We start from the raw sequence: 57,671 nt of genomic DNA, 5'->3' as shown, positions 1-57,671 counted from the left end.
GATCACCACGCACCGATCGACCCCGAGGATCCTGCGGACTGACCTCACGTCCCACCCCGCGACCGCCCCGGCTAGCATGGGTCCATGGACCCCGTGCAGCGTTCACGCATCTCGCTCACGGCCGTGCTCGACGAGTTCTTCTTCGTCTACGCCGGGCTCGCCGCGATCTGGCTGGCGTGGCTCGTACTCACCGAGACCTTCACCTTCGGATGGTTCGGGATCCTGTTCCTCATCGCCTTCTGGGTGCTCCTGGCCTACCTCGTACTCCCCCGCCTGCACCGGATCCTGACGACGATCTACGTGCCCGACTACTTCATCGGCCGCACGCGCACGAGCGACGGTCTGCTGGGCGATCCCATCAACCTCTCGCTGCGCGGCTCCGAGCAGCAGCTGCACCGCGCGATGGAGCAGGCCGGCTGGATCCGCGCCGATCCGGTGACGCTGCGCTCCTCGTGGCGCATCGTAACCTCCACGCTCACCCGTCGCAGCTACGATCGCGCGCCGGTGAGCCCGCTGTTCCTCTTCGGCCGCATGCAGGATTTCGCCTATCAGCAGGAGGTCGAGGGCAACCCCGCCAAGCGTCATCACGTGCGTTTCTGGCACACGCCCGAGAACTGGCTGCTACCCGGCGGTGCCCGGGTCGACTGGCTTGCCGCGGGCACCTTCGACCGCGCCGTCGGGTTCTCGATGTTCACGCTGCAGATCACCCACAAGATCGACGCCGACATCGATGTCGAGCGGGACTACGTGGTCGACACCGTCATGGGCGCGAACCCGGCGGCTCGCCACGAGGTGCTGGCCGACTTCTCCACCGGCTATCACTCCCGCAACGGCGGCGGCGACAGCATCCGCACCGACGGAGACCTGCCGATCCTCGATCTGAACGGCCTCGCCCAGGAGGTGACGCGTGACTGACGAGCCGCGCAAGCGCGCCGCGCTGGAGCCAGCTTCGGCGCTCTTCGTCCGCGAGGAGCAGGCCGACCCGAAAGCCTCACGCCCCTTCTCCGTCTCCGGGGGTGCGGCGCTCGTGGTGCTCCGCGCGGGCGGCGCCGTGCTGTGGAGCATCGGGCTGCTGCGGGAGTGGGGGTCCATCCGTGACGAGCTCGAACTCGGCGCGGAGGAGTCGGCCTGGGCGCTCGGGATCGTGCTCGGGTTCGAGGCGCTCTGGGCGCTGCTGCTGCTCGCGCTCGCCTGGTCCGTGTGGCGCGGCAGCAACGCGGCCCGCATCTTCGTGATGCTCGGAGCCACCGCGAGCATCACGGCCTCAGCCATCTCCTATTTCGCGCTCGGCGAGGAGATCACCGTGCGCACCACCCTGCTCACCCTGGCGCTCGACATCCTCATCCTGCTCGCGCTCTCCAGCCGCGATGCGCGGGCGTGGACGCGGCGGAGTGCGCGGAGCCGCGTACCGGCAGACCCGTCGCGGGGCTGATCCCTCACCGCTCCGCGCGGCATCCGACGAGCGTCGCCGTCGGACGGGCGGATCCGGTTTCGGTGCCGGTCAGTGCCAGTTCTTGCCCTCGTCGGGGCTCCGCAGATCCTTGCGCGCCTCCAGATCCTCGGCGCTGGGCTTGCCGCCGAGACCCACGAGCGCGACCATCAGCACCGACACGATGAAGCCGATGCCCAGGAAGATCAGCGCGAGCACCCAGTCGCGGGTGGACATCAGCACGATCAGCCCGGCGAACACCCCCAGCACCGCCGCGAAGCCGACGAGTTCCAGCGGTCGCAGACGATCACGGCGCGACGGGGTCACGGGATCGTGCTCGGTGGGCTCGGGGGACTGGCTCATCGTCTGCTTTCGTGTCGAATCGGAGGTCTAGCGGTCGGCGCGCGCGGCGTCGGCACGACGCGTGTCGAACGCGGAGATGCCCAGGAAGACGCCCGCGATGATCGTGTAGGCGCCGAAGAAGCCGAGCACGGCGACGGGATCCTCACGCACGAGCAGCGTGAGGATCGCGAGGAGGATCCCCGCTGCGCCGAGCAGCGTCGCGTCGGACCGGCTGCCGGGGCGCACCGCACTGCCGAGCAGCTCGAGCAGAGCGCTCACGAGCGCCCAGGCGGCGAGCACGCACGCGAACACGATGGGCGTGCCGGCGAAGGGGAGCGCGATCGCGGCGAAGATCGCGCTGATCGCGAGCAGGAGCGGAACGGGGCTGGGCGATGCCGAGCGGCGCGCCACCCACTCGACCAGGTGCGCGATGCCGATGGCCGCGAGCGCCGCGGCCGCGATGCTCCGGTCGAAGCCCAGCTGCTCGTGCAGGGTCGCGGTGAAGGTGATGGCGATCGCCGCGATGAGCAGCGCCCCGACGCGCACGAGTCGCACGGGCCGGGAGACCGGTGCTTCGGGGGTCGTCGACGGCTCAGTGCTCGTCACCGCAGCGGCCATGACACCCCTTCCTTCACCCCAAGTCTATCGCGCCGGGGTGGGTGCCTCCTGACCGCCCGGTTCCGCCCGGCGGGCGTCGCTCGCGCATCCTGACGCAGTAGCGCACCACGGATCGCGGGAGATCGCTGCGCGATTTCTGCTGAACGATCCGGGCTCGCGGGATGCGCCGCTCCAGCTCCTCTCCGCCAGGCAAGCGAACCCCGGATACCCTCCGGCGTGCATCCTGGCGCAGTGGCGCCACCACGGATCGCGCGAAATCGCTGCGCGATTTCGTCTCAGCGATCCGTGCTCGCGGGACGCGTCGAGTCACAACACGTCCTTGTCCTGGAGTCTTAACTGCGCCGAAGGCGCCTGATGCATCTACGCTTGCGGGATGCATCATCAATTCAGACGCCCTGGGGCATGTCCTGGAAGCGGGAGTAATGCCCCTGGAAGGCGACGGTCACGGTGCCCGTGGGGCCGTTGCGCTGCTTCGCGAGGATGAAGTCGGCCTCGCCGGCACGCGGGCTATCGCGGTCGCCCACAGCCTCGCGGTGCAGCAGGATCACCATGTCGGCGTCCTGCTCGAGCGAGCCCGATTCGCGCAGGTCGCTGATGGCGGGCATCTTGTCGGCGCGCTGCTCGGAGGCTCGGTTCAGCTGCGAGAGGGCGATGACGGGCACGTCGAGCTCCTTCGACAGCAGCTTCAGCGCACGCGAGAACTCGCTCACCTCCTGCTGACGGCTCTCGGACTTCTTGCCGCTCGAGAGCAGCTGCAGATAGTCGATCACGACCATGCGCAGGCCGTGCTGCTGCTTGAGCCGTCGGCACTTGGCCCGGATCTCGACGAGCGTGAGGTTGGGGCTGTCGTCGATGAACAACGGCGCATCGGCGACGCGCGCCTGCGTGGCCGCGAGCTTCTGGAAGTCGCGATTGTCGAGCGCGCCCTTGCGCAGGGTCTGCATGGGGATGCTCGCCTCTGCGGCGAGCAGACGCATCGCGATCTCGGCGCGCCCCATCTCGAGCGAGAAGAAGACGGTCGGGGCGTTCGCGTGCACCGAGGCGTTGCGGGCGACGTCCATGGCGAGCGTCGACTTACCCATGGCGGGACGGGCGGCGATGATGATCATCTGTCCGCCGGCGAAGCCGTTGGTCATCGCGTCGAGCTCGCTGAACCCGGTCGGCACCCCCAGCATGCCGTCGGCGGCGCCGTTGGCCTTGTTGATCTCTTCGAGGGCCGCGTCGACGGCCAGGTGCAGCGGCACGTAGTCCTCGCCCTGGCTCTCGCCGGTCACCCCGTAGATCTCGGACTGCGCCACGTTGACGAGATCGATCGCCTCGCCCTCGCCGGCGTAGCCCATCTGCACGATGCGCGTGCCGGCCTCGACGAGGCGCCGCAGCAGCGCCTTCTCGGCGACGATCTCGGCGTAGAAGCTCGCGTTGGCCGCCGTCGGCACGATGCTGGTGAGGGTGTGGAGGTACTCGGCGCCGCCCGCGCGCTGCAGCTCACCGGCCTTGGTGAGCTCATCGGTGACCGTGATCACGTCCGTGGGCTCGCCCCGCGAGTAGAGGGAGAGCACCGCCTCGTAGATGACCTCGTGCTTCGGAACGTAGAAGTCGACGCCCTTGAGCAGGCCCGTGACATCCGCCACGGCGTCCTTCGACAGCAGCATGCCGCCGAGGGCGCTCTGCTCCGCGAGAAGGTCGTACGGCGGGGTCCGCTCGTGTCCACGGGCCTCGTCCTCGACGAACGGGTCCGGGATTCCCAGGTGCGCAATGGACACTCGGTCACTCCTTCACGATGAAACGGGGGCTGTTACTGAACGATCAGACACCAGACCCCGGACATTCACGGTATGGGCACTCGCCTCGCGGTTCAAACGACGTCGATCACACACCGACGCTACCTGTGGATAACTTCGTGCATAACTCGCCGCTTTGAGCCGCAGCTTTTCCACACTCCTGGGGAGAGCGTGTGGAGAGATTGTGGACTTCGGGCTATTTTCTCGCTGTGAACAGGGGTTTAAGTTACTCACAGGGAGAAAGTTATTCAAGTCTCAGGTAAAACTTGAGGCTTCGGATACGGGGGAGGGTGTGGACAACCTCGGCTCGAAATCGCGTTTGTCAAGACCGGAAGGAGCTCCGGGCGTTTCGTCCGGTTCATCTCCCGTTTCCGCGCTGTTTTTCCGGGCCGAGAGGAGAGAACAGGCGCTGCTGAGCCCCTCCGAGAGCTCCGATACGAAGGGTACGGGGCCTCACCGCGCTGCTCGTTCCTCCGTCTGAGACGGCGCGAATCCGGGTCCGGCCCGGCACACGACAGCGGGGCGGCGATCCCGAAGAATCGCCGCCCCGCTGCCCTGTGAGCGAGTACGCCGCTCAGCGCTGCGAGATGACCTGCAGGGTCACCTCGGCGTCAACGCCCTCGTGCAGGTGGACGACCACCTTGTACTCACCGGTCGTCTTGATCGACGGAACCGTGATCTTGCGCTTGTCGATCTCGCCGATCCCGGCCTCGGACACGGCCGCGGCGATCGCGGCGGGCTTCACCGAGCCGAAGAGACGGCCACCGGTGCCGGTCTTCGCCTGCAGACGGATCTTGTTCTCCTGCAGCTTGGCCTTGAGCGCCTGCGCGTCCTCGGCCGAAGCGAGCGCACGCGCCTCGCGTGCAGCGCGGAGCTGCGCGACCTGGGCCTCGCCACCGCGGGTCCAGTGCACCCCGTAGCCCTGGGGCACGAGGTAGTTGCGTGCGTAGCCGCTCTTGACGTCGACGACGTCACCGGCGGAACCGAGGCCCTGGACCTCGTTCGTGAGAATTACCTTCGCCATGATGGTCTACTCCTTAGCGGCCGGAGCCGGCGTAGGGGAGGAGAGCCATCTCGCGGGCGTTCTTCACGGCCTTCGCGATCAGACGCTGCTCCTGCACGGACACGCCGGTGATGCGGCGGGCGCGGATCTTGCCGCGCTCAGAGATGAACTTGCGCAGCGTCGCGACATCCTTGTAGTCGATGACGCCGACGGTCTGCTTCTTCGCGGGTGCGAGGGTCTTGGCGTTCTTACCCCGACCCGGCTTGCGGCCTGCGCCGCTGGACTTGCCTGCCATATTTGGTCTCTTTTCGTGATGCGATCCGGCTGCACCGGATCAAGAAGTTTTTGCCTAGAAGGGCTGCTCGTCGTCGAAGCCGCCACCGAAGTCGCCGCCGCCGGAGCCTGCGGAACCGCCCTGGCCCGAATTGGTCCAGGGGTTGTCCTGCTGCTGCGCGGCGGGCTTGCCCCAGCCGCTCTGACCCTGCGGCTGGCCGCTGCCCGCGTTGCCTCCGCCGAAGCCGCCGACCTGGCCGCGCGACTGACCGCGGTTGACCTGGGCGGTGGCGAAGCGGAGCGACGGACCGACCTCCTCGACCTCGAGGTCGAGGGAGGTGCGCTGCTGCCCCTGGTTGTCGGTGTAGCTGCGCTGGGTGAGACGGCCCTGCACGATGACGCGCATGCCCTTGGTGAGCGAGGCTGCGATGTTGTCGGCGTACTCTCCGTACGCGCGGCACCCCAGCCACAGCGGCTCGCCGTCCGACCAATCACCGGACTGACGGTCGCGCACGCGCGGGGTCGAGGCGATCCGGAAGGTCACCCACGACTTGCCCGCCTGGCTGACACGCGGCTCCGGGTCGGCAACCAGGTTACCGACCACGGTGATCAGCGGCTCGCCGGCCATGAGCTACGCGCCCACCTTCGCGGCGGCGCGAGCGGCCTTGGCCTGATCGCGCTTGGCCTGGGCGGCGCGCTGGGCGATGAGCTCGTCGGCGCGGAGCACCTTCGTGCGCAGAACGGCCTCGGAGAGACCCAGCTGGCGATCGAGCTCAGCGGTGGCCTCGGGGGTCGCGGTGAAGTTCACAACGGCGTAGATGCCCTCGGACTGCTTCTTGATCTCGTATGCGAGACGGCGCTTGCCCCAGATGTCGACGTTCTCGATCTCGCCGCCCGCAGTGCGGATGACGCCGAGGAACTTCTCCAAGCTGGGGGCCACAGTACGCTCGTCGATACCGGGATCGAGGATCACCATGAGTTCGTACGTATGCATTACTGACCCACCTCCTTCGGACTTCACGGCCACAGGATTTCTGTGGCAGGAGGGTGTTGTGCATCGTGCCCGCGAACTGAGCGGATCGCTCTGCGCGCAGACAACTAGAACAGCCTATCATCCTCAGGACGCGGCGTCACCCGCCGGCTTGCGGAACACCTCGACGCGTCCGATGGCTTCGCGCTGCCCGCCGACGTGCACGATGTCATCGCCGTCGACGCTCAGCTGCGTGCCGTGCGCGCGCAGCGCGGCGACCTTGCGATCGAGCCAGGGCTCGACATCGTGGAGTTCGAGTGACCCGCTCCCTTCGACCGGTTCGGGGAGCGGGGCCGGCTCAGCACTCAGAGCCGAGTCGGGGAGCGGGACGGCCTCGGGGAGCGACCCCGTCGACACGATCTCCCAGAACGGCACCTCGAGCGCGTGCGCCACCGCGCGCGCCAGCCGATGCGCGAACACGTGATCCGGGTGACCGTAGCCGCCACCGTCGTCATAGCTCACGATGCCCTGCGCACCCGCCCGGTACGCCGCGGCCAGCAGATCGTTCAGCGCTTCGACGGCGGGCGCGCTCGTCAGCGCATCGGGACCCGCCTCGGGGGCCGCCGTCGCGCGGCCATCGGGCCCCCACGACATCCCGGAGTCCTCGTAGATCACGGGGGAGAGGCCCTCCGCTCGCGCGGGATCCACACCCAGGAACGCGTGGCGCTCGACGCCCAGCATGCCGAGCGCGGTCTTCAGCTCGTTCTGGCGCACCACCGCCAGACCGTGGGTGCCGGCCAGCGCCTCGAGCGGCCCGGACACGACCTCGCCCTGCTCGCCCCGCGTCAGCGTGACGAGCAGCGGCTCGCGCCCCGCCGCGGCGAGCGCGGCCAGCGTGCCCCCCGTGGTGATGGTCTCATCGTCGGGGTGCGCATGGACGAACATGATCCGCGGCCGCCCGCCGAACCACTCGCTCGGATCCTGATCCTTCATCTCCATCAACCCGCTTCTCTCATCGGTGTCCAATCAACCCCGTGTCCAATCAACCCGGTGTTCAGTAGCTCGGCTCTCACCTCACCTTCGGATGAGATCCTCTGAATCCGTCCGAAACAACGGTGAGTGCCGAAGTACGAGCGGGGCGGCTCCGCCGGACGGCGTCAGTCCGAGGCCTGCGCCGCCCACCACTCGCGCAGACGCTGCTCGGCGGCCTCCTCGCCGATGGGGCCCTCGTCGAGCCTCACCTCGAGCAGGTGCCGGTAGGCGCGGCCCACGATCGGCCCGGGCGGGATCCCGAGGATGGCCATGATCCGCTCGCCATCGAGTTCGGGCCGCACAGCCGCAAGCTCCTCGGCCTCCGCGAGCTCGGAGATCCGCTGCTCGATGTCGTCGTAGGCGTGCTCGAGGCGCTCCGCCTTGCGCCGGTTGCGGGTCGTCACGTCGGCGCGGGTGAGGATGTGCAGCCGCTCCAACTCGCCGCCGGTATCGCGCACGTAGCGCCGCACGGCCGAGTCCGTCCACTGCTGGTCGCTGTACCCGAAGAAGCGCAGGTGCAGCTCGATGAGGCGCGACACCCGCTTCACGGTGTCGTTGTCGAAGCGCAGCTCGCGCAGGCGCTTACGCGCCAGCTTCGCGCCGACGACGTCGTGATGGTGGAAGGTGACGCCCCCGCGCTCGAAGCGACGGGTGGCCGGCTTGCCGATATCGTGCAGCAGCGCCGCGATCCTGAGCACGATATCGGGCGAGGGATCTTGGCCGCCGCCCACGCTCGCCCCCGGCGTCGCTCCCTGGGCCGTCGCCGTGTGCGGCACGGGCGGCGCAGCGGAGGCTCCGCCTCCCTTCCGGCGCGCCGTTTCCAACTCGATCGCCTGCCGCAGCACCGTGAGGCTGTGCTCGTAGACGTCCTTGTGCCGGCCGTGATCGTCCTGCGTCGCCACGAGCGCGGTGAGCTCGGGCAGGAAGCGATCGGCGAGCCCCGTGTCCACGAGCAGCCGGATACCGGGCAGGGGGTCGTCGGTCGAGAGCAGCTTCACGAACTCGTCCCGGATGCGCTCTGCGGAGACGATGTCGAGGCGATCGGCGAAGCGCACCATCGCCTCCTGCGTGTCGGCCGAGACCTCGAAGCCCAGCTGGGAGGCGAAGCGGGCGGCGCGCAGCATGCGCAGCGGGTCGTCGGTGAACGAGGCCTCGGCGGACCCCGGAGTGCGGATCACTCGGGCCAGCAGGTCCTCCACGCCGCCCGCGCCACTCGCGGAGGAGGTGCCGACGTCGACGAGCCGCAGCTCGGGCAGCATGAGCGCGAGCGCGTTGATGGTGAAGTCCCGCCGCACCAGATCGCCCTCGATCGTGTCGCCGTAGCTGACCTCGGGCTTGCGCGAGTCGTCGCGGTAGATGTCGGCGCGGTAGGTGGTGATCTCGACGTTCTCGCCGTGCAGCTGCGCCGCGATGGTGCCGAAATCGCGTCCCACGTCCCACACGCTGCGGGTGAGCGATTCGAGGATCTCACGGGTCTCGTCGGGCCGGGCCGACGTGGTGAAGTCGAGATCGGTCACCGGGCGGCCCAGCAGCGCGTCGCGCACCGGTCCGCCGACCAGGGCGAACTCGTGACCGCGGGCGGCGAACGCCGACGCCAGCGTCGCGACGGGCTCGGATGCTGCGATGGCCCGCAGCGCCTGCATGGAATCGGCGAGAGAGGGCATCCCTCAAGCGTACCGGGGGATGCGCCGGCTCGGATCCGTGTCAGCGTCGCTCCATAGACTGGGCATCATGTCTTCAGCTCGTCGGTTCCGCGCGCGCGCGATTCCCGCCGCACTGCTCGTGCTCGGGCTGGTCGCGGCACCGGCGGCACCGGCTCTCGCCGAGGAGGAGGCTCCGGATCCCGCGATATCCTCGGCCGAGTTCGTCGTCGCCCCCCAGGATCCGGTGATCCGCGAGGACGCCGACGCGGCGTTCGGCCTGCTCATCCGGAACGCGGGGGAGCAGGCCATCCCGAGCGGGACCATCGAACTGCGGCTCTCCGTGCAGCCGGTGGGCTCTCCCGAGGATCTGGACGCGCAGCCCACGACACCCTCGCTGCACCTCGCGGAGGCGCGCGTCGGCGAGACCGCTCCCGAGAGCGAGCAGGCCGCAACCATCTCGGTGCCGCAGGACGATCTCCCGGCGCTCGAGACCCGGGGCGTCTACACGGTGCGGGCCGTGTTCAGACCCGACCCCTCCGACGACACGCAGACCTCGGACGCGCTCTCCGCCGTCACACCGGTGGTCTGGCGGGGGCCGGGATCCCCCGATGCCGATGCGGGCGGGGGATCGGGCGCGAACGCCGGCACCGGCGCCGAGATCGACGCCGATGCGGGCGCGGGAGTGCGGAGCAGCGTACGGCTGGGAGTGATCGTGCCTGTCGTGCTCCCCTCCGACATCCGCACGCTCCCCACCCGCAGCCAGCTCGGCGAGCTCGCCCCCGCGTGGGATCGGCTCCTCACCCAGGCCCGCGCGCACCGCGCGACGCTCGCCATCGATCCGCGGGTCATCGCCGGCATCCGAGCGTACGGCGACGAGGCGCCCGAGAACGCCGGGCAGTTCCTCGAACGCCTGGAGCAGAGCTCGCTGCCCAGCTTCCTGCTGCAGTTCGCCGACGCGGATCCGGCCGCTCAGGCCGCCCTCGGCTTCACCTCGCTGCTCGCACCGAGCAGCCTCGACTTCGTCTCGCGCTTCGGCAGCTTCCCGCTGGAATCCTCCGGCGAGGGCGGCGGCGCGGATGCCCCGGCTTCCGGCACAGACGACGGTGCCGGCGCGGACGGCGCGGACGCCGGGGAGCAGGGGAGCGGCGCCGAGGGCGACCGCCCCGAGACCTCCGGAGAAGCGACAGGCACCTCCGCCGCCTCCGACCCGGACGAGACAGCGGGGCCGTCGGATCCGGCCGGCGACGCGGGTACGCGGGAGGACAGCGGCACCCGGGAGGATACCGACGCCCCGGATGATCCGGAGGCGCCGACGCTCCCGGCTCTGGAGGATCTGCTGAGTTGGCCCCAGGGCGCGGCGACCGCGTGGCCGGCGAACGGCACCGTCGATAGCGCCACTCTCGAGCTGCTGCGCGCCTCGGGAATCGAGACCGCCGTGCTCGGCTCCGGCAACGTGTCGGCGTCTGATGCGACGCGCTCCCGGATCTCGCGGAGCGACGTGCTGATCACCGACGACGCGCTCGGAGACGAGGCGCGCGCGACGCTGTCGGCGGCGACCGAGGCCGAACGCGCGGCGGGCGCCGCACGACTCGCCGCGCGGCTGGCGTTCGCGGCGCAGTCGGGCTCCGAGGGCACTCTGCTCGGCCTCGACCGCGGTGCGATGGGCAGCAGCGAGGATCCCGCACTGCTGCTCGAGCTGCTCGCCTCCCTCGACTGGGTCGTGCCCACCTCCGTCTCCGAGCTGCCCGAGGGCACGGCGTCCCTGCGCGCCGGCGGGACGAGCGAGGACCGGCTCGAACTGCTGCGCTCGGCGGCGAGCCGCGAATCCTCGGTCACCGAACTGGGTGCGGTGCTCGTGAACCCCGAGTACCTCAGCGGATACCAGCGCACACGACTGCTCGAACTCTTCGCCACCCGCCACGCGGCCCCCACGGTCGACTTCGACGGCCTCGCCGCTCAGTACCGCGAGCGCGACGCCGAGCTGCTCGAGGGCGTGCGCGTGATCAGCACGGAGCACACCCAGCTCGTCGGCAGCTCGACCCGCATACCGGTGCAGTTGCGCAATGCCCTGCCCTTCGACGCGATCGTCGCCGTGCAGGTGGAACCCTCCTCGGCCGCGCTCTCGATCACCGAGCGCCGGTTCCCGGACGTGCTGGTGCCCGCCGAGGCGAACGAGCGGGTGCTCGTGCCGGTGCTCAGCCGCGTCTCCTCAGGGGAGTCGGGACTCGTGGTCACCGTCTCGGCGGCGACGGGCGATCCGACCGTCTTCACCAGCACGCTGCCCGTCTCGATCAGCAGCAGCTTCGAGACCATCGCGCTCTGGGTGATCGGGTCGCTCGCCGCGCTGCTGCTCGGCTTCGGCACCTGGCGCAGCGTGCGCCGCAGGCGACAGCTCGGCGCCTCAGCCGGCACCGCGACCCGGACTGCGGACACCGCCGCGACCGGCACCGCGGAATAGCCCCGCCCTAGTATGGGTTGTATCATCTGCGCGGTCACGACCGCACCCTGATATTCCCAGCGCGGCCCCGGCCGCATCAGAACTGCACTGCGCGCGAGGAGCTCCATGCACCAGATCATCATCATCGGTTCCGGCCCCGCCGGTTTCACGGCGGCCATCTACGCCGCGCGAGCCGGCCTCGAGCCGGTGCTCTTCGCGAGTTCGGTCGCCATCGGCGGCGAGCTGATGAACACCACCGATGTCGAGAACTTCCCCGGCTTCCCCGAGGGCATCCAGGGACCCGACCTGATGCAGAAGATGCAGGAGCAGGCCGAGCGCTTCGGCACCGAGGTGGTGTACGACGACGTGGTCGAGGTCGACTTCTCGGGCGAGGTCAAGCGCCTCACCACGGGCGACGGCACCGTGCACGAGGCGCACACCGTCATCTACGCGACGGGCTCGGCCTACCGCAAGCTGGGGCTGCCCGACGAGGATCGGCTCTCCGGCCACGGCGTCTCGTGGTGCGCGACCTGCGACGGCTTCTTCTTCCGCGAGAAGACCATCGCCGTGGTCGGCGGCGGCGACTCCGCTATGGAGGAGGCCACCTTCCTCACCCGCTTCGCCGACAAGGTCTACGTGATCCACCGCCGCGAGGAGCTCAAGGCGTCCAAGATCATGCAGCAGCGCGCCTTCGACAACGAGAAGATCGAGTTCATCTGGAACTCGGAGGTCGCAGCGATCCACGGGGAGAGCCAGCTCAGCGGCGTCACGCTGCGCAACACCGTCGACGGCTCCGAGAGCGAGCTCGCTCTGGAGGGCCTGTTCATCGCGATCGGCAACGACCCTCGCACCCACCTCGTGCACGGCAAGCTCGATCTCACCGCGGAGGGCACCATCGCGGTCGAGGGCCGCAGCTCGCGCACCTCGTCGCCCGGGGTCTTCGCGGCCGGCGACGTCGTCGACCCGACCTACCGCCAGGCCGTCACCGCCGCAGCTTCGGGCACCGTCGCGGCGCTCGACGCCGAGCACTACCTCGCGGCGATCGCCGATCAGGGCGAGGCGGTCGAGGTGGAGCTGGACCGAATCGAGATCGAGGCGCTCGCCGAGCGCTGATCCCCATCATCTTCCCAAGGAAAGAAGAGTCATCATGAGTGAAGCCATCAACGTGGACGAGCAGACCTTCGACAAGGTCGTGCTGCAGAGCGAGATCCCCGTGCTCGTCGATTTCTGGGCCGCCTGGTGCGGCCCGTGCCGCGCCGTGGCGCCGGTGCTCGATCAGATCGCGGCCGAACAGGAGGGCAAGCTGCGCATCGTCAAGCTCAACGTCGATGAGAACCCGAACCTCGCGGCGCAGTACCGCATCACCTCCATCCCCGCGATGAAGGTCTTCAAGAATGGCGAGGAGGTGCGCGAGATCATCGGTGCGATGCCGAAGCCCATGATCGAGGAGCACCTGAACGGGATCATCTGAGCCTTCTCGCTCTGCGGCGGTGAGGCAATCGGCCGCGTGCTTAGACGGGCACGAATCGTTCTGAAGTTGAACGCGTCAGCGTTCAACTCGATTCGTGGGGCCGCACACGGCGGCCTCGCGTGTCGCTCCGCGCCACGCGTCCCTGATGCGCACGCTTCCCCGATTGCCTCACCGCCGCTCTCGTTTGCCGACGATCCGACAGGTGAGTGGGGTAGCGCTGGCCTGGGCTTCGATGCGGGTGCGGTGATGCGCCGTGAGGAGTCCGTCTCGCCGGTTGAGCGAACACGGATCGCAGGCTCGTACCCATACGCCGGTTGAGCGACCGACGCAGGAGGGAGTCGAAACCCCTGCGCAGGCGGCCCACCGGCGCTCAGGCGGGCGGCGTCTGCTCGGCGAGGGCGGCGAGGCGGTCGATCGAGGCGCGCAGGGCGTCAGCCGTCGTCCGGCGAGCGCGAGCGAGGCGGTTCGGATCGGTCAGCCGGGTCCAGTCGTAGGTGTGGCGCACCAGCGATCCCCCGTCGGGCAGCGGCTCCACCTCCCACCGCCAGAGGTGCCCGGGCTGCGGCTCGCCGACCGGGGACGGGCGCCACGCGATCCTGCGCCCCTCCTCGAACTCGACGATGTGATTCTCGCGATCCTCGCCGTTGTGAATGCGCATCACGAAGACATCTCCGACGCCGCTCACCCGCTGACCCGCGGGGGCCTCGATCAGATTGCCGTTGCCGTCCCAGCGCGGTTGCTGCGCGGGATCCGCGATCAGCTCGAAGACGGTCGCCGGGGCGGCGGCCACCTCGCGTTCGGCCACGACGATTCTGGTTTCCTCGCTCATGTCACCAGTCAACCACAGCGAACGCCGACGCGTCGCGGCTCCTCGGGCCCTCCGAAGAGCTCTTCATCATCCTGCGGGAGCGGAGCGACTCGCAGAATCTCACCCTGAGATCCCGCGCATGCGTGCGGCGCGATGCCCAGCACTCGACGCGACCCGGCGCCGGGTCTCGAGAAGGCCGTGGGGCCTTTTCGTCAGCCGAAGCCGGGATCGTCGAGCTCGGCGAGGATGCGCTTGAGATCCGCGATCGTCGCGAAGTCGATGATGATCTGACCCTTCTTGGCCCCGAGCTTCACCGAGACGCGGGTGTGGAAGCGGTCTCCCAGGCGCTCGGCGATCTCGCCCAGCTGCGCCTGCACACCGCCCGCGCGGGGCTTGGGCACCCGACGCTTGGGCTCCTCCGAGGCCACGGCCTCAGCAGCGCGCACCGAGAGGCCTTCGTTGACGATCTTGTCGGCGAGGCGCTGCATGGCGTCCCCGTCGCCGTCGAGCGAGAGGATCGCGCGCGCGTGACCGGCGGAGAGCACCCCCGCCGCCACCCGCGTCTGCACCGGCTCGGGCAGGCGCAGCAGTCGGATTGTGTTGGAGATCTGCGGCCGCGAGCGGCCGATCCGCTCGGCGAGCTGCTCCTGCGTGATGCCGAAGTCGGCGAGCAGCTGCTGGTACGCGGAGGCCTCTTCGAGGGGGTTCAGCTGCGCACGGTGCAGGTTCTCGAGCAGCGCGTCGCGCAGCATGTGCTCGTCGGCGGTGCTGCGCACGATCGCCGGAATGGTCTCGAGCCCGGCCCGCTTCGAGGCGCGCAGGCGGCGCTCGCCCATGATGAGCTCGTAGCGCGGCTCGCCCGCGGCGGGAGCCGGCTCGATGGCCCGCACCACGATGGGCTGGAACACCCCGAACTCCCGCACGCTGTGCGTGAGCTCATCGAGAGCCTGCTCGTCGAACTCCGTTCGCGGCTGCGAACGGTTCGGCACGATCTCGGCGACCGGCAGTCGGGTGAGCTGGGCGCCGGGAACCTCCTGCAGTTCGGCGCCGGCGTCGAGCTCGGCAGCCTCCTCGACCGTGTCGATCGCCGCCGCCGCACCGCCGTTCGCCGGGAAGAACACGTCGACCGGGCGCTCCCCGCTCGATGGCGACTGCGGAATGAGCGCGCCGATCCCGCGGCCGAGCCCGCCTCGCTTCTTCGTCGCCATGCGCTACGCCTCTCCGTTCTGAGTGCTGGTGATGTTGTCCGATGTTCCGGGGCCTCGCTCGGCTATCTCGGCCGCGGCCTCGAGATAGGCGAGCCCGCCGATCGACGCCCCGTCGTACGCGTGCACGGTCTGCCCGTAGCTGGGGGCCTCAGAGATGCGCACCGAGCGCGGGATCACGGCGCTCAGCACCTGCTCGGGGAAGTGCGCGCGCACCTCGCCTGCCACCTCCTGCGCCAGGTTGGTGCGGGCGTCGTACATGGTGAGCAGAATCGTCGAGATGCGCAGCCCGGGGTTGAGATGCTTCTGGATGAGCTGGATGTTGCCGAGCAGTTGGCTCAGTCCCTCGAGCGCGTAGTACTCGCACTGGATCGGGATGAGCACCTCGTCGGCCGCGACGAAGGCGTTGACCGTGAGCAGTCCGAGCGAGGGCGGGCAGTCGATGAAGACGTAGTGGTACGTGCGCTCGGACTCCGCCAGGAAGGCCTGCAGCGCGGTGCGGAGCCGCTGCTCGCGGGCCACGAGCGAGACGAGCTCGATCTCGGCCCCGGCCAGGTTGATGGTGGACGGCACGCAATCGAGATTCTCGTGGTCCGTGGTCGACTGCAGCGCGTCATCGAGGCCGCTGTCGCCGAGCAGCACGTCGTAGACGCTCGTCACCTCCGGACGGTGCGGCACCCCGAGCGCGGTGGAGGCGTTGCCCTGCGGGTCGAGGTCGATCACGAGCACGTTGGCGCCGCGACGGGCGAGCGCCGACGCCAGGTTGACCGTGGTGGTGGTCTTGCCGACCCCGCCCTTCTGGTTCGACACCGTGATCACGCGCGGCCGATCCGGCAGCGGTGAGACGGTCTCCGCGAGTTTGCGGCGTCGCCGGATCTTATCGACGAGGTGGTCGCCGACGAGCGACTTCTCCGCTTCAGCCATGTCTATCGATTTTAGCCCGAAACACCCGGGTCGTCTCATCCAGCTGCCCGACACCGAGCTCTTCGACCGCGATGTCGCGCACCCGATGCTTGCGCAGCACCTTCTCGGCGGCGTCGATCTCGTTCTGCACCGAGGCCCCCTTGAGGAAGAGCATCTCCCCACCGTCGCGCAGCAGGGGAGCGGTCAACGGCACGAGCTTGCGCAGGGCCGTCACGGCGCGCGCGGTGACCTGGTCCACCTCGAACGCACCGTGATACTCCTCGACCCGGCCGCGGCGCACCTCTGCGTTCTGCAGGCCGAGGCGGTCGATCTGCTCGTGCAGCCAGGTGCAGCGCCGCTCCATGGGCTCGATCAGCAGGAACCGCGCATCGGGGCGCACGATCGCGAGCACCAGCCCGGGCATGCCGCCGCCGGTGCCGATGTCGGCCACGCGGGCGCCGGACTGCACGAGCGGCGCCAGCACCGCGCTGTTGAGCAGATGCCGCGTCCAGAGCCGGGGTGGTTCGAGCGGACCGATGAGGCCGAGCTCCTCACCCCGCGCACCGAGATCCCGAGCGAACTCGCGGAGCAGATCGATGCGATCGCCCGCGATCGCCGGGGCGCCCGCGGGCTCCGGCTCGAGTTCTACCGTCATTGTGTCCTCACCACATCGAACATACCGAGTGAGATCCTACGCCTCCAGCGCTGCGCGCTTCGGCGCGGAACGAGGATCGGAGTTCCCGAGCGTGTCAGCGGGCGCTGGTTTCACGTGAAACACGCGCGCGGGATTCAGCCGCGGCTGACGACGAGCCGGCGGTCCCGCCCCTCGCCCCGCGACTCGGAGTGGTATCCGCGTTCGGCGACTTCGTCGTGCACCAGCTTGCGCTCGTACGACGACATGGGCTCGAGCTCCACCTGATCCCGGCCCGCGGCGATCTGCGCGATCGCAGCGTCGACCATGCTCTTGAGCTCGAGGGCGCGCGCATCGCGCGATCCGGCGACGTCGACGATGAGACGCGAGAACCGGCCGGACTTCGCCTGCACGGCGAGCCGAGTCAGGTCCTGCAGCGCCTGCACGACGTCGGGAGTGGCGATGCGATCGAGATCCTCGCCCCCGCCGTTCACGGAGACGTAGGCACGGCCGTTGGCGACATCGATGTCCAGATCCCCATCGAGATCCGCGATGTCGAGCAGGCCCTCGATGTAGTCGGCGGCGAGGTCCCCGTCGGCCTCGAGCTCTTCGAGGCCGGGTTCGTCAGTCACCACGGTTTCGCCGGCGCGCTCAGTGCTCACAGTGCCCTCACTTCTTTTTCTTCTTCTTGGAGCGCTTCGAGCTCACCGGCTGCTGTCGCTGGCCCTGCTGCGGCTCGGGCGCGGGCGGGAGGTCCTGCCCCAGAGCCTTGGCGCGCTTCTCGTCGTCGGTCATCTTACCCTTGGCCTTGAGCCGCTCCTGGCGCTTGCGCCAGGCCTCGCTGCCGGGCGTCGGCATCGTGTTGATCACGATGGCCTGCTGGCCCATGGTCCAGATGTTCGAGCTGAACCAGTAGATGTTGAGCGCGAGAGGGAAGGCCACACCGGAGAAGAGGAACGCGAAGGGGATGATGTAGAGCAGGATCTTCTGCTGACGGTACATCGGGGAGTTCTTCGTCTCGTCCGAGACGTTCTTCGACATGATCTGCAGCTGCGTGAAGAACTGCGAAGCGATCATGAGCACCATGATCGCGCCGAGCAGCACGACGACCATCCAGTTGCCGCTCTCCCAGCCCTGGGTGAAGGTCATCTTGAGCGGCGCGCCGAAGATGCTCGCGGCGTTGAAGCTCTGCGTGAGCACTTCGTTCATGAAGCCGATGCCCGGCTTGTTCTCGGATGCGTGGCGGAGCACGTAGAACAGCGAGAAGAAGATCGGCATCTGGATGAGGATCGGCAGGCACGAGGCGAACGGGTTGGTGCCGTGCTTCTTGTAGAGCGCCATCGTCTCGCGGCTCATGGCCTCGCGCGAGAACTGATCCTTCTTGCCCTTGTACTTGTCCTGGATCTTCTTCATGTCGGGCGCGAGATCCATCATGCGGCGCTGAGACTTGATCTGCCGCACCGTCACGGGGATCAGAGCCGAACGCACGACGACGACGAGGCCGATGATCGAGAGCACCCAGGTGACACCCGCGGCCGGGTCCATTCCGATTGCGGTGAACAGCCAGTGCCAGGCCCACAGCACGAGCTCGACGAGCCAGCGCAGCGGCCAGAGTATGGTTTCGAAGAAGTCCACCGGGTTAGGCCTTTCGCTCGATGGGGCGGACGAAGCCGCGGGGGTTGATCACGAAGTTCTGGTGCTGCCCGCGCGGTACGTCATCGATACCGCCGGGAGTGAAGGGATTGCAGCGGAGAAGCCGCCAGACGGTGAGGGCCGTGCCGACGATGAAGCCGCGAAGCTGATACGCCTCCAAAGCGTATCGGGAACAGGATGGATGATACCTGCATACCTGCCCGTAGAGCGGGGAGATGAGCCTGCGGTAGCTGTGCATGAAGGCGATCATCGTGTTGCGCGGCAGCAGCCAGAGCTCATGGAGCGGTTTCATGAGGCTGCGCTCCGCGGGAGCATCTCGCGGCTGAGGCGGTCGAGCGCGCGATTCATCTCGCGTTCGAGCTGCTCGAAAGAGGCATCGGTGATCGCCGGCAGGGCGCGGAAGACCACATCCAACTCGCCGATGCCCATGTGCAGACGGCGCTCGACGACGGTCTTCATCCTACGACGGATCAGGTTGCGCGTCACCGCATTGCCGATCGCCTTCGAGACGATGAACCCGAACCGGGCCGGCTCACCCTGAGCACGCAAAACCGCGTGGGTGATGCACAAGGCACCCCCCACGCGGCGACCGGTACGCACTGCGCGCCGGTAATCCTCGCCCCGGGTGACACGATGCTGCCTCGCAGGCACGATCGGAAGCCGGGAACGGTGAGACTAGGCGGTGAGCTTCGAGCGGCCCTTGCCGCGGCGAGCTGCCACGATGGCGCGGCCGGCGCGGGTGCGCATGCGGGCGCGGAAACCGTGCACCTTGGCGCGGCGGCGGTTGTTGGGCTGGAAGGTACGCTTGCTCATGACAGACTCCGTGACTTATGGAACAGATCCCCGAGGCTCGGTGACATCGAGGAAGTCGGATCTGGGCGAGCACGTGATGCTGTTCAGAAAAACGCATCGCGTTTTCCGCAGCACGCGCTGGCGCAAGTGCGCCGATCCAGGCGGGCCGCCCATACAAGGTACTTACTTTACGCCAGAACTCCGGCCCCGTCAAAGTCTGTCATCGCTTCGACGAGCGACGCGACACGCGGAGGCAAGGGTCGACCTCCACTTCACGGACAGACTTGCCTGTGGACAAAACTGTGGCTAACGTGGGCGCAGGTGTTCTGCCGCTGCTGACAATATCCCGGAATTTCACGGATCTGCGGCGATTCCCTTGTGGATAACTCTGGGTATAACATTGACCATTCCGATATCTTCGAGACCGAGCCGGGTAGACGCGTGACTGATGACGAATTGCTGGAGGTCTGGGCCCGTGTGACCCGGGCCGTCATGGGCGATCCGTCCGTGGGCCCGGCGAACGGGGCGCAGGTCGCCCTCGCGATACCGCGGGGCATCGCGGCGGGAACGCTCTATCTCGCGGTTCCCTATGAGTTCACCTTGAAGCTTCTCGAGAGCCGGCTGCGGCCCTCGATCATGGCGGCGATCGCGGAGATCCCCGAGGCGGATCAGATCGAGAACTTCGTGGTGATCGTCGACGAGGAAGCGCACCCGTCTCTGGATCCCGAACCCTCGGTCGAAGAGGAGCCCGCCGCGGCGGCTCCCGCTCCGACGCACACGCACTCCGCCCCGAGGCATGACACCGCACGCCCCGTCGACGAGCCGCGCAGGCGCCACGGCGCCGAGGCGCCCATCGACAGCCGGCTGAACGAGAAGTACCGCTTCGACAGCTTCGTCATCGGACAGTCGAACCGTTTCGCCCACGCCGCAGCCGTCGCGGTGGCCGAGGCGCCCGCGCGCGCCTACAATCCGCTCTTCATCTACGGCGATTCGGGGCTCGGCAAAACCCACCTGCTGCACGCGATCGGGCACTACGCTCGCGAGCTCTTCCCCGACGTTCGCGTGCGGTACGTCAGCTCCGAGGACTTCACCAACGACTTCATCAATTCGATCGCGAACAACCAGGGCGCGGCCTTCCACGCCCGGTACCGCAGCGTCGACATCCTGCTCGTCGACGACATCCAGTTCCTCGAGGACAAGGTCGAGACCCAGGAAGCGTTCTTCCACACCTTCAACACGCTGCACGACCACAACAAGCAAGTGGTGATCACGAGCGACGTGCAGCCGAAGCAGCTCCGCGGCTTCGAGGAGCGAATGCTCTCCCGTTTCGAGTGGGGCCTCCTCACCGACATCCAGGCACCCGACCTCGAAACGCGCATCGCCATCCTGCGCAAGAAGGCGCAGCGGGAGAATCTCGAGATCGATCACAGCATCCTCGAGTTCATCGCCAGCAAGTTCTCCTCGAACATCCGGGAACTCGAGGGCACCCTGATCCGCGTCACCGCGTACGCGAGCCTGAACCAGCAGCACATCGACATGCCGCTCGTGCACACGGTGCTGAAGGATCTGATCACCCTCGATGCCGACAACGAGGTGCAGCCCTCCGACATCATCAGCAAGACCGCCGAGTACTTCGACCTGTCGATCGATGATCTCTACGGCCCCACCCGGGCTCAGCAGATCGCGACGGCGCGACAGATCGCGATGTACCTGTGCCGCGAACTCACCCCCCTCTCGTTGCCGAAGATCGGTCAGCTCTTCGGCGGTCGCGACCACACCACGGTCATGTACGCGCACAAGAAGATCTCGCAGCTCATCGCCGAGCGCCGGTCGATCTACAACCAGGTGCAGGAGCTGACGACACGCATCAAACAGGGCTCCCGCTGAGGCTCATCGCCGACCGGTTCTCCACAGTTCTGGAGTGGCCTGTGGATAGCTGGGGAGAACTCGGGCGTTTCTGTGGAGGAGATCCGGTGGCCTGTGGAATCCGGGTACCCCCTGGAGTTCCGCATCATTCCGCGGAGGACCGCACTTTCCGATCCTGCCAACAACTCACAGAGATGTAGTTCTTTAGGAAACACTACGATCGGGGGAGTTATCCACAGTTTCCACAGCTGTTAACACTGTTAACACCTCAATCTCTTTTCACGGGCACTCGATCACGCAGTCCGCGGTGGGCCGGCTCTCCGTTTCCACGCCCTACAAGACTTCACGGATGCTCCGAGCCGCTGAGTATGCAAAGATTGTGAACCGATAGATCAGGCGCACACCTGTGTGCGTGGGAGGGAACCCCAGATGCGATTCACCGTCAACCGTGACGTGTTCAGCGAAGCCGTATCGTTCGCCGTCAAGCTGTTGCCGCAGCGTCCCACCCAGCCGCTGTTGAGCGGAGCCCTGATCGAAGCCGAGGGCGAGCACCTCACGGTGTCGTCGTTCGACTACGAGGTCTCTGCGCGGACGAGTGTGACGGCAGTGATCTCGGAGGCCGGCCGAGCGCTCGTCTCGGGACGCCTTCTGAGCGAGATCGCACAGCGCCTGCCGCACGCGGATGTCGAAGTGTCTCTCCTGGAGAGCCGAGTGGAGGTGCGGTGCGGATCCGCCTCCTTCAGCCTTCCCGCGATGCCCGTCGAGGAGTATCCGCAGGTGCCGCGGATCGATTCGATCTCGGGATCGGTTCCCGCCGATGTGTTCGCCGATGCGATCGCACAGGTGTCGCTCGCCGCGTCGAAGGACGACGTGACCCCCGTCATCACGGGTGTGCAGTTCGAGGTCAACGAGAACTCACTGACCCTCACGGCCACCGACCGCTACCGCGTAGCCACGCGAAGCATCGACTGGGAGAACCAGGGTGGTCAGGACGAACTGACGGCGCTGGTTCCCTCGAAGATCGTGACCGAGGTCGGCAAGACCTTCTCGGGCGATGGCCAGGTGCAGGTATCGATCGTCAAGGACTCGGAGCGCGAGCTCATTGCCTTCACCGGCGGTTCGAAGACCGTGACTTCGCTGCTCATCAAGGGCAACTACCCGCCCGTCGGTCGTCTTTTCCCCGAGAACGTGGACAACTACGCCGTCGTGAACACCGGTGAGCTGGTGGAGGCCGTCGGTCGTGTCGGCCTGGTGCTCGAGCGCGAAGCCGCTCTGCGGTTCTCCTTCGTCGAGGGCTCGGTGACTCTGGAAGCCGCCGGCACTGAATCGGCTCAGGCGGTGGAGACGGTGGACACGCACCTGGTCGGAGACGACATGGTGGTCTCCCTGAAGCCCCAGTTCCTGCTCGACGGGCTGCGTTCGACGCACGCGGAGTTCGCGCGCATCGCCTTCACCCGTACTGACAATCCGGGCAAGCCGGGTCCGGTGCTGATCACGAGCCAGCGGAGCAAGGACGAGGCCGACGAGGCGAGCTTCCGCTACCTGCTGCAGCCGAACCTGCTGCTCCGATAGGGGAGGGGCAGCGATGCGGGTCGCGCATCTCTCGCTCATCGACTTCCGCAACTATCGGACTGCGGAACTCGAACTGGGGCCGGGTCCGAACCTGCTCGTCGGCCGGAACGGCCAGGGCAAGACGAATCTCGTCGAGGCCATCGGCTACTTCGCGACGCTTCGCTCGCATCGTGTGACCGGTGACGCGCCGTTGATCCGCTCGGGCGCGGACGCCGCGATCGCACGGCTCAAGGTTGCTGCGTCGGATCGCGATGTCATGCTCGAGCTGCAGCTGAACCGGGACCGCCCGAATCGGGCTCAGGTGAATCGGAATGTGGTGCGCCCCCGTGAGGTCACCCGGTGGTTCGCAGCGGTCGCGTTCGTCCCGGAAGACCTCTCGATCGTTCGTGGAGAGCCATCAGGACGCCGCCGCTTTCTCGACGATGCGCTCGTGGCGCGGCATCCGGTCGCTGCAGGCGCCCTCTCGGACTATGAACGCGTGGTGCGCCAGCGCACTTCGCTGCTGAAATCGTCGCGTGGAGGCTCCCGGGCCATCGAGGCGACGCTGGGCATCTGGGATGACCAGCTGGTGGAGTACGGAACGCAGATCATGCTGGCGCGTCGCGAACTGGTTCGCGACCTAGGTGCGCCTCTGCGCGAGGGATATCGCCGATTGGTGGCGCAGGATCACGGCCCCGAGCTCGCACTGAGCGAATCGGTGAACAGCGCACTCGCATCGGGGGATGTTTCACGTGAAACAGCCGAACCCGAGGAGCTGGCCGACGTTTCACGTGAAACACTGAGTAAGGAGTTCCGCGAGGCGCTCGCTGCGGTGCGATCCCGTGAACTCGAGCGAGGGGTGACGCTCGTCGGCCCCCATCGGGACGATCTCCTCCTGTCACTGAACGGGCTTCCGGTGAAGGGGTACGCCAGCCACGGTGAGTCCTGGTCATTCGCACTGTCCCTGAAGATGGCACTCGCCACGATCCTGAGAGACGAGTCGCCGGCGGGGGATCCCGTGATCATCCTCGATGACGTGTTCGCGGAGCTGGATTCGCGCAGGCGTGAGAGTCTCATGGCCGCGGTCAGTGACTTCGAGCAGGTGATCGTGACGGCGGCGGTCGAGGAGGACGTACCGAACGGGGTGCCGTGGCGTCGGGTGCGCATCGAGGCCGGCGTGATTCTCGAAGGAGAGGACCGATGACTTCGGCAGGCGAGGTCGGGTTCGCAACCGAGGCCTACCTCCGGGCGAAGGCGGTGTGGCGCGGCTCGACGTACCGCAGAAGGCGGCGTCCGGAGTCTGACGCACCCGGAGGAGCCCCGTTCAGCGGGGGCCGGGATCCGCGGGCGCTCGGCGATGTGCTCACTGTGGTCGCCAGCGACATGGGTTGGAGTGTGGAGCTCGAACAGGCACGCGTCATGGCGGAGTGGCCGGAGTTCGCGGGGGACGCGACTGCTGAACACACGACGGTGATCGGCATCAGCAACGGAGTTCTGCAGCTGCAGTGCGACTCAACGACCTGGGCGACGGAGTTGCGCCGGCTGCGCGCGGAGATGCTCACGCGGCTGCTCCGCGACTACCCGGACGCGGAGATACGCGATCTGCGGTTCCTCGCTCCCGGCGCGCCCAGCTGGAGTCACGGCCCTCGATCGGTTCGGGGGAGAGGACCGCGCGACACCTACGGATAGCCGATGGACGCGGTCGGCGGGGCCGTCTCTGGCGCGGCAGTAGCCGAGAGAGCGACGAAATCGCCCGGCGAGCGGGCCGTGCAGAGGGGGGTCGGCGCCCTTCTTCGCTTCTCGATCGATCAGGGGGGGATCGTCCCCCGCTGAGAAATGACTGCTGGGAGCCCGCAATAGGGCATTCCGGGGCTGATTCTTGATAAGCTGGTGTGCGGACGTGTCCGGCGTGGAAAAACGCTCTGAGAGGCCCAGAAAAGGATTATTCAAGGCATGAGTTCAGAACAGGCTACGGCCGCGGAAGACTACGGCGCCGGTGCAATCCAGGTGCTCGAGGGCCTCGAGGCGGTACGCAAGCGGCCTGGCATGTATATCGGTTCCACCGGACCGAGGGGGCTCCACCACCTGGTCTACGAGATCGTGGACAACTCGGTCGACGAGGCGCTCGCGGGCCACTGCGACACCATCGACATCACGATCCTCGAGGATGGCGGTGTGCGCGTCATCGACAACGGCCGTGGCATCCCGGTCGACCCGCACTCGTCCGACCCGAGCAAGTCGACCGTGGAGGTCGTGCTCACGGTTCTGCACGCCGGCGGCAAGTTCGGCGGCGGCGGATACGCGGTCTCGGGCGGTCTGCACGGCGTGGGTTCGTCGGTGGTGAACGCGTTGTCGAGCCGGTTCGAGGTCGAGGTCAAGCGGCAGGGTTTCACGTGGAACATGTCCTTCACCGGCAGCGTTCCCGACGGCCCGCTGACGCAGGGGGAGCCGAGCGACGAGACCGGTACCACCATCACCTTCTGGCCCAGCGCCGAGATCTTCGAGACGGTCGAGTTCGACTACCAGACGCTGCGCACCCGGTTCCAGCAGATGGCCTTCCTGAACAAGGGCCTCAAGATCGTGATCACCGACCTGCGTCCGCAGGATCCCGTGGAGAACGCCGACGGCGAGCTCGTCGCACCCCCCGCGCCGCACGACGAATTCCTGTATGAGAAGGGGATCGAGGACTACGTTCACCACATCAACTCGACGAAGCGCGCCGAGTTGGTGAACGAGGAGATCATCTCGTTCGAGCTGGAGGACACCGAGCGCAAGATCTCCGCCGAGGTCGCGATGCAGTGGACGACCGCGTACACGGAGAGCGTGCACACCTACGCGAACACCATCAACACGCACGAGGGCGGCACTCACGAAGAGGGCTTCCGCGCTGCGCTGACGACGTTGGTCAACCGCTACGCGCGCGAGAAGAACATTCTGCGGGAGAAGGACGACAACCTCTCGGGCGATGACGTGCGCGAGGGACTGACCGCGGTGATCTCCGTGAAGCTCGGCGAACCGCAGTTCGAGGGTCAGACCAAGACCAAGCTCGGCAACACCGAGGCGAAGGCCTTCGTGCAGAAGGTCGTGGGCGACCAGCTCGGCGACTGGTTCGAGCGCAACCCCGGCCCGGCGAAGGACATCATCCGCAAGGCGATCCAGGCCGCGACCGCCCGTCTGGCCGCCCGCAAGGCGCGCGAGACCGCACGTCGCAAGGGCCTGCTCGAGTCGGGCGGCATGCCGGGCAAGCTCTCGGACTGCACGAGCAAGGATCCCTCCGTCTCCGAGATCTTCATCGTCGAGGGCGACTCCGCCGGCGGATCCGCGAAGACCGGTCGGAATCCTCACACGCAGGCGATTCTCCCGCTCAGAGGCAAGATCCTCAACGTCGAGAAGGCACGGCTCGACCGCGCCCTGAACAACGCCGAGGTGCAGGCCATGATCACGGCGTTCGGCGCCGGCATCGGGGAGGAGTTCAACCCCGAGAAGGCCCGCTACCACAAGATCGTGCTCATGGCCGATGCTGACGTCGACGGCCAGCACATCACCACCCTGCTGCTCACGCTGCTGTTCCGCTACATGCGCCCGCTCATCGATCTGGGCTACGTGTACCTCGCTCAGCCCCCGCTCTACCGGATCAAGTGGGCCAACGCCGAGCACGAGTACGTGTTCAGCGATGCCGAGCGCGACGCCCGCCTGAACGCCGGCGCCGAGAACGGGCGCCGCCTCGTCAAGGAGAGCGGCGTGCAGCGCTACAAGGGCCTCGGCGAGATGAATCACGAGGAGCTGTGGGAGACCACGATGAACCCCGAGACCCGCACGCTGCTGCAGGTCACCATGGAGGATGCCGCGACAGCGGACGAGATCTTCGCCACACTGATGGGCGAGGACGTGGAGGCTCGACGCAGCTTCATCCAGCAGAACGCGAAGGACGTGCGCTTCCTTGACATCTGAGAACCAGAATCCGGATCCCGATACCGTGCAGGACGAGACGACGGAGCCGCGGGAAGAGGCCGTCCACGGCAAGATCGACCAGGTCGATCTGCAGCTGGAGATGCAGCGCTCGTACCTCGACTACGCCATGAGCGTGATCGTCGGGCGCGCGCTGCCCGACGTGCGCGACGGCCTGAAGCCGGTGCACCGCCGTGTCATCTACACGATGTACGACGGCGGCTACCGCCCCGACAAGGCGTTCTCCAAGTGCACTCGTGTCATCGGCGACGTCATGGGTCAGTTCCACCCGCACGGCGACGGCGCGGTGTACGACTCGCTCGTGCGCCTCGTGCAGCCGTGGTCGATGCGCTACCCGCTCGCGCTCGGGCAGGGCAACTTCGGTTCACCCGGTAACGACGGCGCGGCCGCGCACCGATACACCGAGACCAAGATGTCGCAGCTCGCCATGGAGATGGTGCGCGACATCGACGAGGACACGGTCGATTTCCAGGACAACTACGACGGCCGCACCCAGGAGCCGACGGTCCTCACCAGCCGTTTCCCCAACCTCTTGGTCAACGGCTCGGTCGGCATCGCGGTCGGCATGGCGACCAACATCCCGCCGCACAACCTGCGCGAGGTCTCCGAAGCGGCGATCTGGCATCTGGAGCACCCGGAGGCTTCCCGCGAGGAGCTGCTCGAGGCGCTCATGGAGCGCGTGCACGGCCCGGATTTCCCGACCGGGGCGCAGATCCTGGGCACCAAGGGGATCCGCGACGCCTATCGCACCGGGCGCGGCTCGATCACGATGCGCGCGGTCGTCAACATCGAGGAGCTCCAGGGCCGCACCTGCCTCGTCGTGACGGAGCTGCCCTATCAGGTCAACCCCGACAATCTCGCGATCAAGATCGCGGATCTCGTCAAGGACGGCAAGGTGCAGGGCATCGCCGACATCCGCGACGAGAGCAGCGGCCGCACCGGCCAGCGGCTCGTGATCGTGCTCAAGCGCGACGCGATCGCCAAGGTCGTGCTCAACAACCTGTACAAGCACACGCAGCTGCAGGAGAACTTCGGCGCGAACATGCTGGCGATCGTCGACGGCGTGCCCCGCACGCTCTCGCTCGACGGCTTCATCACCGCCTGGGCGAAGTTCCAGGTCGAGGTCATCGTGCGCCGCACCGAGTTCCGGTTGAGGAAGGCTGAGGCCGAGGCGCACATCCAGCGCGGCTACCTGAAGGCGCTCGACGCTCTCGACGAAGTCATCGCGCTGATTCGACGCTCGCCCACCGTCGACGAGGCCCGTGAAGGGCTCATGTCGCTGCTCGGGGTGGATCAGATCCAGGCGGACGCCATCCTCGGTCTGCAGCTGCGCAGACTCGCAGCCCTCGAACGCCAGAAGATCCTCGATCTGGCTGCGAAGCTGGAGCAGCAGATCGCCGAGTACCAGGCGATCCTCGGCTCGCCCGTCGAACAACGCAGGATCATCATCTCCGAGCTGGGAGACGTCGTCGACAAGTTCGGCGACGAACGGCGCAGCACGATCCTGCACGGATTCGACGGCGACATGTCGATGGAGGACCTGATCCCGGAGGAGGAGATGGTCGTCACGGTGACGCGCGGCGGATACGTCAAGCGGACCCGCATCGACAACTACCGCTCGCAGCATCGCGGGGGCAAGGGCGTCAAGGGTGCGCAGCTGCGCGCCGACGACATCGTCGAGCACTTCTTCGTCACGACCACCCATCACTGGCTGCTGTTCTTCACGAACACCGGACGTGTCTATCGCGCGAAGACCTACGAGGTTCCCGAGGGCGGCCGCGACTCCAAGGGCCAGCATCTCGCGAACCTGCTCGCGCTGGCTCCCGACGAGACCGTCACGCAGATCCTCGATGTGCGCGACTTCGCCGTAGCCGGCTATCTGGTGCTCGCCACCCGTGACGGACTCGTGAAGAAGACGGCGCTCGAGGAGTACGACACGAACCGTACCGGCGGCATCATCGCCATCAAGCTGCGCGAGGGCGACGAGCTGGTCTCCGCGCTTATCGCGGAGGCCGCGGATGACGTGCTGCTCGTATCCAAGCACGGCATGTCGGTACGATTCACCGCCTCTGATCAGGCACTTCGCCCGATGGGACGTTCCACGAGCGGTGTGCGCGGCATGAACTTCCGCGATGGCGACTCGTTGCTGTCGGCCTCCCGGATCAACGGCGCCGAGGGGTACGTCTTCGTGGTCACCGAGGGCGGCTACGCCAAACGCACGGCCGTCGACGAGTACCGCGTGCAGAACCGCGGCGGGTACGGCATCAAGGTGGCGAAGCTCGACGAGAACCGCGGTGATCTCGTCGGCGCGCTCATCGTCGGCGAGACCGACGAGGTGCTGGCGGTGCTGGCGAGCGGTAAGGTGGTGCGATCGAACGTCGCCGAGGTGCCGGCGAAGGGCCGCAACACCATGGGCGTCGTCTTCGCGCGATTCCCAGAGGGGGACCGTATCATTGGCATCGCGCGAAATTCGGAGCGCGGGCTCGATGACGATGAGTCCGAAGCCCAGGGCGCCGAAACCGCTGACAACAAGGAAGACGTGAATGAGTAACACTGTCGCCGACAAGCTGGCAAAGAAGACCCGGAAGAAGGCCCCGGCGAAGCAGGTGCGCCTGAAGCTGGTCTACATCGACTTCTGGTCGGCCGTGAAGTTCTCCTTCCTGGTGTCGATCTGTCTCGCGATCGTGAGCGTCGTCTCGACGGTGCTGATCTACACGGTGCTCATGCAGACCGGCGTCTTCGCTCAGGTGGACGCACTGTTCATGGACATCGTGGGCGAGGACAACAGCCTCATGAAGGTCATCGGCTTCCCGCAGGTCTTCGGCTTCGCCGTCGTGGTGGGGATCCTCAACACCATCGTGGGTACGGCGCTGGGCGCGGTCGCGTCGCTCGTGTACAACCTGCTCGTGCGCGTGCTGGGCGGGTTCCAGCTCGGCTTCACGAGCAACTAGACCGCACCGTCGCGGTGCACGATCCAGGCAACGCGCCCGATATCCGACTTCGATTTCGATTTTCGGCTCGAATCGGGTAGAGTCATTGCTTGGTCAAGGGGCTATAGCTCAGGCGGTTAGAGCGCTTCACTGATAATGAAGAGGTCCCAGGTTCAAGTCCTGGTAGCCCCACCGAACAACACAAGGGCGGTCGAGAAATCGGCCGCCCTTCGTCGTATCCGGAGGGTGTTCGAGCGGTTGGCGCATCGGCGCTGAACCGTGCTGAGCCGTGGCCCGACTTGCCTCGGGGCCGTACGCGACGGGAGACTGGTGGGCATGGGGCGGACGTACGAGGCGGCATCTGCACCGGTCGCGAGTGCGGGGCAGCGCGCGCTGGCACCCGATCTCGCCCGCGGCTGGATGCTGCTGCTGATCGCGATCGCCAATGTCTCCGCGTATCTGTGGGGGAGCACGGAGCTGCTGTACACGGTGCACCCGACCGACGGGAGCGTTCTCGACCGGGTGCTGTCCGCGATCGCGATCGTGTTCGTCGACGCACGCGTCTACCCGATGTTCGCCTTCCTCTTCGGGTACGGCATGGTGCAGTTCGCGCGGTCTCGTGAGGCGCGCGGCGTCCCGGAGCGCGCCGTGCGCGGCATGTTTCTGCGCCGGCACCTGTGGCTGCTCGTGTTCGGCTTCGTGCACGCGCTGCTGCTGTTCGCGGGAGACATCCTCGGTGCGTACGGGCTGACCGGTCTCGCGCTGACGGCGGCACTCTTCTGGAGGCCGAATCGCGCGCTGAAGATCACCGTGTGGGTGCTGCTGGGCCTGTTCGCGTGCGGCGCGGTGATGATGATGGGCGTGATGCTGCTGCTCGCGGCTCTGGTGCCGCTGGGTTCGCAGGAGCTGGTGACGACCGATGCATGGGGGAGCACGGCTGACCTGCTCAACGGGATCGCCTCGTACGGCTGGGCGATGCTCGTGCGCGCGGGGGTGTGGCTGCTCATGACGCCGGCCACCGTGCTCTCGCTGCTGGTTCCGGCCTGCGTGCTACTGGGCTGGATCGCCGGACGGCACCGATGGCTGGAGGGCGGTGTGACGCGCTTCGGGCTCGGCGCCGTCGCCGGATGGGGGATCCTGATCGGCAGCCTCGCCGCGGTGCCCACGGCGCTGAGCTATCTGGGGTTGCTCCCGGTGGCGGAGCCCGTGGTCTGGGGCTGGACGCTCTTCGCGCAACTCGGAGGCGTGGCCGGTGGCATCGGCTACGCGGCTCTGTTCGGATGGGCCGCTGTGCGATTGCGTTCGGGCCCCGTGGTGCGCGCGGTGGCGGCGGTGGGCAAGCGGTCGCTGAGCAGCTACCTGCTGCAGTCGGTGATCTTCGCGCCGCTGCTCGCAGCCTGGGGGTTCGGCCTGGGGGCTCGTATCAACACCGCGGCAGCGTTCGGGATCGCCGCCGGCACGTGGCTGCTCTCCCTGCTGATGGCGGTGCTGCTCGAGCGCCGTGGCGCGCGCGGTCCGGCGGAGGTGCTGCTGCGTCGGCTCACGTACAGTCGTCTCGATGCTCAGCCTGGGCCTGACCGAAGGTCTCGGGATCCACGGGGCTCTGCCCGCGCGGTAGCTGCTCGACCACCAGCAGATACGACTCGGTGACGAGGTCGCTGAACATGACCGCGTCGAGCGCTGCTCCGGGAGCGACGGTGATCCAGTGCCGCTTGTTCATGTGGTAACCCGGCGCGATCTCGGGATAGACGGTGCGCAGCACCTCGCTGTCGGCGGGCCGGGCCTTGAGATTGACCGCGGGATCGCCGCCGCGCTCGTACAGCGCCATGAACATGCGGCCCCGTACCTTGTAGACCTCCCACTCGGGCCCGAAGGGGTACTCGGCACCCGTTCCCGGCAGCTCGGCGGCGCGGGATCGCGCGGCGGCGTGGAGCTCATCTCGGTGCATAGGGCGTTCCTCCGGTCGAATCGGGGTGCGGCGGACGCCGCCGAACGGTGAGCCGCGCCCGTCGGATCGCGGCGAGCACCGCTCAGTGGATCGGTGCTTTTGCGTGTCGGATTCCTCGCGGGTATAGTAGTCCGAGTGGTTGCCGGGCGGTACAGCCGGAGCCGCTGAGCGGAGGATCTTTCGAACCTTCACTCGGGTCCTTAGCTCAGTTGGTAGAGCGCCTGCTTTGCAAGCAGGATGTCGGGAGTTCGATTCTCCCAGGATCCACCCAAATATCCTTACGGGAACACGCGACATCGTGAGATGTGGAGTGTTCCCGTTTGGTCTTCTTGCCTCCGGATGCTTCGCAGATGATCGTTGCGAAGGGTTCCGCGAGATGCGGCTTGATCTGTTCCTCTTCGGTGATCTCCAGTCGCGTGTAGAACGCCTGGTTTGCGAGCCTTCTGTCGGCATCGTCGGATCGAGCGTAGGTGTGGTGCGCGTTGGTGAGGAGTTGGAGTGAGTCGTGGAGGAAAGCGCGTCTTCCGGTGTGGCTCTCGTCGTGTTCGCTGAGTCGTTGCTCTATGTCGGCAAGGCCCGTGCGGATGCGGTCCTGGTGCCGCTTCAGCGTGGGCAGGTCGATCGCGTCAGCGAAGTGCGCGGCGAGGAGCTTGTCGGATTCGGCTTCAAGCCGGGCCCTGTTCGCCGTCAGATCGGTGAGTTCCTGATCCCTTCCCGAACTCCGCTTGTCGAACGCCGAGTCGACCTCGGCGGCAAGATGCCGGTAGTCAGCTTCGCTAATCGTGATGCTCGTGTAAGAGGCTTCAACCAGGCGCTCAGCAACTTGCACGGGCACTGCACGCCGGGTGCAGTTCGTCCTCTTCGCTGCACGGCCGGAGCAAACGAAGTACGCGTAGGTGGTGCCTTTGGGGTTGGTGGCGAAGTCGAGGAGCATACGCGATCCGCAACTGCCGCAGTGCAGCAGCCCTTTCAGGTGGTGCGCGTGCGTGACGTGGCGGGTCATCTTCGCAGTGCGCGCTTTCAAGAGTGATTGCACCTGATCGAACAACGCTGGCTCGATCAGAGGTTCGTGTGCACCGGGATGCAGCGCGCCTTTGTAGCGGATCACACCCGCGTAATACGGGTTCGTCAGCAGCGAGTAAAACGTCGCCTTCCCCAGCGGCTTCGACGGTCGCTTCGGCGACGGCACGGTCAGCAACCCGCGCGCGGTGAGTTCACGCAAAAGCGCCGCAACCGAGGTTTCGCCGGTTGCGTAGCGTTCGAACGCGAAGCGGATCAGCGGCGCACGCTCATGATCGACCTCGACTGTGCGCACCTCCCGACCGTGCTCGTCGGTCTTGCGCACGTTGAGGTAGCCGATGGGAGCACGCATCGGGGTCCCGCCCTGCGCGAGTTTCTGTTGCATGCCCTTGGTGACTTCGGTAGCGAGATTGCGGCTATAGAACTCCGCAATCGACGACATGATCCCGTGCACGAGCATCCCCGACGGGGTCTGATCAATCGATTCAGTAGCCGAAACGAGAGTTACACCCGCGCTGATGAGAGCTTCATGGATCTGCACGTCGTCAGCACGGTTGCGGGCGAGACGGTCGAGCTTGTGCACGATGCAGAACTGCACCCGAGATGCTTTGATGAACGCCAGCATCTCCTGAAGCCCATCCCGATCAGCGGACCGCGCGGACTCACCCGCGTCAACGAACTCACGCACCACCCGCGCGCCGAGCTCATCAGCCTTTCGCGCGTTAGCTTCGCGTTGGGCGGGGATGGAGAACCCTTCGTCGGTGCCGCCGCGTTCGGCCTGCTCGCGTGTGGAGACACGAAGGTAGGACACCGCCAGCAGCACCGGCTTCTCGGCTCCGGTCTCGGGCGGCCGAGTGGTCAGCGTGGTGATGCTCATGGTGGGCCTCCTTGCCGAGGGTGTTGCTTCTCTTCGATCTTCTCGCGTACCTCTGACAGAACGAACAGCTCCGACCGGGCCGATTCAGCGGCGGGGGTGAGTTCGGCTGGCGGCGGGAGGCCGTAGGGGTCGGGTTCGCCGCGCTGCCAGGCTTGGTGGCGGGTCTCGGCGATGTTGAGTGCCCAGTCGATCAGCTTCCCCAGATCAGGGCGCTCACACCGCGTCACTCTCAGGCGCAGATCCCGTTCGCTTCTCTCCATACAGGTAGGTGCGCCACCTGTTTCACGGAATCAGAAACAGCCCGAAATCAGCCCCTTGCCGACCACCGCTTTTGAGTTACCACGCATCTTGCAAGCGGGGAATCCGGCTACTTTCGTCGGGAACGAAACAAACGTAGGCTGAAGCATGGTCACGAAACACTGGCAGAAGTTCTTCCAAGACTTCGACGCGCACTACGAACGGTGGATCACCGCCCAAGAATCCGGCGATCCCGATGAGTTACGCACCGCCGAGAAAGCACTCCCCGGTCTGACAGATCGAGCACGCCAAGCACTCGCCGCCCTCGACCGTGACGAGTCCGATTCTCCCCTATACGCAGCGAGGAAACGCTGGATCGTTCTCGATCACGAACGGAGGGCATACGAGCGCAAGCGCCGCCGCGAGCAAGAAGCCGCGAAGCAGAGACGCGAAGCACGCAGCATCCGCATCAACCGCACCGTCGAACTCCCAACAACCTGCGCACACTGCGGGGCGAAGCTGGAGAATCCGAAGAGCACCGGGAGACCGCGCGTGTATTGCTCAGCGTCATGTCGTAAGGCCGCTCATGAAGATCGCCGAAGCGGCAACGAGAGCGCGGTGAAGGTGCAGGTCGTAGAACGAGTCGTCACTGAGGTGCGTGAACGCCGGGTTGACGTGACACACCCACGCAAGACCTGCGTTCAAGCCGTGTTCGATGACGAGGCAGCCATCGTGGAAGCCGTGCGAGCCCTCACCGCCAGAATCAGGGACTTCGACGACCCCATCCTCCGGCCCACGCGGTCAGCGTTCTGGGATCTCTGCAACGACGTCGAAGTCCTTCACGAGGCGCTGGCAGAACGCGCCATGTTCTGGCGACCGCTGGTGTCACCTGACCCACCGAACAGGCACCAACGCAACTTGCAACGTTTCACTTACAAGCCATCACGAGAAGGCTCTGAAGAAGAGCATGACTTAGGTTCTCCGTCTGCTCCCTGAGAGAATGTCTGTGGTGGCGCCTAACGTCATCGTGGGAGTGTGGTGCTTTCCGTTCGGGCTTGATTCTCGTGCACGGCGCAAACTCCGCTTTCATGCCGTACTAGATCGACTCGAAGGACATGCGTTGCCGCAGAACTCCATCAACCATTCTCGCCTCGTCGCGCTGATCTGGAGCATCGCCGACGACGTGCTGCGAGACCTCTACGTGCGTGGCAAGTACCGCGATGTGATCCTACCGTTCACCGTCCTCCGACGCTTGGATAGTGTGCTCGAACCCACCCAAGACGCGGTCGTCGCGATGAAGAAGACCCTCGATCTGGCAGGAATCGTCGACCAGGATGCACCACTGCGCGACGCCGCGAAGCAAGACTTCTACAACACGTCCGGCTTCACGCTCAAGACTCTACGGGCTGCGACGAATGCCACCAGGCTCCGGCAGAACTTTGAGGCATACCTCGATGGCTTCTCGCCCAATGTGCAGGAGATCATCGACAACTTCGAGTTCCGCAATCAGCTCACTCGTCTTACGAAGGCCGATGCGCTCGGGGCGCTGATCGAGAAGTTCCTCTCACCTGACCTTGATCTTTCGCCTTCCGGCCTCGACAACCACGGAATGGGTACGGTTTTCGAAGAGCTGGTACGACGCTTCAACGAGGAGAACAACGAAGAAGCGGGTGAGCACTGGACGCCGCGCGACGCAGTGCGGCTGATGACTCGGCTGATGTTCGAACCGATCGCCGAGGTCATCCCCTCGGGCACCTATCGGCTGTATGACGGGGCGATGGGAACCGGTGGCATGCTCACCGTTGCGGAGGAGACCCTCAAGCACCTCACCGAACCCGCCGGGAAGAAGATCTCGACGCATCTATACGGCCAGGAAATCAACGCTGAAACGTACGCGATCGCAAAGGCCGACTTCATTCTCAAGGGCGACGGGCAGGCGGCTGACAATATCGTCGGAGGCTCAGAGTGGTCAACCCTTTCGAACGATGCCTTCGCGGGTGACGAGTTCGACTTCATGCTTTCGAACCCGCCATACGGTAAGAGCTGGAAGACCGACCAAGATCGCCTGGGCGGCGCAAAGAAAATCATCGACCCACGCTTCATTGTTACCCACGACGGCGACCCTGGCTATTCACTGGTCACCCGCAGTAGCGACGGACAACTGATGTTCCTCGCGAACCTCATCTCCAAGATGAAGCAGGGCACAGCCCTCGGCTCTCGCATCGCATCGGTGCACAACGGCTCCTCGCTGTTCACCGGAGACGCCGGCCAAGGTGAGAGCAACTTCCGTCGCTGGATCATCGAAAACGACTGGCTCGAAGCCATCGTCGCGCTGCCGCTCAAGATGTTCTACAACACCGGCATCGCAACCTACGTGTGGGTAATCTCCAACCGCAAGGAAGAGCGACGTAAGGGCAAAGTGCAGCTCATCGACGCCACCGGCTGGTTCACGCCACTGCGCAAGAACCTCGGTGAGAAGGGCGTCGAGATCAGTGACGTCGACGCTGACCGCGTGCTTGCCGCCTACAAAGCCTTCGACCAGGCTGACGACCCCGATCACTCGAAGGTCTTCGATGGCATCGACTTCGGCTACTCCAAGATCACCGTCGAGCGCCCGCTGCGTATCGCGGGCGTCGAGGCGGGCCGCGTCTACAAGGCTGCCGAGATCAAGAAGCTCAAAGAAGACGGGGTGTGCGACGAGTCAGCCGCGCCGATCATCAAGAAAGTGCTGCCATTCGCGGCAACTCCTGACCCGTTGCATGGGCGCTACGAGGCGATCATCGACGGACGAACCCGTGTGGTCGAATACGAGCCCGACACCGAACTGCGCGACACCGAACAAGTGCCACTCACTGAACCCGCAGGTGAGTATGCCGACGGGATCGAAGCCTTCTTCCGCCGCGAGGTGGAGCCCTACGCACCTGACGCATGGATCGACGAGACGAAGACGAAGATCGGCTACGAAATCTCGTTTACCCGCCACTTCTACAAGCCGACCCCGATGCGCACTCTCGCCGAGATTCAAGCCGACATCCGGGCCCTCGAAGCTGAGACCGACAATCTCATCGCCGAGATCGCAGGAGGCGAAGCATGACCGAAATCGACCGCAATATCGACGGCGTTGCGAAGACAGTCGCAGAGGTGCTGGAGAAGAAGAAGTACTCGATCGACTACTACCAGCGCGAGTACAAGTGGGAAGCCAAGCAGATCGCCGAACTTGTCTCAGACCTCACAGCAAAGTTCCTCTCTCTGCACGAGCTCGATCACGCTCGCAGGGATGTTGCCAAGTATCCCGGCTACTACCTCGGATCTATCATCATCTCGCAGAAGGGCAGCCAGCCCTTCGTCGTAGATGGCCAGCAGCGACTGACCAGCCTGACCCTGTTCCTGACCTATCTGCGGCGCCTCCAGCAAGACCGTGAGGAGAAAGACACGGTCAACATTGACGAGCTGATCTATTCTGAAAAGTTCGGTGAGAAATCCTTCAACCTTGACGTGCCCGACCGTAACGATTGCATGGAAGCACTGTTCGAGCACGGTGAGTATGAGCCACCGGCGGATGCGGCTGAGTCTGTTCACACGCTCGTCGCGAGGTACGCCGAACTCGACGGGCTGTTTCCCGACGAGCTGAAGGAGTCAGCGCTGCCGTACTTCATCGACTGGCTCAAGGATCGCGTGCAGCTCGTACAGATCACCGCCTACAGCGATGACGACGCCTACGCGATCTTCGAGACGATGAACGACCGAGGCCTCAAACTCACCCCGGCCGACATGCTCAAGGGGTACCTGCTCGCCAACATGGAAGACGGCAAGCCGCGCACCAAGGCCAACGAACTGTGGCGCAAGCGACTTCGTGGCTTGGATGAGCACGATGAGGATGCCAGCTCGGACTTTCTCAAGACCTGGCTGCGCAGTCAGTACTCCACCAAGATTCGTGAGCGCAAGAAGGGAGCCAAGCCAGAGGACTGGGACCGGATCGGCACCGAGTTTCATCGATGGCTACGCGGCGCACACGACAAGATCGGGCTCAACACGCGTGACGACTTCTACGAGTTCGTTGTCCGCGATCTGGAGTTCTACAGCCACCAGTACGCACGAGTCCTCGACGCTGCGACAGGAGCGTTCCGACCAGACAGTCCGCTCCGCTTCATTCGGTTCAACGCCGATCACGGCTTCACCCTTCAGAATCAGCTGCTGCTCGCGCCCCTCCGCGTCGAGGACAACGCCGACGTAATTGACAAGAAACTTGAGCTGGTGAGCCGGTACACAGACATCATGCTGGCCTGGCGTATCTGGAACTACCGGTCGACGGCCTACTCCACTATGCAGTACGCGATGTTCAACGTCATGCGCGATATTCGCGGCCTCGACGTTGACGACCTCGCGACGTTGCTGCGTGACTCGCTACGGAAGACCGATGAGACCTTCGACTCCCGCGACGACCTCGCAGTTCACCAGCAGAACCGCGGTCAACTCCACAAAGTCCTCGCCCGCATCACCGACTACATCACCGTAGGTTCGGGTCAGGCATCGAACTACATCGAGCTGACCAACGGCGCGAAGATCAAGTACGAGGTCGAACACATCTGGGCCGACCATGCGGATCAACACGCCGATGAGTTCAGCCATGAGGCTGACTTCGCGCGTCACCGCAATCGCATCGGCGGTCTGCTGCTGCTGCCGAAGCAGTTCAACGCCAGCTACAACGACGATCCCTACGGGGCCAAGCTCCCGCATTACTTCAAAGAAAATCTCCTCGCAGCCAGCCTTCACCCGCTTGCGTACGAGAAGAATCCCGGATTCCTTGGATTCATCAAGCAGTCGGGGCTCCCGTTCCAGGCATACGAACAGTTCAAGGCTGACGACCTCATTGAGCGCGGCAACCTCTACCGAGACATCGCCAAGCAAGTTTGGAACCCAGACGACCTGCTTCGTGTCGCCGGTATCGCTGGGGAGGAGTGATGTTCAGAGATCTTCCGCGATACTCAGAGATGACGGTGAATCAGTTCTGGGACGCGAAGGCACCAAGTCACTGGGAGACCCATCCCGGACTCGCCGTCCTTGAGGAGAATCGGCGTAAGAATCACGGCCTCGTCGAGTCGCAGGTCTTGTCCCTCAGCTTTGGTCGGGTCGTAGTGAAACCCGTCGAGAAGCAGCGAGGTCTTGTTCCTGATTCCTACGAGAGTTACCAGATTCTCGATCCGGGCGACATTGTCATACGCCCCACTGACCTTCAGAACGATCAGACCAGCATTCGGGTAGGTCAGGTGAACGAGCGAGGGATCATCACCTCGGCCTACATCGGGCTCCGTGCCCACGGAGTTTGGAGCGATGCCTACGCGTACCACTACCTCGCCGTCGTCGATTCGTCGAAACGGATTTACGGTATGGGAAGTGGTCTACGCCAACAACTGGGTTGGCCTGACCTCAAGCGAATGCCGTGCCTCGTGCCGCCGCCGGAGGAGCAGGCGGCGATCGTAAGGTACCTCGCCCAAGCGAACGCCCGCATCGACAAGGCCATCGCCGCCAAGCGCCGCCTTATAGCCCTAGTCAGAGAGCAGATCAGTGGCGAGAGAGACTTCGTTGTCCGTGGCTCAGACTCGCCCAAGGCCGCCACGACAACACTCCCATGGATACCAGCGGCTCCTGCGGGTTGGGCCATCGTGAGGACCAAGCAGGTTCTTCAAGGCATCGAACAGGGGTGGTCGCCCCAATGCGACGCACAAGCTGCATCCGACGACGAATGGGGCATTATGAAGGCGGGATGCTCGAACTACGGGCGCTTCAGACCTGGAGAGAACAAGAAGCTCTCCGCCGGGTTGCGCCCGAAGCCCAACCTTGAGATTCAGCATGGAGATCTGCTCGTCAGCCGTGCAAACACTCGAGAGCTCGTGGGCTCCGCAGCAGTCGCGCTACAGCCCCGACCAAAGCTGATGTTCTCGGACAAGACATTTCGTCTGAAGGTTCGGTCATCCCTAGTGGATAGTGAGTTCTTGGCTCTCGCGATGTCGACCCGAAGCGCTCGTGACCAGGTCGAGGCAGGTGCCGTCGGCGCGAGCCATTCGATGCAGAACATTGGTCAGGGGGTGATCGCGAACCTCTGGATCGCACTACCGTCGCTCGCAGAGCAGCGGGAGATCGTCAACCGTGTCCATGGCTTGGACTCGAGCGCGGCATCAGCTATCGAAAAGACTGAACGAGAGATCACTCTCCTTCAAGAGTTCCGCACGCGTCTCGTGGCTGACGTGGTGACAGGTCAAGTTGACGTGCGTGCGATCGCGGCGATGCTTCCTGAGGCGCCAGAGTACGAAAGTAGCCATCTGGACGACCCGATTCGCACTCTAGAGAGTGACTTCCGCGAGGAGGAACTTGCCGATGACTGATGTGCATCACTACCCAGATCAATCAATGAGTGTTACGATATAGGTAACACCATGGAGTTGAGGTATGCGGACAACGAGCTGGAGCGTCAATGCACCGATGCGCGCTACATGCAGCGCAAGCTCGGCGCGCAGCGCGCGAAGGCTCTGAAGCTGCGCCTCAATGAGTTGCGGCAAGTCGAGAAGGTGAGCGACTTGCTCTTGCTTGCAGGCAAATGGGACTCAAAGACAGCGGATCGTGCCGGGCAGTGGGCGGGCCGCTTGACCGGAAACTGGCGAGTGGTTGTGAGGCCACTTTCTGAGACGGCCGCCGTAGTGGAAATACTCGAGATCGTTGACTATCACTGAGAGGAGCTGACATGACTACCCTTCCTGACTACGCTGTTTCGCCTGGCGACCACATCGAGGAGTGGCTCGACGACCAGGGCATCAACGCCGCCGAGCTGGCACGCCGTCTCGACGTAACCCCGAAGCACGTCTCCGAGCTGCTCTCTGGCAGGGCCCCCCTATCGGCCACTGTCGCGTTGGGATTGGAGCGAGTCACGGGCATCCCCGCTCGGATCTGGAACCGCTTCGAGGCGGGCTATCGCGAGGATTTAGCTCGCCTCGCGGAGACCGACAAACTCGCGGTACAGCACGAGCAGGCGAAGTTGCTTCCGCTGGCGTATTTGCGTAAGTGGAAGTTCATCTCGGCGCCTGCGGGCGATAAGGCAGGCACGGTCCGAGAGGTGTTGGAGATCTTCGGGATCGCTCACCTTGACGCGTTTGATGCAACCTGGGTGCACGGCAAGGTGGCGTACCGTAAGGCGACTTTGGCCTCGGACAAAGCGTACGAGCGGGCTACCTGGCTCGCCCTCGGTGAACGCCACGCTGGTCTCGACAAGCTCGGCAACTACGACAAGGCCGGCCTCGAAGCGATCCTCCCTGAGTTGCGCGCGCTTACCGCACACCCCAACCCTGTCGAAGCGATTGACGAGGTGACTGAACTCCTTCGGGGTGTCGGTGTTGCGCTCTGCCTTATCCCACCGATTCCAGGATTCGGAGTGCATGGGGCGACGCGGTGGATCAATGGGCATCCGGTGGTGCAGTTGTCTGTGCGGGGAAAGAAGGACGACCAGCTGTGGTTCACGCTCTTCCATGAGCTTGGGCACGTTCTCCTGCACAGCCACAAGGCGGTCTTCCTGCAAGGCGCGGGCGATCAAGCCGAGGCCGAAGCCGATGCGTTCGCCTCATCAACGCTCGTACCCGAGCACTATCGGGACCGGCTACCGACCGGACGCAATATCGGCGCCGTGCGCGAACTCGCCACCGAACTGGGTATCGCACCGAGCATCGTCCTCGGACAGGCTCAGAGACTGACCACCGACTTCGCCTGGGGTCAAGAACTCAAGGTCACGCTCCAGTGGGACTCCAACGAAAGCGAGGAGTAACCCATGCAGCGACTCAACGAAGCGAGCCTCGAAGCACTCATCATCGACCAGATGGTCGAGGGCGGCTGGGTTGAGGGCGCTGCCAGTGCTTACGACTCGTCGTATGCGCTTGACCTCACCCATCTCAGCGAGTTCATTGCGACCACGCAGCCGCAGTTTGCCGCGTCGCTAGGCCTTGGAGAGGCGTCGCCGTCGAGGCACAAGTTCCTCGCCCGGCTACAGGGGGAGATCACCAAGCGCGGCGTGGTCCACCTGCTGCGCAACGGGCTCGACCACCTCGGCCAGCACATTGACCTGTACTACCCGACCGCGACCGACGGCAACACGAAGGCCGTCGAGCTGTTCGCTGCGAACCGTTTCGTCATCACTCGCCAGGTGCATCACAGTCCCAGCAACCGGGGTGACGCCGTCGACCTGGTGGCGTTCGTCAACGGCCTGCCGGTGTTCACCTTCGAGTTGAAGAACAACATCACCAAGCAGACCGTTGATGACGCTGTGCAGCAATACCAGCGGGATCGGGATCCGAGAGAGCCGCTGTTCTCGTTCGGGCGCACGATCGCGCACTTCGCTCTCGACGACCAGCGGGTGCGGTTCTGCACGCAGCTCAAGGGTAAGTCGTCGTGGTTCCTGCCCTTCGATCAGGGCTTCAACGACGGCGCAGGGAACCCGCCCAACCCCGACGGGGTGATGACCGACTACCTGTGGCGGGGCGTCCTTGCCCCTGAGAGCCTTGCGGGCATCATCGAGAACTACGCACAGGTCGTCACCGAGAAAAACCCGAAGACGGGCAAGCGGTCCGCGAAGGCGATCTTCCCGCGGTACCACCAGCTCGATGTGGTGCGGATGCTACTGGCTGATGTCGCCGAGAACGGCGCTGGCAGGCGATACCTCATCCAGCACTCTGCGGGCAGCGGCAAGTCAAACTCGATCGCCTGGCTCGTCCACCAGCTCGTTGAGGCCACACACCAGGGATCCGTGGCCTTTGACTCCGTCATCGTCGTCACCGATCGGGTGATCCTTGACGATCAGCTCTCCCAGACCATCAAGTCCTTCCTGCAAGTCGGGTCGACGGTCGTTCACGCGGATCGCTCTGGAGACCTTCGCCGGGCGATTACGGCGGGCAAGAAGATCATCGTCACCACGGTGCAGAAGTTCCCGTACATCCTGGATGACATCGGATCCGAACATCAGGGCCGCAACTTCGCCATCGTCATCGACGAGGCCCATTCCTCCCAAGGTTCGAAGACCTCCGCCGCCGTGTCCCGCGCACTCGGCGGCGGCGCGGATGCAGACGAAGAGTACAGCGTCGAGGATCAGATCAACCGGATCATCGAATCAAAGAAACTGCTGCCGAATGCGAGCTACTTCGCGTTCACCGCGACGCCGAAGAACAAAACGCTGGAGATGTTCGGTGAATCGGTCACGAACCCCGAGGGTACGGTCGGTCACCGCCCATTCCACTCCTACACGATGAAGCAGGCCATCCAAGAGGGCTTCATCGTAGACGTGCTCGCGAGCTACACGCCGGTGGGCAGCTATTACAAGCTGATGAAGACCGTCGAGGACGACCCCGAGTTCGACGTGAAGCGAGCCTCGAAGAAGCTGCGAGCCTACGTGGAAGGTAACCAGCACGCGATTGCGCAGAAGTCCGACATCATGGTCGAGCACTTCCTCGGTCAGGTGATCGCGAAGCAGAAGATCGGCGGGCAGGCCCGTGCCATGGTCGTCACTTCATCCATCCCGCGGTGCATCGAGTACTTCCACGCCATTCGCGACGCACTGGCGGCACGCAAGAGCCCCTACAAGGTGATCGTCGCGTTCTCAGGCGAACACGACTACAAGGGGGTGCAGGTCACTGAGGCGAGCCTCAACGGCTTCCCCTCCCGTGCCATCGCTGAGCAGATCAAGACCGACCCGTACCGCATCCTCGTCGTCGCCAACAAGTTCCAGACCGGATACGACGAACCGCTGCTTCACACTATGTACGTCGACAAGACCCTGTCGGGCGTGCTCGCGGTGCAGACGCTCTCACGGTTGAACCGGGCACATCCAGCCAAGCACGAGACGTTCGTGCTCGACTTCGCCAACGATGCCGAAGACATCCAGCGCGCCTTCGATCCGTACTACCGCACCACCGTGCTCGCCGAAGAGACGGACCCCAACAAGTTGCACGACCTCGTTAACGACCTCGACGCCTTCGGCGTCTACACACCGGAGCACGTCGACGAGTTTGTTGCGCGCTACCTGGCGGGAGAGCCTCGCGACCAACTTGACCCCATCCTCGACGCGTGCGTCGCGGAGTACGTCGAACTGCCTGACGAGGACGACCAGGTGGAGTTCAAAGGCGACGCCAAAGCGTTCCTGCGCACTTACAACTTCCTCTCCACAGTGCTGCCCTACGGCAGCCCCGAGTGGGAGAAGCGCTCGATCTTCCTCGACCATCTCGTGCCGAAGCTCCCCGCTCCGAAAGAGGAAGACCTCGCCGCCGGCATCCTGGAGAACATCGACCTTGAGTCATATCGCGCTGAAAAGCTCACCGCGATGAAGATCGTGCTCGACGATGAGGACGGCCTCCTCGACCCGGTTCCCGCAGCGGGCGGTGGAATGCTGGCGACGCCCGAGCTGGAGAGACTTTCCGAGATCGTCAAGAGCTTCAACGCCCACTTCGGCAACATCGAGTGGAACGACGCCGACCGTGTCGAACGCTTCATCACTGAAGAGATTCCACGCCTCGTAGCCGAAGATGAGGCCTACCAGAACGCGCAGGTGAACAATGACCCGGCGAACGCACGCGTCGAGAGCGACCGCGCACTCGGCCAGGTCATGCTGCGGCTCATCGCAGATGACACGCAGCTCTTCAAAGAGTTCCAGGACAACGAGAGCTTCAAACGGTGGCTCGCAGACGCCGTGTTCAACGCAACGTACAGGAAGAGCGCGTGAGCACCGAGGTGTCGTTTCATCTTGAAGCAGACAAACGGGACACTCTGGACGAGAGGGAGGCCCTCTGATGCAGTTGTCAACCATTGAGTTCAATGGCTACAAGCGGCTCGACCGAGCGTCCTGCAATGTGGATGGGCATACGATCGCGTTCATCGGCCCGAACGAATCCGGCAAGAGCAGTGTACTTCGTGGGTTGGAGTGGCTGACGCAGGATGGCGATGTTCCTCTGGCCTTGCGTGACCAGAACCGTCGGACGCGACCTGACGACGATGCGCTTGTTGCTCGAGCGCGCTTCAGAGTCGACGCCGACGACATTGAGGCTTTGCAAACCCTCGAAATTGACCCGAGTGCCGTGATCGACCTCAAGTCGGTGACTGAGTTTCGCGTCTCCCGCCGCAAGGATGGGAGACAAGTCACAGGTATTTCGACCACCATCACTAGGAACCCACTGCCATTTGCGAAGGCGTTCGAATCGATTCAGAAGGCCGAAGTTGCACGTGCCGATGCCTCAGAACTGCTTACCGAGCACGAGATTGAACAGCTCGAACCTCTTCTCCGCGACGCGCAATTGGCAGTTGACCTCGACGACGCTGCATGGAATGACGAGCGCGTCGCAAGGTGCCGGGGCGTCATATCGGATCTGGAATCCGCGATCGAACAGATCAACCAAATTGATGTCCGGTCGGCAAAGCTCACGAAGGCGCGTGGCTGTGTTGAGAAGACCATTCAACTCCTTCAACTGGCTGCGGAAGCGGGTGAGCTCCCTGACCCACCCGACAGCATGAGGGCGTTGCTCGTAAAGAGAGTTCCAAAGTTCGTGCTCTTCAGTGATGACGACCGCGACCTGGCCGAGACGTACAACTTGAGCGACGATTCGCTACGCGCACAGGTTCCGGCACCGCTTCGAAACCTCCTTACAGTCGCAGGAACCACAGCCGATGCGGTGTGGAACGCGGCAGTTGGGGGCGACCCTGCAACGATGCGAACCTTGGAACGCCGGATGAACGAAACGCTGCGTTCACGACTGCAACCGATGTGGACACAGTCGAAGCTCACGATCGAGCTCGCGTTGAATGTCGGCGGTGTTCTCGAAGTCAACATCCGGGAGCTGGAGAGCGCGGATTTCACGGTCACGCCAATCGCCGAGCGAAGTGATGGCCTCCGCACCTTTCTCGGGCTCGTGTGCTTCCTGATCGCTGCCAATCTGGAAGTCCCGCCAGTCCTCATGATCGATGAGGCTGAGCGGAACCTGCACTATGACGCCCAGGCGGACCTCGTGAGAGTCTTGACCCGAGAGTTGCGGGTACACAAGGTCATATACACCACACACTCGCCGGGGTGCCTACCACTCGACCTTGGAACTGGAATCAGGGTGGTTGCAAGGAGTCCGAGCGACCCTGCAACCAGCACCCTTGAGAACAACTTCTGGACCAAGAGCGAACCGGGCTTCTCTCACCTCCTCTTCGCAATGGGGGCTGAAGCAGCGGCGTTCTCGGCCTTCAGACGGGCGGTCCTAGCCGAAGGCGTGAGCGAGATGATTCTGCTGCCAACAATGCTCAGGAACGCTACGGATGGCTCACAGCTGGACTTTCAAGTTGCGTTTGGGCTCTCAAATCTATCTGCGCCTCGGGCGATCAGCTCCGTCGCACTAATCACAACATTCCTCGTCGACGGAGACAAGTCGGGCGATGACAAGAAGAAGCAACTGGTATCAGCTGGCGTGCCTAAGGGTCACGTGTTCCAGCTACCACGAGGCAAAGCAATCGAAGACTTGGTCGATCGTGCAACGTACCTCAAGATCGTCAACGATTTCCTTGCTGAGCAGGACAAGAGCATCCCCCTAGGAAGTCTCTCTAAGACTGTGACGATCGCAAAGGCCGTGGACGACTATGCTAAAGCCCACCTTGACCTGCCCCACGGCGTTAGCCATAAGATCATTGCTTCGAGACTCGCGTTGCTCGGCGAAGATCTTCCTTTGAATGCGGCAGGAAGGCGGTTCCTATCGGATCTGCGACAGAAGCTCGAGGCGGCCCTTGCGCAACCATATATTCTCACGCAAGCGGACGCATAGCACGTTGCAGGGTCTCGCTGGATTCAGGGTGCCGAAGATGCCGGGTCTTCGCCCAGACGGTGCCGCGATGCACGCCGAACTGCCGGGCGAGGGCAGTCACGCTGACACCCTGCGCTCGGGCTGTTCGCATAGCGTCCACTTCCTTGTCCGCAAGCCGTGTTCGAGGTCGTTTACTTGGTTCTGTCGACGCGCAGATCAGAGCGTCATGAGCCTCACCCGCCGAGGCGGCACCGCCCCGATTCCCTTGATTCCATGCGGAAACTAGCTTCTGAACCCGTGGTCGTCTGTTCCCGCAGCGCCCAATTGCTTCCACCGACGGAAAGCCTCCAACTCATTGCGAGTGGGAGGCTTTCGACGTTTCTGGATCCATTCCGGCCTGATTAGTGGCCGTTTTGCGTTGTTTCTGGAAGTTTTCATGCGTTTCAGACGCGAGTGACAGCCTTGCGCATTGGGTCTCACGAGACGCTTACACCCGGGTTCGCGTGTGGTGGTGGGCATGCTGGGTTGGGTTCCGCGTCTGCGGAGCCTTTCTCGTTCCCGACTGGCGTGTCGGAGAAAGTTCCCATCCCTTATGTCGCTGCTTGCTGTTGCCCCGCCTGCCCCATCTTCTTCCTCTGTAGCTCCCACTGGTCATGTCGAGGATTTGAGCGCTTCGCCTGATCTGGTGTTGCGGCCGGTGTTGTATCTGCGGGTGTCGACCCGGGAGCAGGCGGAGCGTGGAGGGGAGCGGGAGGGATTCTCGATCCCGGCGCAGCGGCAGGCGAACCGGAGAACCGCGCACGGGCTTGGCGCCTGGGTGGTGAAGGAGTTCGTCGATGCTGGGGAGTCGGTCCGTTCTGCTGCACGGCCGGCGTTGAAGGAGATCCTCGAGTGGATCCGCGTGAACCGGGTGGACATGGTGATCGTGCACAAGCGACCGGTTGGCGAGGAACCGTACCGATGATGTGCAGATCACGCAGGCGATCGCCGACGGGTGGGTGCCCGGCTGGTGTCGAGTACCGAGGCGATCGATGAATCCCCATCGGGCAGGCTCGTGCACGGGATCATGGCGTCGATCGCCGAGTTCTATTGTCGTAATCTCGCGACTGAGGTCAGCAAAGGGCTGCGGCAGAAGGCCATGAACGGCGGTACTCCGAGCAAGGCGCCTGCCGGGTACCGGAACGTGCGAACCTTCGATGCACAGGGACGCGAGGCACGAGTCGTGCAGGTCGATGAGGAGCGAGCGCAGATCATCCGGTGGGCGTTCACGACCTATGCAACGGGGGAGTGGAGTTTGCATCGCCTCGCCCGCGGGATGGCCCAGCTCGGATTCACGCTCCCGACCAGGATGGGGAAGCCGCCCAGGGAGTTGACGGTGAGCTCGCTGCAGAAGATCCTCCACAACCCGTATTACTGCGGGATCGTCACCTACTGCGGTGTCGATTACCCGGGCAGACACGAGCCACTTATCGAAGCCGCGTTGTGGCAGCGGGTGCAAGACGCGCTCACAGCGAGGCGGAACAGGAGCACCGGTGACGTGCACACCCACTATCTGAAGGGATTGCTCAAATGCGGTGAGTGCGGATCGTCGATGATGTTCAACCGGACCCGGAACAACCACGGCCGGCTCTACTTCTACTTCGTGTGCCTCGGGAGGCACAGTGGACGGACGGATTGCATGTTGAAGGCGCAGCAAGTGCATCGGGTCGAGCAGGGGTGCGGGATCTCATCGGGCGGGTGAGCCTGACCTCGCAGGAGCGCATGGTCGCCGAGGCGGGTCTACAGGATGCAGACACTGAACGTGCGGAACTGCAGGCGCGGGAACAGGAACTGCGTGGGGAGCAAGAGCGCGTGCTCCGTGCATACTACGTCGACGCGATCACCACCAATATGCTCAAGCGTGAGCAAGACCGCATCCGTCGGGAACTGCTCGACATCGTGAAACAACTCACCGTGTATGTGCAGCAGACCCGACATGTGGCCATGCAGATCACGGAAGCGCTGGATCAGCTCGAGAACATCGACCAGCGCCTCGACACAAGCAACGATCAGGAGAGACGCGCACTTTGCCGGGCACCCTTCGAGAGGATCGAGGTCCATGGCGACGCCACGGTCAGCGGAGGGCTGGGCCTGCTGTTCGACCGTTCTCTTCGAACCTAGCAAAGTTGCGTAGACCTCGGATTCCAAAGCGGCGAAACCGGGTTCCCGTGGTGGTTGCCATTGTGAGCACTGGGGGTGTTCTTCCTTGCTGATAAGAACCGAAGCGCTACGCGAGTGTACTCGGCTGTGGTGTCTTGACGGCCTTCGGCGGCGCGGTCCTTGCTGCCAGGCTTGGTGAGACGCTTACAAGGGCCCTGACATCCGTGCGTCGGGATGCAGTGACGCGATGCGTATGGACACGTGGAATCTATGCTCCGGTAGATTCTTAGTATCAAGCCAACAGTATGGATCACATCGGATGTTGAGCTGCCGGTCGAGTTGATTGAAGCTCACGCCAGCGGCGAACTTGTGCTGTTCGTTGGAGCGGGCGCATCAGTGAACTCGCCGTCGAACCTGCCGCCGTTCAAGAAACTTGCTCAACAGATCGGTGAGTTTGCGAGAGCCCCATATCCGGACGAAGAGCCGATCGATCGCTTCCTGGGTGAGCTCTCGGACGGATTCGATGTCCACGGTCAGGTCAGAGACCTGATTGATCATCCTGACTCCGAACCGAACGATACACACAGGGCTGTTGTCGAGCTTGCGGCGACGAGCAGGCAAACTCGTATCATCACCACGAATTTCGATGTGCATCTCAGCGAAGCCGCCGACCAACTCGGGCTGCCGCTCGGTGAGGTATACCACGCCCCGGCCCTCCCTGTCGGACGTACTTTCACCGGACTGGCTCACCTGCATGGGTCGGTGAAACGCTCCAATGAAGACCTCGTTCTAACGGACCACGACTTTGGGCGTGCGTACCTGACTGACGCGTGGGCGACGCGCTTTCTTCGACAGGTGTTCCAGCACTACGTCGTCTTGTTCGTCGGATTCAGTCACGATGATCCGATCATCAACTACTTGGGACTTGGGCTGCCGAGCGGTACGCGTCGCTACATTCTCACGAGTAAGCCTGGGGATCCTCGGATGAAACGGCTCCGGATTACACCGATCGGTTATCCGCCCGACGACGGCCATGCCGCGCTGACAAGGGCTCTCTCGGAATGGACGAAACGTGCGTCGATGAGTGCGCTCGATCATCAAGCAAGAGTGCGCAATATCATCGAGGGCGGACCGCCGAAGAACCCGGTGGATGCCGACTACCTTCGTCAGCGGCTGGAAACACCGGACGGCGCGTTTGATTTCGCGGGTTTCGCTCGCGGCCCTGCGTGGCTTCATTGGCTAGAGGAGCAGGAGATCTTCCTGTCGAACTTTGCGACTGAGCCCACGTACTTGCCCGGCGATCCCAGATGGGATGCCGCCCAAAGGCTCGGCACCTGGTTTGTCCAGCGATTCATCGAGGATTCCACGCATCAGGGTGCCGCCCTTCAGCTCCTGCGGCGTCGTGGTCAGCGCATGGGCAATCACCTGTTCCGAATGGCATCCGGCGCGCTAAGCGGAGCATCGGACATGGATGCTGAGGTCCGACGCCGATGGCTGACGCTCCTGGCAACTTCGATACACGGACAGACCGCTTCGCCGGCGCTCGATTCTCACTTCTCAAAGAGGGCGTACCCGAGCACGACTATGAACTTGGCACTGCTTCGTCAGGCATTGCATCCGAGTCTCACTGTTGATGCTGACTATTCTGGCGCTTTAGCCGACGATGAAGCACCGGACAGGGTGCCTTCTGTTGACTTGGCTTGGCCTATCTCGCCGCGGGTGCTGAGGGACTACTGGGAAGCACTCAAGGACGCGGGGCTCCAAGTCGATCATCGATCGGGAGCGGTGTTCGAGCACGCACTTCTTGCGGCTTACGAGTTGCTTGCGGCATGGGACTCCAGCGATCGCAACTTCGACAGGATGTCCTTTCGCCGGTCGGCAATTGAGCCACATGCTCAAGATCGATTCCGCGAGGTAACCGACACGATAATTGATGGGCTGCGAGAGTACGGGGAAGCGTCTGTTGCCGATGACTTGGCATTGATCACGAGATGGTGGAGCCTGGAGCACAGGCTTTTCAGGCGGCTTGCCGTTCACCTTGTCGGGCAGTCGCCTCACCTCGATGCGAGCGCGCGCCTTGAATGGCTCCTTGACCACAATTTGCTTTATGACTCGTCCGCCAAACACGAGACGTATGTAGTCCTCCGTGCATCGGTTGCGAATGCGAGCCCGGAGGTCCGTGCGCGTGTACTGGAGAATGCCGAGCTCGGGCCGCGCGGGAGAGTGCGCGAGCCTGCCAACGATCGTGACGTGGACTATACGAAGTTCAATCTGCTCATGTGGCTGACGCAGGCTGATTCCACGTGGGACGAAGCACAAACCGCACTAGGTGTGATTCGAAGTGAACGGCCGGATTTCAAGCCCCGCGAAGGACATCTCGACTTCGGGCATTGGTCCGAGTCTGGCGTCGTAGTAGATAGCCCCCCGGAATCGCTTGAGGAGTTCACCGGCCGTGTTCACGCTGATCCTGCGACAGCTCTACGTTGGTTGCTTGGCCTGGAGTACCTAGACCGGGACTTCAGCGGAGGCGTGACGTGGGCTGGTGCGCTCCGACTTGTTAGCTCGCTCTCCGAATCGAATCCCTCGCTCGGCCTCGCATTTTGGGATGCGCTCGCTGCTACCGATGATGAACGAAACCCCGTGCTTTGGCAGGCGCTCGTCGATGGGTGGAGCGTCGCAGATCTTGGCGAGACCCGCGCCCGGATCAGCCGTGTGATTACGATGCTGTCTGACGATGAGAACAGTGCGCCGATCCTCGCACGCTTTCTTAGAGATCAAATTCGCACCTACGGCGTGGATCTCGATGCGGAGTCAGGAGCGCAGTTTCGTGAGATAGCACGGACGCTCTGGGACACGCATCGTGAGGCCTTCGTGCATCAGGAGGACTTTGAGCCGTCGAGCCTTGCGCTCAACACTTGGCCAGGGCACATTGCTGAGTACTGGATCCTTGAGATCAGCCGACGTTGGAGCGGCGATACGGACAACTGGGCCGGGCTGAATGCAGAAGAATGTGACGCTCTTCTATCGCTGATAGGCGGTCAGACAGCAGCCTCAGATGCCACCCACCCCGCGCTGGCGACCGAGGTCTTTTTCCTCCATGGTGCAGACCCAGACTTTACAGTCGAGCACATCTTTCCGCTTTTCGAAGTACCAGGCCGCGAACGGCTCGCATGGGAGCCGTTCCTCTACCAACCACGATGGAACAACCGCTTCTTGAAGCACGGATTCCTGCGGCTCGTGACCGAGGCAGCACCGAAAGTGAGCGGCCTTGCGCGTCATGGATTGGAGAGCCAGTACTGGATGTTCCTGGCGGGTATTCTGCTCTACTCAGATATCGGACAAGAGGAGCGCACACGCATTCTTGACCAGCTGGTGATCGAAGACGAGGGTATCCGCATCGTGCCTTTCATCGACGAACTCGCGGACATCCTCGACAACGATGAATCGGGAGGCGCTGCTCAGCACTGGGATACATGGCTCGGTGAGTATGTGCGTCGACGCTTTCTCGGCCACCCCAGGACTCCCAAACCGCAGGAGCTTGAAGCGTGGGCTGACCTAGTCATGGTTCTTGGGGATCGTACTGATGAGGGCATCGCGCTGGTACTCGAACGTCCGATCGGATTCCGTGACGACTTCCGATCGCAGGATATTCCTCCAGTGTTTGTCAGCCGGTTCGGCGCCCAGATAGTTACCTACCTCGCGCATCGTGTCAGGAACACCGCGACGATCAGCCTCATGCTCCGCTATCACGTCGAAGAGATAGCTGAAGGGCTTCGGTCTGGCTTGGGGGCAGAGACCCTGGGGCCGCTACTGGATGCTGCTGCCGAGAAGGGCATCGTATTCTCGTTCGAACCGGACGAGAACTGAGAAGGCTTTTGTTTTGCAACAAGAGACGAACCCACGCCGCCGCCGACGGTGTCAAAGAGAGGCACATAGTGAGGGCAGCCGCTAATCGATGTCAATGGTCCGCGGGAGCGTCTCAATATGCCTCATGAGTTGCTTGTCATCTGCAACCAACGCTGCCTGGACTTCTGATGCCCAGCGGCTCGGCTTCGTGTCGTAGGGATTTCCTTTCTTGGAGATAGGGGAGGTAGCGCGAGTCAGGATGATGCCGTGCCGACAGCATTACGAAAAGCACGTGGTGCCCTTCTTCTAGGTCTAAAACTGATGGAGGTTGTTGACAGTCGGGTCTTCCTGATAGAAGGAAGATCGCATGTCATCATCAGAACGCGAGCTCGAGCGTCGAGCCAAACACAAACTCGCTGACCGGCTGGGAGCGAAGCCAGGCCTTGCCCTCCTCGCCCACGCGGCTGAAATGCAGAGTATCTTCGTGCTGGCCCGAATCGATAGCTTGACCGATGCAGCAGATGACCCAGCAGCGAAATGGATCACCCGCAAGTCAGGCGAAGTGGGCTTGCAGCTCAGCTACTCCCGGCTGCAACGAGCCGGGCTACTGGCAGACCCCCGCATCGCCGGTTTCGAGTTCGACTTTAAGCTCAAAACCAACCCGTTCAGCCTTTAGCCGTATGGCTGGCCTTTTGGATTTTTCGGGACTCATTGATCGAAGGGACACCCCGCGTAGCCGAGGCTACTTGTTGCTCCTTCCTCGGTCTTGTTAGTCCTTCGCCGATTCATTCAGAAGGTGTGGTCGGTATCGCGCGAGCATCTCGATTGCGAACTCTACTTTGTCATCCACGCGTTGTCCTTTCGGATGACGTGAAGACCATAGCTCAAGGTTCTCAATCCGGTTGTCATCGCGCTTACCATTGACATGATGCACCGTTTCATCAGGATGTAAGGGGCGACCCAGCCGCTTTTGCATTTCCCAACGATGCTGCTTGATCTGTCTTCGTTCTCCACCGACTGCGCAGACAAGTTCAATGTATCCGCCAACGGTGTGTTGCGGTGCCCAAGTATCTGGATCATCAGGATCGGCCGAACGCTTCTCAATGATGGCTGCGTCCATGTCCGTTCCAGCCAGAAAGCGCTGGTAGTGTGCGCCGCAATAGCCCCTTGCAGCCTTCCGCTCTTTTGGTCGGCTACATCCGTGGTGTGCACACTCTCCGTCCTCCCACCGCGCGGGCCGAATCGGTGCATCAAGAGGAATCCCGGTCCGTGCTCTCGCGTAATGTGCGCCACACATTCCGGCAGCTCGCACGTTGCGTGTACAGCCTTTTACTTCACACTTGCCTTGTACAGCCTTTGGAATTGGGCCGGGCGGGCCAACCTCACCTGTGGCCACGAACCGTGCATAATGCATCGCACAGTAGCCGCGCCCTTGCCGTCTTTTCTCGCAACCATCGACGCTACATGTGTTCGAATCGTATGTAGGCGTTACCCTCTTCAGAGGGTCGCCATACTTCTTCCAACGGCGATAGTGTTTGTCGCACCAGCCTCGGGCTGTTGCCATCGAATGACATCCATCGCAAGCGCAGGTGCGAGTAGCTTTGCTATCCGACACTTCGCTCCCAATTGATACTCGACTCTCTTCGTAACTTTACATGCCGTTTATGTGGTGAGAGCATCTGTGAGAAGTCACTTATAAGGATCAAGGGCGCCGTGCCTGCTCGCCCTCCCCAACCCCTGAGCTCGGCGCTGGCGCGCCGTGCTCGGTGCCCTCCCGGGCTGCGCGTACCTGCCTACCCATAGCAAGCGTCCACGAGCCCCCTAGGACGCACATCCGATTGTGGCTCATGCACCGCCGCACGCCTGGTTGTCTATTCGAGCGCAGTTGACCTCTCTGTGACCATAGTTTGTGCAGACCTGTGCGGGAACGGCTCCGCCTGCTCAGAAAGATGCGAGGATGTCCTGAGTAGGGCAAAGCTGCCAAACTGAAAGGGCAGGGTTGGAAGCTATGGAACGGCCAGAAACAGATGCGCTCACCATGTTCACATTCGAGGAGATCTTGGATGAGATCGAATCAAAGCAGGCATCTGCAAAAACGCAAGTGGATAGCTGGGACAGGCTGAAAACAGTCGCTATAGAGCTCGCGGGAAATCCCGCGTCAGAGAAAGACCCGCTTCCAGTCGATGCAACTTGGATTCTTGAGAAAGTGTCAATCCAGGGCTATCGAGGCATTGCCAACAACGAGCCATTGGTTCTTGTATTTGACCCGACGCCAGGAATCACAGTTCTTCACGGGTTAAACGGGGCCGGAAAATCCAGTATTAGCGATGCTATTGAAATCGCTCTAACTGGTGAGACTCCAGCGAAGACAGGGGGAACCGCTGGCAGAGCCGCCCTATGGGACCCCATTCATCTGGCGCGAGGGGCAGCAATAGCGCAGGTCGAGGTTGTGCTTTCTGCCAAGGAGTATCGGTTGACACTCCAAGCTGAAATCGACTCAGCCGGCAACGTCCAGACTCACAAAGCAGATCTTTCTGGCCCCGGCGGTGTGGCAAGCATCGAGCTAGACGCAAGCTGGCGCCAGAGCCTTGCTAGCCATCAGCCAGTGTTCGCATACGCGTCCCTTGAAAGACGAGTCCAACTAAGCAGAGACCTAGCTGAGTATTTCGAGGGGCTCTTGGCTCTTGGTGGAAGTTTCATAAGCCTTCAGGAAGCGATTGCTGGCAAGGCAGGCGAGTCGGATCAGGCACTTGCGAGGTGGCAAGCAGCAAGAACCCGGGCTATGAAGGACATTGCACAAATCGACGCCGATCATGGACCTCAAATTGCAGGACCACCTTTGCCTGCTGTGGAAGAGCCCGCTGTCAAGGACAATATGCAGGAGTGGCTTGAATCGTCTGAGTTGCTTCAGCTTGGGACCGCCTCATCTCCCTTGCCTCGGGACACCCGACAACAGCTTGCCGATGCTGCAACGAATGTGGCTGCCGCAATACTCACGCTCGAAGAGGCAAGAGTGACGTCAGAACAGGGGCTTGCAGGATCCCTTGATGCGCTCTTCAGCGAAGCGACGAACCTTAGTATTGAAACTGATGTGTGTCCGGTGTGCGCAGAGCCCCGTCCAGGGTGGCTCCACACTCTAAAAGAGACAGTGAAAGCGAATACCAAGCTTGCTCAGTTCCGTCGGGACGTCGAGGCGAAGGTGCGAATCTTGAGGGCGCTGACAGAAAGCCATCTCTCGCCGGTGCTCCTAGTGGCGAATTCTGCCTCTCCAGATGATCCAATTCGAGATCTCTCTACGAGTGCCTCAACTCTTGCGCAAGCGTTTACAGAGGCTATGGCGACGCAGTCCCCTTCGCACTACAGCGTGCTTAGTGCTGCGACCAGCTTGTCAGAGTGGTTGGTTTCCCAGGAAGCTCAGATCCTCATTGATGAGGCCGTGGTTCGAACCGACGCGATCAAGCAGTGGCAAATCGCACGGACAGGGGCGGTGCAGTCGTTCCTCGCTGTCTGGCAGGCCGACGGCGAACTTGCTGCGGAGTCGATTGATTGGAAGGAAACGACGAAACGCTTGGGTGACCTTCAAAAGCACCTTCGGGCCAAACGGAGTACAACGCTGGAAGGCAGAGCAAGTTCTAGAGTCGAGGAGTTGCTGTCTGACGCTGAACTTCGTTTGCAGAGCATTAACGTTCTTTCAACCAAAGCATCAATGGGGCTGGCGGACAGGGAAGGCAACAAGGTTGAGCTTGGGATGCTTAGCGCAGGCCAGCGAAATGCTGTGCTTCTGGCACCGCTACTTGCCTCTGTTGATGGTGGACCCTTCGGATTCTTGGTCCTAGACGACCCTGTCCATGCATTTGATGAACTCAGAATTGACCGCCTAGCGGACACATTGTCTGAGATTGCCGAGTCTCGACGAGTGATTGTTATGACCCATGATGACCGGCTGAAAGAATACCTGGCTTCAAGGATGGAGGATTGCGATACCAGGTTGGTTAGTAGGTCAAACACCTCTGGCGAGGTTGAAGTGTCGGATAGTAGTCATTTCTGGCAGGAGCTTCTTAATGATGCAGTAGAAATGCGTGAATTTGCCATTCGTGAGGCAGGCTCTACTGGGGAGATCACAAATGCGTTGAGGGGGCTGTGCCGGATGGCTATTGATAACGCGCTTCGCACATTCACGCTGCGCAATGCGGTGCTCAGGGGACGTGATGCTTCGGCAGACCTGATCGATCTTGATAGCGTGCACATCACCAATGAACGGCTCGAACGTGCAGCAACATTCTGGGAAGGCGAGCCCTGGGAAAACCCAGTGCTAAGGGCAACTCAGGAATGTCAGGTTCACCTGCCGCTATGGAATCAGGCGATTCATGGGAATCAGCATCTGACTGATTTCTCTCGAGATGAAATTAGGGACGCGAGAAAAGCTTGCAAGAAACTCACGATGAAGTCTTGAGCGCTGGATATTCAACCGGGCGGTTGTTGGTCGTGGATATTCGTCAACGGATCGAAGTAATCGCAGTCAGAAGCGCACGAAAATCATTTCCTGAAAGTGATTTGTCAGTGCAACAGTCGCGTATCCGCCAGCTACTCGCGTTCATCCCTGCCGCTTATGGACACAAAGCGCCTTTGCATGAGCTTAGGGGGGCTGTCAGGACGGCGCGTCATATCTACAAGCGGTCATCGGATGTCCTCCATGGTCGATCAAGCATGGTCAATCTCCATCCTGTGCTTATCGACGAGTGGATAGCGTTTGTGGACGAACTTGAAGCGATGACCTCTGACTGACAATGTTGGATCGATTCATGGATGTGGAGACAGCAGGGTGTGGCCGCGAAGAACGCTCTGAGGCCTACGGTCACTGTAAGCGAGCGGTGGGGGTGTCATTGGCACTGGCCACGCCCAGCGCGAGTGCGCGGCGGTGCAGGCTTAGCGCTGCCGCCACTACCTCATCGCTGTACTCGCGCTTCGTGTTGAGCTTCGGTTTCTCGATACCCAACAGCATTGCCAAGTCTTCAGGTATGGTCTGACGCCGTGCGCGTTCCATCGCATACGCCTTGCGAGACTCATTGGAAATGAGCGCGAGTGTGACCCGAAAATGACCAGCCCCACCGCTTCTCAGTGCTGTGAGAGACCGTGATCGTGTGTGCGCTCGCTCCGAAGTTCGAGTGTCGGTTCGACTGACAGAACCGCGAATGCACAGGGCACGCCTTGTCTCGCTTTGGAAGGTCTATCAGCCACTCGGACAAGGCCCCGTCGTCGAATGCGATGCTGGCGAAGTCGCCCGGTTCATAGGTGCCCGTGTCTCTCGGCAGGCAAGTGCACGCCAACCCTTGCGGGCACTTCGGAGAGCAACGCGCCTCCCGCGCGGCATCCTCGCACGCCCCAAGGTGAGCGGCCAAGCGCGCACCGCGTTCACCATGCTCGGCAACGTGCCCAAGCAAGTCTTTCGCCATGTATTCGACTACCTTGCCGATGTAACGGACAGTGCTCGCCGCAC

The 57,671-nt window shown here is 63.7% G+C and carries 49 protein-coding genes, 2 tRNA genes and 2 pseudogenes (2 of these 53 cut by a window edge); 30 read left to right on the top strand and 23 right to left on the bottom strand.

Features of this window, described 5'->3' with window-relative positions; all coding sequences use genetic code 11:
* The 3 genes in view from AMS65_RS05365 to AMS65_RS05355 are tightly spaced (at most 42 nt apart) and all read left to right on the top strand, a layout consistent with a single transcriptional unit that may run on beyond the window.
* A protein-coding gene (locus tag AMS65_RS05365) for a siderophore-interacting protein (RefSeq protein ID WP_241489345.1) crosses the window boundary here: on the top strand, positions 1-42 show its 3' portion. It extends 819 nt beyond the left edge of the window; only the last 42 of its 861 coding nucleotides appear in the window; its start codon lies off the left edge, out of view; its stop codon occupies positions 40-42.
* 42 nt (positions 43-84) lie between these two features.
* Positions 85-915, top strand: coding sequence for an LssY C-terminal domain-containing protein (locus AMS65_RS05360; RefSeq protein ID WP_157502103.1), 831 nt, complete (start codon positions 85-87; stop codon positions 913-915).
* Positions 908-1,432 (top strand): hypothetical protein, encoded by a 525-nt coding sequence (locus AMS65_RS05355; protein ID WP_053383115.1) that lies wholly within the window; start codon positions 908-910, stop codon positions 1,430-1,432. The genes AMS65_RS05360 and AMS65_RS05355 overlap by 8 nt, the downstream gene beginning before the upstream one ends.
* Positions 1,433-1,501: 69 nt before the next feature.
* Here the strand turns inward: AMS65_RS05355 and AMS65_RS05350 are convergent, their stop codons facing one another.
* From AMS65_RS05350 to AMS65_RS05310, 9 genes are all read right to left on the bottom strand, one after another.
* Positions 1,502-1,792 carry an ABC transporter ATP-binding protein gene (locus AMS65_RS05350; RefSeq protein WP_053383114.1) on the bottom strand — a complete coding sequence of 97 codons (291 nt, stop codon included), beginning with the start codon at positions 1,790-1,792 and terminating at the stop codon, positions 1,502-1,504.
* Positions 1,793-1,819: 27 nt separating this feature from the next.
* Positions 1,820-2,389 (bottom strand): hypothetical protein, encoded by a 570-nt coding sequence (locus AMS65_RS05345; RefSeq protein WP_053383113.1) that lies wholly within the window; start codon positions 2,387-2,389, stop codon positions 1,820-1,822.
* A gap of 386 nt (positions 2,390-2,775) precedes the next feature.
* Complete coding sequence (gene dnaB, locus AMS65_RS05340; RefSeq protein WP_053383112.1) at positions 2,776-4,152, bottom strand: replicative DNA helicase; 1,377 nt, start codon at positions 4,150-4,152, stop codon at positions 2,776-2,778.
* 592 nt (positions 4,153-4,744) lie between these two features.
* Positions 4,745-5,194: a 50S ribosomal protein L9 gene (gene rplI, locus AMS65_RS05335; RefSeq protein WP_053383111.1), complete on the bottom strand. Its 450-nt coding sequence runs from the start codon at positions 5,192-5,194 to the stop codon at positions 4,745-4,747.
* A gap of 13 nt (positions 5,195-5,207) precedes the next feature.
* On the bottom strand, positions 5,208-5,468 hold the full coding sequence (rpsR, locus tag AMS65_RS05330; RefSeq protein WP_017884085.1) for a 30S ribosomal protein S18: 261 nt from the start codon (positions 5,466-5,468) through the stop codon (positions 5,208-5,210).
* A gap of 54 nt (positions 5,469-5,522) precedes the next feature.
* Positions 5,523-6,074: a single-stranded DNA-binding protein gene (gene ssb / locus AMS65_RS05325; protein WP_053383110.1), complete on the bottom strand. Its 552-nt coding sequence runs from the start codon at positions 6,072-6,074 to the stop codon at positions 5,523-5,525.
* Between the two features lie 3 nt (positions 6,075-6,077).
* On the bottom strand, positions 6,078-6,440 hold the full coding sequence (gene rpsF / locus AMS65_RS05320) for a 30S ribosomal protein S6 (protein ID WP_053383109.1): 363 nt from the start codon (positions 6,438-6,440) through the stop codon (positions 6,078-6,080).
* A gap of 123 nt (positions 6,441-6,563) precedes the next feature.
* A complete protein-coding gene (locus AMS65_RS05315) occupies positions 6,564-7,415 on the bottom strand; it encodes a PIG-L family deacetylase (RefSeq protein ID WP_053383108.1) in 852 nt (283 codons plus the stop codon).
* A gap of 158 nt (positions 7,416-7,573) precedes the next feature.
* Complete coding sequence (locus tag AMS65_RS05310) at positions 7,574-9,112, bottom strand: CCA tRNA nucleotidyltransferase (protein ID WP_053383107.1); 1,539 nt, start codon at positions 9,110-9,112, stop codon at positions 7,574-7,576.
* A 67-nt stretch (positions 9,113-9,179) separates the two neighbouring features.
* Between AMS65_RS05310 and AMS65_RS05305 the strand changes: the two genes are divergently transcribed.
* The 3 genes from AMS65_RS05305 (at position 9,180) to trxA (ending at position 12,999) form a co-directional block, all read left to right on the top strand.
* The gene (locus AMS65_RS05305; RefSeq protein WP_053383106.1) at positions 9,180-11,549 is read left to right on the top strand and encodes a DUF6049 family protein; all 2,370 of its coding nucleotides are present in this window, start codon (positions 9,180-9,182) and stop codon (positions 11,547-11,549) included.
* A 105-nt stretch (positions 11,550-11,654) separates the two neighbouring features.
* On the top strand, positions 11,655-12,641 hold the full coding sequence (trxB, locus tag AMS65_RS05300) for a thioredoxin-disulfide reductase (protein ID WP_053383105.1): 987 nt from the start codon (positions 11,655-11,657) through the stop codon (positions 12,639-12,641).
* Positions 12,642-12,675: 34 nt separating this feature from the next.
* A complete protein-coding gene (gene trxA, locus AMS65_RS05295; protein WP_053383104.1) occupies positions 12,676-12,999 on the top strand; it encodes a thioredoxin in 324 nt (107 codons plus the stop codon).
* Positions 13,000-13,369: 370 nt separating this feature from the next.
* Here trxA and AMS65_RS05290 read toward each other — a convergent pair whose 3' ends face one another.
* The 9 genes from AMS65_RS05290 to rpmH form a co-directional block, all read right to left on the bottom strand.
* Complete coding sequence (locus AMS65_RS05290) at positions 13,370-13,828, bottom strand: SRPBCC family protein (RefSeq protein ID WP_075200857.1); 459 nt, start codon at positions 13,826-13,828, stop codon at positions 13,370-13,372.
* 191 nt (positions 13,829-14,019) lie between these two features.
* On the bottom strand, positions 14,020-15,015 hold the full coding sequence (locus tag AMS65_RS05285) for a ParB/RepB/Spo0J family partition protein (protein WP_053383103.1): 996 nt from the start codon (positions 15,013-15,015) through the stop codon (positions 14,020-14,022).
* A 3-nt stretch (positions 15,016-15,018) separates the two neighbouring features.
* A complete protein-coding gene (locus tag AMS65_RS05280) occupies positions 15,019-15,936 on the bottom strand; it encodes a ParA family protein (protein WP_053383102.1) in 918 nt (305 codons plus the stop codon).
* A complete protein-coding gene (gene rsmG, locus AMS65_RS05275; RefSeq protein ID WP_053383101.1) occupies positions 15,929-16,570 on the bottom strand; it encodes a 16S rRNA (guanine(527)-N(7))-methyltransferase RsmG in 642 nt (213 codons plus the stop codon). Before rsmG ends, AMS65_RS05280 begins: the two co-directional genes overlap by 8 nt.
* A 134-nt stretch (positions 16,571-16,704) precedes the next feature.
* Entirely contained in the window at positions 16,705-17,208 is a 504-nt protein-coding gene (locus AMS65_RS05270) for a Jag family protein (RefSeq protein ID WP_053383100.1), read from the bottom strand.
* 7 nt (positions 17,209-17,215) lie between these two features.
* Complete coding sequence (gene yidC, locus AMS65_RS05265; RefSeq protein WP_053383099.1) at positions 17,216-18,181, bottom strand: membrane protein insertase YidC; 966 nt, start codon at positions 18,179-18,181, stop codon at positions 17,216-17,218.
* Positions 18,182-18,185: 4 nt separating this feature from the next.
* Positions 18,186-18,491, bottom strand: coding sequence for a membrane protein insertion efficiency factor YidD (gene yidD / locus AMS65_RS05260; RefSeq protein ID WP_053383098.1), 306 nt, complete (start codon positions 18,489-18,491; stop codon positions 18,186-18,188).
* Positions 18,488-18,850 (bottom strand): ribonuclease P protein component, encoded by a 363-nt coding sequence (rnpA, locus tag AMS65_RS05255; protein WP_075200856.1) that lies wholly within the window; start codon positions 18,848-18,850, stop codon positions 18,488-18,490. Before rnpA ends, yidD begins: the two co-directional genes overlap by 4 nt.
* A gap of 24 nt (positions 18,851-18,874) precedes the next feature.
* Positions 18,875-19,012 carry a 50S ribosomal protein L34 gene (rpmH, locus tag AMS65_RS05250; protein ID WP_010155609.1) on the bottom strand — a complete coding sequence of 46 codons (138 nt, stop codon included), beginning with the start codon at positions 19,010-19,012 and terminating at the stop codon, positions 18,875-18,877.
* A 420-nt stretch (positions 19,013-19,432) separates the two neighbouring features.
* On the opposite strand from rpmH, the gene dnaA reads away from it, so the two are divergent.
* The 9 genes from dnaA (at position 19,433) to AMS65_RS05205 (ending at position 30,957) form a co-directional block, all read left to right on the top strand.
* Entirely contained in the window at positions 19,433-20,878 is a 1,446-nt protein-coding gene (gene dnaA / locus AMS65_RS05245) for a chromosomal replication initiator protein DnaA (protein WP_053383097.1), read from the top strand.
* Between the two features lie 408 nt (positions 20,879-21,286).
* The gene (gene dnaN / locus AMS65_RS05240) at positions 21,287-22,429 is read left to right on the top strand and encodes a DNA polymerase III subunit beta (protein ID WP_053383096.1); all 1,143 of its coding nucleotides are present in this window, start codon (positions 21,287-21,289) and stop codon (positions 22,427-22,429) included.
* A 13-nt stretch (positions 22,430-22,442) separates the two neighbouring features.
* A complete protein-coding gene (gene recF / locus AMS65_RS05235) occupies positions 22,443-23,612 on the top strand; it encodes a DNA replication/repair protein RecF (protein WP_053383095.1) in 1,170 nt (389 codons plus the stop codon).
* Positions 23,609-24,097, top strand: coding sequence for a DUF721 domain-containing protein (locus AMS65_RS05230; RefSeq protein WP_053383094.1), 489 nt, complete (start codon positions 23,609-23,611; stop codon positions 24,095-24,097). The genes recF and AMS65_RS05230 overlap by 4 nt, the downstream gene beginning before the upstream one ends.
* A 264-nt stretch (positions 24,098-24,361) precedes the next feature.
* Positions 24,362-26,359: a DNA topoisomerase (ATP-hydrolyzing) subunit B gene (gene gyrB, locus AMS65_RS05225; protein WP_053383093.1), complete on the top strand. Its 1,998-nt coding sequence runs from the start codon at positions 24,362-24,364 to the stop codon at positions 26,357-26,359.
* A gap of 25 nt (positions 26,360-26,384) precedes the next feature.
* Positions 26,385-28,928 carry a DNA gyrase subunit A gene (gene gyrA / locus AMS65_RS05220; RefSeq protein WP_053383355.1) on the top strand — a complete coding sequence of 848 codons (2,544 nt, stop codon included), beginning with the start codon at positions 26,385-26,387 and terminating at the stop codon, positions 28,926-28,928.
* Positions 28,921-29,328: a DUF3566 domain-containing protein gene (locus tag AMS65_RS05215; protein WP_053383092.1), complete on the top strand. Its 408-nt coding sequence runs from the start codon at positions 28,921-28,923 to the stop codon at positions 29,326-29,328. The genes gyrA and AMS65_RS05215 overlap by 8 nt, the downstream gene beginning before the upstream one ends.
* Positions 29,329-29,425: 97 nt before the next feature.
* Positions 29,426-29,499 (top strand) — tRNA-Ile (locus tag AMS65_RS05210).
* A gap of 144 nt (positions 29,500-29,643) precedes the next feature.
* Entirely contained in the window at positions 29,644-30,957 is a 1,314-nt protein-coding gene (locus AMS65_RS05205) for a DUF418 domain-containing protein (RefSeq protein WP_075200855.1), read from the top strand.
* Here AMS65_RS05205 and AMS65_RS05200 read toward each other — a convergent pair.
* A complete protein-coding gene (locus AMS65_RS05200) occupies positions 30,848-31,255 on the bottom strand; it encodes an MmcQ/YjbR family DNA-binding protein (protein WP_053383091.1) in 408 nt (135 codons plus the stop codon). The genes AMS65_RS05205 and AMS65_RS05200 overlap by 110 nt on opposite strands.
* A gap of 194 nt (positions 31,256-31,449) precedes the next feature.
* Between AMS65_RS05200 and AMS65_RS05195 the strand changes: the two genes are divergently transcribed.
* Positions 31,450-31,522: transfer RNA gene (locus tag AMS65_RS05195), tRNA-Ala, on the top strand.
* 592 nt (positions 31,523-32,114) lie between these two features.
* Here AMS65_RS05195 and AMS65_RS20310 read toward each other — a convergent pair.
* Positions 32,115-33,152, bottom strand: a pseudogene (locus AMS65_RS20310) (recombinase family protein); the annotation flags it as partial.
* A 405-nt stretch (positions 33,153-33,557) separates the two neighbouring features.
* Here AMS65_RS20310 and AMS65_RS19350 point away from each other — a divergent pair.
* From AMS65_RS19350 to AMS65_RS05125, 13 genes and pseudogenes are all read left to right on the top strand, one after another.
* Complete coding sequence (locus AMS65_RS19350) at positions 33,558-34,385, top strand: hypothetical protein (RefSeq protein ID WP_157502101.1); 828 nt, start codon at positions 33,558-33,560, stop codon at positions 34,383-34,385.
* A 13-nt stretch (positions 34,386-34,398) separates the two neighbouring features.
* Positions 34,399-36,483: a type I restriction-modification system subunit M gene (locus AMS65_RS05185; RefSeq protein WP_241489343.1), complete on the top strand. Its 2,085-nt coding sequence runs from the start codon at positions 34,399-34,401 to the stop codon at positions 36,481-36,483.
* Positions 36,480-38,351 (top strand): DUF262 domain-containing protein, encoded by a 1,872-nt coding sequence (locus AMS65_RS05180; RefSeq protein WP_053383089.1) that lies wholly within the window; start codon positions 36,480-36,482, stop codon positions 38,349-38,351. Before AMS65_RS05185 ends, AMS65_RS05180 begins: the two co-directional genes overlap by 4 nt.
* Positions 38,351-39,772 carry a restriction endonuclease subunit S domain-containing protein gene (locus AMS65_RS05175; RefSeq protein ID WP_053383088.1) on the top strand — a complete coding sequence of 474 codons (1,422 nt, stop codon included), beginning with the start codon at positions 38,351-38,353 and terminating at the stop codon, positions 39,770-39,772. Before AMS65_RS05180 ends, AMS65_RS05175 begins: the two co-directional genes overlap by 1 nt.
* Positions 39,773-39,823: 51 nt before the next feature.
* Complete coding sequence (locus AMS65_RS05170) at positions 39,824-40,117, top strand: type II toxin-antitoxin system RelE/ParE family toxin (RefSeq protein WP_053383087.1); 294 nt, start codon at positions 39,824-39,826, stop codon at positions 40,115-40,117.
* A gap of 11 nt (positions 40,118-40,128) precedes the next feature.
* A complete protein-coding gene (locus AMS65_RS05165) occupies positions 40,129-41,199 on the top strand; it encodes an ImmA/IrrE family metallo-endopeptidase (RefSeq protein ID WP_053383086.1) in 1,071 nt (356 codons plus the stop codon).
* A gap of 3 nt (positions 41,200-41,202) precedes the next feature.
* Positions 41,203-44,139 (top strand): type I restriction endonuclease subunit R, encoded by a 2,937-nt coding sequence (locus tag AMS65_RS05160; RefSeq protein WP_053383085.1) that lies wholly within the window; start codon positions 41,203-41,205, stop codon positions 44,137-44,139.
* A gap of 67 nt (positions 44,140-44,206) precedes the next feature.
* Positions 44,207-46,210 carry an AAA family ATPase gene (locus AMS65_RS05155; protein WP_053383084.1) on the top strand — a complete coding sequence of 668 codons (2,004 nt, stop codon included), beginning with the start codon at positions 44,207-44,209 and terminating at the stop codon, positions 46,208-46,210.
* 496 nt (positions 46,211-46,706) lie between these two features.
* Positions 46,707-47,327: pseudogene (locus tag AMS65_RS19025) on the top strand (recombinase family protein); the annotation flags it as partial.
* Positions 47,328-47,930, top strand: a complete 603-nt coding sequence (locus AMS65_RS05145; protein ID WP_241489360.1) for a recombinase family protein — start codon at positions 47,328-47,330, stop codon at positions 47,928-47,930.
* Complete coding sequence (locus AMS65_RS05140) at positions 47,927-48,349, top strand: hypothetical protein (RefSeq protein WP_157502095.1); 423 nt, start codon at positions 47,927-47,929, stop codon at positions 48,347-48,349. Before AMS65_RS05145 ends, AMS65_RS05140 begins: the two co-directional genes overlap by 4 nt.
* 375 nt (positions 48,350-48,724) lie before the next feature.
* Positions 48,725-52,195 carry an SIR2 family protein gene (locus AMS65_RS18675; RefSeq protein ID WP_075200854.1) on the top strand — a complete coding sequence of 1,157 codons (3,471 nt, stop codon included), beginning with the start codon at positions 48,725-48,727 and terminating at the stop codon, positions 52,193-52,195.
* Between the two features lie 346 nt (positions 52,196-52,541).
* Positions 52,542-52,850 (top strand): hypothetical protein, encoded by a 309-nt coding sequence (locus AMS65_RS05125; RefSeq protein ID WP_157502093.1) that lies wholly within the window; start codon positions 52,542-52,544, stop codon positions 52,848-52,850.
* A gap of 93 nt (positions 52,851-52,943) precedes the next feature.
* Here the strand turns inward: AMS65_RS05125 and AMS65_RS19775 are convergent, their stop codons facing one another.
* Complete coding sequence (locus AMS65_RS19775) at positions 52,944-53,294, bottom strand: HNH endonuclease (protein ID WP_162231752.1); 351 nt, start codon at positions 53,292-53,294, stop codon at positions 52,944-52,946.
* A gap of 888 nt (positions 53,295-54,182) precedes the next feature.
* Between AMS65_RS19775 and AMS65_RS18665 the strand changes: the two genes are divergently transcribed.
* Positions 54,183-56,627, top strand: a complete 2,445-nt coding sequence (locus AMS65_RS18665; RefSeq protein ID WP_083451499.1) for an AAA family ATPase — start codon at positions 54,183-54,185, stop codon at positions 56,625-56,627.
* A gap of 402 nt (positions 56,628-57,029) precedes the next feature.
* Here the strand turns inward: AMS65_RS18665 and AMS65_RS05120 are convergent, their stop codons facing one another.
* Positions 57,030-57,218 (bottom strand): hypothetical protein, encoded by a 189-nt coding sequence (locus AMS65_RS05120; RefSeq protein ID WP_053383077.1) that lies wholly within the window; start codon positions 57,216-57,218, stop codon positions 57,030-57,032.
* 19 nt (positions 57,219-57,237) lie between these two features.
* Positions 57,238-57,671, bottom strand: the 3' portion of a protein-coding gene (locus AMS65_RS20625) for a replication initiator (protein WP_368664696.1). It continues 373 nt past the right edge of the window; only the last 434 of its 807 coding nucleotides appear in the window; its start codon lies off the right edge, out of view; the stop codon is at positions 57,238-57,240.

Origin of the sequence: Leucobacter celer subsp. astrifaciens, assembly GCF_001273835.1 — a bacterium.
Lineage (GTDB): Bacteria > Actinomycetota > Actinomycetes > Actinomycetales > Microbacteriaceae > Leucobacter > Leucobacter celer.
Note: the sequence above shows the minus strand (reverse complement) of the source record. Positions and strands in the feature narration are given on the sequence as shown.

Bases quoted from the DNA above. Each gene is read 5' to 3' on its own strand.
- AMS65_RS05360 (WP_157502103.1), top strand. From the start codon at position 85: ATGGACCCCGTGCAGCGTTCACGCATCTCGCTCACGGCCGTGCTCGAC.
- AMS65_RS05350 (WP_053383114.1), bottom strand. From the start codon at position 1,792: ATGAGCCAGTCCCCCGAGCCCACCGAGCACGATCCCGTGACCCCGTCG.
- AMS65_RS05345 (WP_053383113.1), bottom strand. From the start codon at position 2,389: ATGGCCGCTGCGGTGACGAGCACTGAGCCGTCGACGACCCCCGAAGCA.
- rplI (WP_053383111.1), bottom strand. From the start codon at position 5,194: ATGGCGAAGGTAATTCTCACGAACGAGGTCCAGGGCCTCGGTTCCGCC.
- rpsR (WP_017884085.1), bottom strand. From the start codon at position 5,468: ATGGCAGGCAAGTCCAGCGGCGCAGGCCGCAAGCCGGGTCGGGGTAAG.
- ssb (WP_053383110.1), bottom strand. From the start codon at position 6,074: ATGGCCGGCGAGCCGCTGATCACCGTGGTCGGTAACCTGGTTGCCGAC.
- rpsF (WP_053383109.1), bottom strand. From the start codon at position 6,440: ATGCATACGTACGAACTCATGGTGATCCTCGATCCCGGTATCGACGAG.
- AMS65_RS05315 (WP_053383108.1), bottom strand. From the start codon at position 7,415: ATGGAGATGAAGGATCAGGATCCGAGCGAGTGGTTCGGCGGGCGGCCG.
- AMS65_RS05310 (WP_053383107.1), bottom strand. From the start codon at position 9,112: ATGCCCTCTCTCGCCGATTCCATGCAGGCGCTGCGGGCCATCGCAGCA.
- AMS65_RS05305 (WP_053383106.1), top strand. From the start codon at position 9,180: ATGTCTTCAGCTCGTCGGTTCCGCGCGCGCGCGATTCCCGCCGCACTG.
- trxB (WP_053383105.1), top strand. From the start codon at position 11,655: ATGCACCAGATCATCATCATCGGTTCCGGCCCCGCCGGTTTCACGGCG.
- trxA (WP_053383104.1), top strand. From the start codon at position 12,676: ATGAGTGAAGCCATCAACGTGGACGAGCAGACCTTCGACAAGGTCGTG.
- AMS65_RS05290 (WP_075200857.1), bottom strand. From the start codon at position 13,828: ATGAGCGAGGAAACCAGAATCGTCGTGGCCGAACGCGAGGTGGCCGCC.
- AMS65_RS05285 (WP_053383103.1), bottom strand. From the start codon at position 15,015: ATGGCGACGAAGAAGCGAGGCGGGCTCGGCCGCGGGATCGGCGCGCTC.
- AMS65_RS05280 (WP_053383102.1), bottom strand. From the start codon at position 15,936: ATGGCTGAAGCGGAGAAGTCGCTCGTCGGCGACCACCTCGTCGATAAG.
- rsmG (WP_053383101.1), bottom strand. From the start codon at position 16,570: ATGACGGTAGAACTCGAGCCGGAGCCCGCGGGCGCCCCGGCGATCGCG.
- yidD (WP_053383098.1), bottom strand. From the start codon at position 18,491: ATGAAACCGCTCCATGAGCTCTGGCTGCTGCCGCGCAACACGATGATC.
- rpmH (WP_010155609.1), bottom strand. From the start codon at position 19,012: ATGAGCAAGCGTACCTTCCAGCCCAACAACCGCCGCCGCGCCAAGGTG.
- dnaN (WP_053383096.1), top strand. From the start codon at position 21,287: ATGCGATTCACCGTCAACCGTGACGTGTTCAGCGAAGCCGTATCGTTC.
- recF (WP_053383095.1), top strand. From the start codon at position 22,443: ATGCGGGTCGCGCATCTCTCGCTCATCGACTTCCGCAACTATCGGACT.
- AMS65_RS05230 (WP_053383094.1), top strand. From the start codon at position 23,609: ATGACTTCGGCAGGCGAGGTCGGGTTCGCAACCGAGGCCTACCTCCGG.
- gyrB (WP_053383093.1), top strand. From the start codon at position 24,362: ATGAGTTCAGAACAGGCTACGGCCGCGGAAGACTACGGCGCCGGTGCA.
- AMS65_RS05215 (WP_053383092.1), top strand. From the start codon at position 28,921: ATGAGTAACACTGTCGCCGACAAGCTGGCAAAGAAGACCCGGAAGAAG.
- AMS65_RS05205 (WP_075200855.1), top strand. From the start codon at position 29,644: ATGGGGCGGACGTACGAGGCGGCATCTGCACCGGTCGCGAGTGCGGGG.
- AMS65_RS05200 (WP_053383091.1), bottom strand. From the start codon at position 31,255: ATGCACCGAGATGAGCTCCACGCCGCCGCGCGATCCCGCGCCGCCGAG.
- AMS65_RS19350 (WP_157502101.1), top strand. From the start codon at position 33,558: ATGGTCACGAAACACTGGCAGAAGTTCTTCCAAGACTTCGACGCGCAC.
- AMS65_RS05180 (WP_053383089.1), top strand. From the start codon at position 36,480: ATGACCGAAATCGACCGCAATATCGACGGCGTTGCGAAGACAGTCGCA.
- AMS65_RS05175 (WP_053383088.1), top strand. From the start codon at position 38,351: ATGTTCAGAGATCTTCCGCGATACTCAGAGATGACGGTGAATCAGTTC.
- AMS65_RS05170 (WP_053383087.1), top strand. From the start codon at position 39,824: ATGGAGTTGAGGTATGCGGACAACGAGCTGGAGCGTCAATGCACCGAT.
- AMS65_RS05165 (WP_053383086.1), top strand. From the start codon at position 40,129: ATGACTACCCTTCCTGACTACGCTGTTTCGCCTGGCGACCACATCGAG.
- AMS65_RS05160 (WP_053383085.1), top strand. From the start codon at position 41,203: ATGCAGCGACTCAACGAAGCGAGCCTCGAAGCACTCATCATCGACCAG.
- AMS65_RS05155 (WP_053383084.1), top strand. From the start codon at position 44,207: ATGCAGTTGTCAACCATTGAGTTCAATGGCTACAAGCGGCTCGACCGA.
- AMS65_RS05145 (WP_241489360.1), top strand. From the start codon at position 47,328: ATGAACGGCGGTACTCCGAGCAAGGCGCCTGCCGGGTACCGGAACGTG.
- AMS65_RS05125 (WP_157502093.1), top strand. From the start codon at position 52,542: ATGTCATCATCAGAACGCGAGCTCGAGCGTCGAGCCAAACACAAACTC.
- AMS65_RS19775 (WP_162231752.1), bottom strand. From the start codon at position 53,294: ATGGACGCAGCCATCATTGAGAAGCGTTCGGCCGATCCTGATGATCCA.
- AMS65_RS18665 (WP_083451499.1), top strand. From the start codon at position 54,183: ATGGAACGGCCAGAAACAGATGCGCTCACCATGTTCACATTCGAGGAG.
- AMS65_RS05120 (WP_053383077.1), bottom strand. From the start codon at position 57,218: ATGGAACGCGCACGGCGTCAGACCATACCTGAAGACTTGGCAATGCTG.